The 54,274-nt window shown below is 63.2% G+C and carries 57 protein-coding genes and 8 pseudogenes (2 of these 65 cut by a window edge); 34 read left to right on the forward strand and 31 right to left on the reverse strand.

All coding sequences use genetic code 11. The annotated features are described in order from the left end of the window. From repB to ACI7BZ_RS21525, 3 genes and pseudogenes are all read right to left on the reverse strand, one after another. Positions 1–900, reverse strand: the 5' portion of a protein-coding gene (repB, locus tag ACI7BZ_RS21515; protein WP_282639155.1) for a plasmid partitioning protein RepB. Its footprint begins 108 nt before the window's first position; the window shows 900 of its 1,008 coding nt (coding positions 1–900); it begins with the start codon at positions 898–900; its stop codon lies beyond the left edge, outside the window. Next, a complete protein-coding gene (gene repA, locus ACI7BZ_RS21520; RefSeq protein WP_282639154.1) occupies positions 897–2,060 on the reverse strand; it encodes a plasmid partitioning protein RepA in 1,164 nt (387 codons plus the stop codon). Before repA ends, repB begins: the two co-directional genes overlap by 4 nt. Before the next feature lie 393 nt (positions 2,061–2,453). Then, a pseudogene (locus ACI7BZ_RS21525) lies at positions 2,454–3,544 on the reverse strand (hypothetical protein). 62 nt (positions 3,545–3,606) lie between these two features. On the opposite strand from ACI7BZ_RS21525, the gene ACI7BZ_RS21530 reads away from it, so the two are divergent. From ACI7BZ_RS21530 to ACI7BZ_RS21540, 3 genes and pseudogenes are all read left to right on the forward strand, one after another. Beyond that, on the forward strand, positions 3,607–3,876 hold the full coding sequence (locus ACI7BZ_RS21530) for a type II toxin-antitoxin system Phd/YefM family antitoxin (RefSeq protein WP_282639153.1): 270 nt from the start codon (positions 3,607–3,609) through the stop codon (positions 3,874–3,876). Beyond that, the gene (locus ACI7BZ_RS21535; protein ID WP_282639152.1) at positions 3,863–4,306 is read left to right on the forward strand and encodes a plasmid maintenance toxin (PemK-like); all 444 of its coding nucleotides are present in this window, start codon (positions 3,863–3,865) and stop codon (positions 4,304–4,306) included. The genes ACI7BZ_RS21530 and ACI7BZ_RS21535 overlap by 14 nt, the downstream gene beginning before the upstream one ends. Before the next feature lie 83 nt (positions 4,307–4,389). Then, a pseudogene (locus ACI7BZ_RS21540) lies at positions 4,390–4,993 on the forward strand (helix-turn-helix domain-containing protein); the annotation flags it as partial. A 222-nt stretch (positions 4,994–5,215) separates the two neighbouring features. Here the strand turns inward: ACI7BZ_RS21540 and ACI7BZ_RS21545 are convergent. Then, complete coding sequence (locus ACI7BZ_RS21545; RefSeq protein ID WP_282639151.1) at positions 5,216–6,244, reverse strand: IS110 family RNA-guided transposase; 1,029 nt, start codon at positions 6,242–6,244, stop codon at positions 5,216–5,218. Between the two features lie 64 nt (positions 6,245–6,308). Here ACI7BZ_RS21545 and ACI7BZ_RS21550 point away from each other — a divergent pair. Then, positions 6,309–6,812: pseudogene (locus ACI7BZ_RS21550) on the forward strand (IS630 family transposase); the annotation flags it as partial. 47 nt (positions 6,813–6,859) lie between these two features. Here ACI7BZ_RS21550 and ACI7BZ_RS21555 read toward each other — a convergent pair. The 5 genes from ACI7BZ_RS21555 to ACI7BZ_RS21575 form a co-directional block, all read right to left on the reverse strand. Further along, complete coding sequence (locus ACI7BZ_RS21555; RefSeq protein ID WP_414119275.1) at positions 6,860–7,723, reverse strand: protein-L-isoaspartate O-methyltransferase family protein; 864 nt, start codon at positions 7,721–7,723, stop codon at positions 6,860–6,862. 218 nt (positions 7,724–7,941) lie between these two features. Further along, positions 7,942–8,316, reverse strand: a complete 375-nt coding sequence (locus ACI7BZ_RS21560) for a hypothetical protein (protein WP_282639149.1) — start codon at positions 8,314–8,316, stop codon at positions 7,942–7,944. Then, complete coding sequence (locus ACI7BZ_RS21565) at positions 8,313–8,750, reverse strand: type II toxin-antitoxin system VapC family toxin (RefSeq protein ID WP_414119277.1); 438 nt, start codon at positions 8,748–8,750, stop codon at positions 8,313–8,315. The genes ACI7BZ_RS21560 and ACI7BZ_RS21565 overlap by 4 nt, the downstream gene beginning before the upstream one ends. Continuing rightward, positions 8,747–9,019, reverse strand: a complete 273-nt coding sequence (locus ACI7BZ_RS21570) for a type II toxin-antitoxin system Phd/YefM family antitoxin (protein ID WP_414119278.1) — start codon at positions 9,017–9,019, stop codon at positions 8,747–8,749. Before ACI7BZ_RS21570 ends, ACI7BZ_RS21565 begins: the two co-directional genes overlap by 4 nt. A 376-nt stretch (positions 9,020–9,395) precedes the next feature. Beyond that, positions 9,396–9,749, reverse strand: a complete 354-nt coding sequence (locus ACI7BZ_RS21575) for a MarR family transcriptional regulator (protein ID WP_282639146.1) — start codon at positions 9,747–9,749, stop codon at positions 9,396–9,398. Positions 9,750–9,838: 89 nt separating this feature from the next. Here ACI7BZ_RS21575 and ACI7BZ_RS21580 point away from each other — a divergent pair, with 89 nt between their 5' ends. From ACI7BZ_RS21580 to virB11, 13 genes and pseudogenes are all read left to right on the forward strand, one after another. After that, positions 9,839–10,354, forward strand: a complete 516-nt coding sequence (locus ACI7BZ_RS21580) for a hypothetical protein (protein WP_282639145.1) — start codon at positions 9,839–9,841, stop codon at positions 10,352–10,354. Between the two features lie 3 nt (positions 10,355–10,357). Continuing rightward, positions 10,358–11,020, forward strand: a complete 663-nt coding sequence (locus ACI7BZ_RS21585; RefSeq protein ID WP_414119279.1) for a lytic transglycosylase domain-containing protein — start codon at positions 10,358–10,360, stop codon at positions 11,018–11,020. A 5-nt stretch (positions 11,021–11,025) separates the two neighbouring features. Next, the gene (locus tag ACI7BZ_RS21590) at positions 11,026–11,331 is read left to right on the forward strand and encodes a TrbC/VirB2 family protein (RefSeq protein ID WP_282639143.1); all 306 of its coding nucleotides are present in this window, start codon (positions 11,026–11,028) and stop codon (positions 11,329–11,331) included. Positions 11,332–11,336: 5 nt separating this feature from the next. Beyond that, a complete protein-coding gene (locus tag ACI7BZ_RS21595) occupies positions 11,337–11,675 on the forward strand; it encodes a VirB3 family type IV secretion system protein (RefSeq protein WP_282639142.1) in 339 nt (112 codons plus the stop codon). Beyond that, positions 11,668–14,032, forward strand: a pseudogene (locus ACI7BZ_RS21600) (VirB4 family type IV secretion/conjugal transfer ATPase). Before ACI7BZ_RS21595 ends, ACI7BZ_RS21600 begins: the two are co-directional and overlap by 8 nt. Continuing rightward, a complete protein-coding gene (gene virB5, locus ACI7BZ_RS21605) occupies positions 14,032–14,727 on the forward strand; it encodes a P-type DNA transfer protein VirB5 (protein WP_414115037.1) in 696 nt (231 codons plus the stop codon). The pseudogene ACI7BZ_RS21600 and the gene virB5 overlap by 1 nt, the downstream one beginning before the upstream one ends. Then, on the forward strand, positions 14,724–14,957 hold the full coding sequence (locus ACI7BZ_RS21610; protein ID WP_282892389.1) for an EexN family lipoprotein: 234 nt from the start codon (positions 14,724–14,726) through the stop codon (positions 14,955–14,957). The genes virB5 and ACI7BZ_RS21610 overlap by 4 nt, the downstream gene beginning before the upstream one ends. A gap of 3 nt (positions 14,958–14,960) precedes the next feature. Continuing rightward, positions 14,961–15,893 carry a TrbL/VirB6 family protein gene (locus tag ACI7BZ_RS21615; RefSeq protein ID WP_414115036.1) on the forward strand — a complete coding sequence of 311 codons (933 nt, stop codon included), beginning with the start codon at positions 14,961–14,963 and terminating at the stop codon, positions 15,891–15,893. 39 nt (positions 15,894–15,932) lie between these two features. Further along, positions 15,933–16,214 (forward strand): hypothetical protein, encoded by a 282-nt coding sequence (locus ACI7BZ_RS21620; RefSeq protein ID WP_282639138.1) that lies wholly within the window; start codon positions 15,933–15,935, stop codon positions 16,212–16,214. After that, positions 16,214–16,885, forward strand: a complete 672-nt coding sequence (locus tag ACI7BZ_RS21625; RefSeq protein ID WP_282639177.1) for a VirB8 family type IV secretion system protein — start codon at positions 16,214–16,216, stop codon at positions 16,883–16,885. Before ACI7BZ_RS21620 ends, ACI7BZ_RS21625 begins: the two co-directional genes overlap by 1 nt. Continuing rightward, positions 16,882–17,739: a P-type conjugative transfer protein VirB9 gene (virB9, locus tag ACI7BZ_RS21630; protein WP_414119280.1), complete on the forward strand. Its 858-nt coding sequence runs from the start codon at positions 16,882–16,884 to the stop codon at positions 17,737–17,739. Before ACI7BZ_RS21625 ends, virB9 begins: the two co-directional genes overlap by 4 nt. A 9-nt stretch (positions 17,740–17,748) precedes the next feature. Further along, positions 17,749–18,921: a type IV secretion system protein VirB10 gene (virB10, locus tag ACI7BZ_RS21635; RefSeq protein ID WP_414115034.1), complete on the forward strand. Its 1,173-nt coding sequence runs from the start codon at positions 17,749–17,751 to the stop codon at positions 18,919–18,921. A 13-nt stretch (positions 18,922–18,934) separates the two neighbouring features. Continuing rightward, on the forward strand, positions 18,935–19,948 hold the full coding sequence (virB11, locus tag ACI7BZ_RS21640) for a P-type DNA transfer ATPase VirB11 (protein WP_282892395.1): 1,014 nt from the start codon (positions 18,935–18,937) through the stop codon (positions 19,946–19,948). A 154-nt stretch (positions 19,949–20,102) separates the two neighbouring features. Here the strand turns inward: virB11 and ACI7BZ_RS21645 are convergent, their stop codons facing one another. The 3 genes from ACI7BZ_RS21645 to ACI7BZ_RS21655 form a co-directional block, all read right to left on the reverse strand. Beyond that, a complete protein-coding gene (locus tag ACI7BZ_RS21645) occupies positions 20,103–20,447 on the reverse strand; it encodes a hypothetical protein (RefSeq protein WP_414119282.1) in 345 nt (114 codons plus the stop codon). A gap of 142 nt (positions 20,448–20,589) precedes the next feature. Beyond that, on the reverse strand, positions 20,590–21,669 hold the full coding sequence (locus ACI7BZ_RS21650; protein ID WP_414115048.1) for an IS630 family transposase: 1,080 nt from the start codon (positions 21,667–21,669) through the stop codon (positions 20,590–20,592). A gap of 25 nt (positions 21,670–21,694) precedes the next feature. Then, positions 21,695–21,979, reverse strand: a complete 285-nt coding sequence (locus tag ACI7BZ_RS21655) for a PepSY domain-containing protein (RefSeq protein ID WP_282639131.1) — start codon at positions 21,977–21,979, stop codon at positions 21,695–21,697. A 236-nt stretch (positions 21,980–22,215) separates the two neighbouring features. Here ACI7BZ_RS21655 and ACI7BZ_RS21660 point away from each other — a divergent pair, with 236 nt between their 5' ends. From ACI7BZ_RS21660 to ACI7BZ_RS21695, 8 genes are all read left to right on the forward strand, one after another. Continuing rightward, positions 22,216–22,887 carry a response regulator transcription factor gene (locus ACI7BZ_RS21660; RefSeq protein ID WP_414119283.1) on the forward strand — a complete coding sequence of 224 codons (672 nt, stop codon included), beginning with the start codon at positions 22,216–22,218 and terminating at the stop codon, positions 22,885–22,887. Further along, a complete protein-coding gene (locus ACI7BZ_RS21665) occupies positions 22,884–24,245 on the forward strand; it encodes a sensor histidine kinase (RefSeq protein WP_414119284.1) in 1,362 nt (453 codons plus the stop codon). Before ACI7BZ_RS21660 ends, ACI7BZ_RS21665 begins: the two co-directional genes overlap by 4 nt. Before the next feature lie 85 nt (positions 24,246–24,330). Then, positions 24,331–24,693 (forward strand): hypothetical protein, encoded by a 363-nt coding sequence (locus ACI7BZ_RS21670; protein WP_414119285.1) that lies wholly within the window; start codon positions 24,331–24,333, stop codon positions 24,691–24,693. A 35-nt stretch (positions 24,694–24,728) separates the two neighbouring features. Continuing rightward, positions 24,729–25,199 (forward strand): DUF2271 domain-containing protein, encoded by a 471-nt coding sequence (locus ACI7BZ_RS21675; protein ID WP_282892163.1) that lies wholly within the window; start codon positions 24,729–24,731, stop codon positions 25,197–25,199. Between the two features lie 17 nt (positions 25,200–25,216). Further along, positions 25,217–27,409: a PepSY domain-containing protein gene (locus ACI7BZ_RS21680; protein ID WP_414119286.1), complete on the forward strand. Its 2,193-nt coding sequence runs from the start codon at positions 25,217–25,219 to the stop codon at positions 27,407–27,409. After that, entirely contained in the window at positions 27,390–28,346 is a 957-nt protein-coding gene (locus tag ACI7BZ_RS21685) for an FAD:protein FMN transferase (RefSeq protein WP_414119287.1), read from the forward strand. The genes ACI7BZ_RS21680 and ACI7BZ_RS21685 overlap by 20 nt, the downstream gene beginning before the upstream one ends. Positions 28,347–28,463: 117 nt before the next feature. Then, positions 28,464–28,754 (forward strand): type II toxin-antitoxin system TacA family antitoxin, encoded by a 291-nt coding sequence (locus ACI7BZ_RS21690; protein ID WP_282639124.1) that lies wholly within the window; start codon positions 28,464–28,466, stop codon positions 28,752–28,754. Continuing rightward, positions 28,751–29,257 (forward strand): GNAT family N-acetyltransferase, encoded by a 507-nt coding sequence (locus ACI7BZ_RS21695; RefSeq protein WP_414119288.1) that lies wholly within the window; start codon positions 28,751–28,753, stop codon positions 29,255–29,257. Before ACI7BZ_RS21690 ends, ACI7BZ_RS21695 begins: the two co-directional genes overlap by 4 nt. Before the next feature lie 463 nt (positions 29,258–29,720). On the opposite strand, the pseudogene ACI7BZ_RS21700 reads toward ACI7BZ_RS21695, so the two are convergent. Continuing rightward, positions 29,721–30,189: pseudogene (locus ACI7BZ_RS21700) on the reverse strand (IS91 family transposase); the annotation flags it as partial. Further along, positions 30,081–30,782, reverse strand: a complete 702-nt coding sequence (locus ACI7BZ_RS21705; RefSeq protein ID WP_414119289.1) for a hypothetical protein — start codon at positions 30,780–30,782, stop codon at positions 30,081–30,083. The pseudogene ACI7BZ_RS21700 and the gene ACI7BZ_RS21705, both read right to left, overlap by 109 nt. A 68-nt stretch (positions 30,783–30,850) precedes the next feature. Between ACI7BZ_RS21705 and ACI7BZ_RS21710 the strand changes: the two genes are divergently transcribed. Together ACI7BZ_RS21710 and ACI7BZ_RS21715 are read left to right on the forward strand one after the other, a co-directional pair. Next, positions 30,851–31,345: a winged helix-turn-helix transcriptional regulator gene (locus ACI7BZ_RS21710; RefSeq protein ID WP_282891006.1), complete on the forward strand. Its 495-nt coding sequence runs from the start codon at positions 30,851–30,853 to the stop codon at positions 31,343–31,345. Between the two features lie 159 nt (positions 31,346–31,504). Beyond that, entirely contained in the window at positions 31,505–31,744 is a 240-nt protein-coding gene (locus ACI7BZ_RS21715) for a hypothetical protein (RefSeq protein ID WP_414119291.1), read from the forward strand. A 315-nt stretch (positions 31,745–32,059) separates the two neighbouring features. Here the strand turns inward: ACI7BZ_RS21715 and ACI7BZ_RS21720 are convergent, their stop codons facing one another. After that, on the reverse strand, positions 32,060–32,536 hold the full coding sequence (locus tag ACI7BZ_RS21720; protein ID WP_282639115.1) for a rubrerythrin family protein: 477 nt from the start codon (positions 32,534–32,536) through the stop codon (positions 32,060–32,062). 233 nt (positions 32,537–32,769) lie between these two features. Between ACI7BZ_RS21720 and ACI7BZ_RS21725 the strand changes: the two genes are divergently transcribed. From ACI7BZ_RS21725 to ACI7BZ_RS21745, 5 genes are all read left to right on the forward strand, one after another. Next, positions 32,770–33,048 carry a PepSY domain-containing protein gene (locus ACI7BZ_RS21725; protein WP_282639176.1) on the forward strand — a complete coding sequence of 93 codons (279 nt, stop codon included), beginning with the start codon at positions 32,770–32,772 and terminating at the stop codon, positions 33,046–33,048. A 3-nt stretch (positions 33,049–33,051) separates the two neighbouring features. Beyond that, positions 33,052–33,675, forward strand: a complete 624-nt coding sequence (locus ACI7BZ_RS21730; protein WP_414119292.1) for a cytochrome b/b6 domain-containing protein — start codon at positions 33,052–33,054, stop codon at positions 33,673–33,675. Further along, positions 33,650–34,357, forward strand: coding sequence for a response regulator transcription factor (locus ACI7BZ_RS21735; protein ID WP_414119293.1), 708 nt, complete (start codon positions 33,650–33,652; stop codon positions 34,355–34,357). Before ACI7BZ_RS21730 ends, ACI7BZ_RS21735 begins: the two co-directional genes overlap by 26 nt. Positions 34,358–34,443: 86 nt before the next feature. Then, a complete protein-coding gene (locus ACI7BZ_RS21740; protein WP_414119294.1) occupies positions 34,444–35,730 on the forward strand; it encodes a sensor histidine kinase in 1,287 nt (428 codons plus the stop codon). A gap of 410 nt (positions 35,731–36,140) precedes the next feature. Next, positions 36,141–36,584 carry a P-type ATPase actuator domain-containing protein gene (locus ACI7BZ_RS21745; protein ID WP_414119295.1) on the forward strand — a complete coding sequence of 148 codons (444 nt, stop codon included), beginning with the start codon at positions 36,141–36,143 and terminating at the stop codon, positions 36,582–36,584. 138 nt (positions 36,585–36,722) lie between these two features. Here ACI7BZ_RS21745 and ACI7BZ_RS21750 read toward each other — a convergent pair whose 3' ends face one another. After that, complete coding sequence (locus ACI7BZ_RS21750; RefSeq protein WP_414119296.1) at positions 36,723–37,376, reverse strand: OmpW/AlkL family protein; 654 nt, start codon at positions 37,374–37,376, stop codon at positions 36,723–36,725. Positions 37,377–37,721: 345 nt separating this feature from the next. On the opposite strand from ACI7BZ_RS21750, the pseudogene ACI7BZ_RS21755 reads away from it, so the two are divergent. Next, a pseudogene (locus ACI7BZ_RS21755) lies at positions 37,722–37,964 on the forward strand (IS3 family transposase); the annotation flags it as partial. Positions 37,965–38,037: 73 nt separating this feature from the next. Here the strand turns inward: ACI7BZ_RS21755 and ACI7BZ_RS21760 are convergent. From ACI7BZ_RS21760 to ACI7BZ_RS21825, 15 genes and pseudogenes are all read right to left on the reverse strand, one after another. After that, positions 38,038–38,418 (reverse strand): DUF779 domain-containing protein, encoded by a 381-nt coding sequence (locus tag ACI7BZ_RS21760; RefSeq protein WP_282639107.1) that lies wholly within the window; start codon positions 38,416–38,418, stop codon positions 38,038–38,040. A 177-nt stretch (positions 38,419–38,595) separates the two neighbouring features. Then, positions 38,596–40,113 carry an aldehyde dehydrogenase gene (adh, locus tag ACI7BZ_RS21765; protein ID WP_282639106.1) on the reverse strand — a complete coding sequence of 506 codons (1,518 nt, stop codon included), beginning with the start codon at positions 40,111–40,113 and terminating at the stop codon, positions 38,596–38,598. Between the two features lie 97 nt (positions 40,114–40,210). Beyond that, on the reverse strand, positions 40,211–41,869 hold the full coding sequence (locus tag ACI7BZ_RS21770; protein WP_282891002.1) for a TCP-1/cpn60 chaperonin family protein: 1,659 nt from the start codon (positions 41,867–41,869) through the stop codon (positions 40,211–40,213). 747 nt (positions 41,870–42,616) lie between these two features. Continuing rightward, positions 42,617–43,657: an FAD-binding oxidoreductase gene (locus ACI7BZ_RS21775; protein ID WP_414114706.1), complete on the reverse strand. Its 1,041-nt coding sequence runs from the start codon at positions 43,655–43,657 to the stop codon at positions 42,617–42,619. A gap of 10 nt (positions 43,658–43,667) precedes the next feature. Next, positions 43,668–43,913 carry a hypothetical protein gene (locus ACI7BZ_RS22120; RefSeq protein WP_510804048.1) on the reverse strand — a complete coding sequence of 82 codons (246 nt, stop codon included), beginning with the start codon at positions 43,911–43,913 and terminating at the stop codon, positions 43,668–43,670. A 31-nt stretch (positions 43,914–43,944) separates the two neighbouring features. Next, the gene (locus ACI7BZ_RS21780; protein WP_282639103.1) at positions 43,945–44,514 is read right to left on the reverse strand and encodes a hypothetical protein; all 570 of its coding nucleotides are present in this window, start codon (positions 44,512–44,514) and stop codon (positions 43,945–43,947) included. 13 nt (positions 44,515–44,527) lie between these two features. Continuing rightward, positions 44,528–44,932 carry an MmoB/DmpM family protein gene (locus tag ACI7BZ_RS21785; protein ID WP_414119298.1) on the reverse strand — a complete coding sequence of 135 codons (405 nt, stop codon included), beginning with the start codon at positions 44,930–44,932 and terminating at the stop codon, positions 44,528–44,530. 24 nt (positions 44,933–44,956) lie between these two features. Continuing rightward, positions 44,957–46,180, reverse strand: a complete 1,224-nt coding sequence (locus ACI7BZ_RS21790; RefSeq protein ID WP_414119300.1) for a ferritin family protein — start codon at positions 46,178–46,180, stop codon at positions 44,957–44,959. Positions 46,181–46,245: 65 nt separating this feature from the next. Further along, a complete protein-coding gene (locus tag ACI7BZ_RS21795) occupies positions 46,246–47,832 on the reverse strand; it encodes a ferritin family protein (protein WP_349237818.1) in 1,587 nt (528 codons plus the stop codon). Positions 47,833–48,698: 866 nt separating this feature from the next. Beyond that, positions 48,699–49,004, reverse strand: a pseudogene (locus ACI7BZ_RS21800) (transposase); the annotation flags it as partial. A 318-nt stretch (positions 49,005–49,322) separates the two neighbouring features. Continuing rightward, positions 49,323–49,763 carry a hypothetical protein gene (locus tag ACI7BZ_RS21805; RefSeq protein WP_414119301.1) on the reverse strand — a complete coding sequence of 147 codons (441 nt, stop codon included), beginning with the start codon at positions 49,761–49,763 and terminating at the stop codon, positions 49,323–49,325. A 109-nt stretch (positions 49,764–49,872) separates the two neighbouring features. Then, positions 49,873–50,580, reverse strand: a complete 708-nt coding sequence (locus tag ACI7BZ_RS21810) for a response regulator transcription factor (RefSeq protein WP_394107485.1) — start codon at positions 50,578–50,580, stop codon at positions 49,873–49,875. Positions 50,581–50,602: 22 nt separating this feature from the next. Next, positions 50,603–52,093 carry a sensor histidine kinase gene (locus tag ACI7BZ_RS21815; protein WP_282890859.1) on the reverse strand — a complete coding sequence of 497 codons (1,491 nt, stop codon included), beginning with the start codon at positions 52,091–52,093 and terminating at the stop codon, positions 50,603–50,605. Between the two features lie 126 nt (positions 52,094–52,219). Next, the gene (locus tag ACI7BZ_RS21820; RefSeq protein WP_282642964.1) at positions 52,220–53,407 is read right to left on the reverse strand and encodes a DUF3047 domain-containing protein; all 1,188 of its coding nucleotides are present in this window, start codon (positions 53,405–53,407) and stop codon (positions 52,220–52,222) included. Between the two features lie 399 nt (positions 53,408–53,806). Further along, positions 53,807–54,058: pseudogene (locus ACI7BZ_RS21825) on the reverse strand (recombinase family protein); the annotation flags it as partial. An 82-nt stretch (positions 54,059–54,140) separates the two neighbouring features. Between ACI7BZ_RS21825 and gspM the strand changes: the two are divergent. Then, positions 54,141–54,274: the beginning of a type II secretion system protein GspM gene (gene gspM, locus ACI7BZ_RS21830; protein WP_282642963.1), read on the forward strand. 307 nt of this gene lie beyond the right edge of the window; only the first 134 of its 441 coding nucleotides appear in the window; the start codon lies at positions 54,141–54,143; the stop codon falls past the right edge of the window.

The following is a 54,274-nucleotide window of genomic DNA, read 5'->3' on the forward strand; positions in this document are numbered from 1 at the left end:
GACCGCGTCGCCCGCTCGTTCGACCGTCGCGATTTTATTGCCCGCCGCTGCTTTTACCGCGACCCTTCGCGGCTTGGTGGCTTCCCTATTGGGCGCAGTGGCATTGAACAGGCGCACGAACCGCTGATCCGTATCAGCCTGCTGAAATTTCGGGTCGGTCAACACGTCATCCAGCCGTGACATATCTGGGAATTCCGACAGACGCTCGGCAAGCGCTGTCCATCTCGGGCGGCCGGCCTTTGGAGCAGGCCCTATTGCGTGGATGAGATTTGTCGGAATCGACTTCGTCAATGCCAGAAGGCGCGACAGCTGGGTCTTTTCCATGCTCAGCGCCGACATGATCACGGCGCGATCAAAGCCCTGACCTTCGAGTGTGAGGGCGAAGAGACCGCGCTCGATGTAGCTGAGGTCCTTTCGGGCCGAGTTCTCCTGGCCTTGAATGACGACGAGTTCTTCGTCGGTCAGATCCTGGACCACCGCGCGCACTGGCCGTCCGAGCTTGGCGAGTATTTTTGCGCGCCGGTGACCATAGGCGATCTGGAAATGATCCGGCCTGTCGGGATGTGGACGGACAAGAATAGGGCTCTTCTGACCCGATTCCTTGATAGCGTTAAAGAGTGTCTCGTATTCGGGGCCATCGTCGTCGAGACGATCTTGTGCGAAGGATCCCGAGAGTTTCTCAGCGGGAATGTCTACGACTGCCGCGCCTGATGCCACGAGCGCTCTTGCACGTTCAGCGGCAGTCGCGATTTGTCCGAGCGAACGGCCCATAGCCCCGACGGCGCCAGACCTCACATGCGCCACTGGCGTCGGCGCAGCCGGATCTGCGGCCGAGTTGCCACCTGGCAACTCTTCCGTCCGGCGGGTCAGCATCGCCTTCAGCGTGTCCTTGCGGCTCATGTCTCGCGTCCCCACGCTAGCTTCATCAGGCTCTCAATCTCGCCATTCACGCCATCGAGCGATTCCATCGCGCGGTCGTAAGTTTGCTTTCCGAAATTCTCCCTCCCGACTTCATAGAGCGTTTGCTTTGAAAGCCCGGCGTCAGAGATCGCTGTCGACTTCACCATCGTGCTGTTGAGCACGCGCTCTCTGAAGAGCGACCGCATGAAAGCAACCATCTGCGTCTGGGGCGCGTCCGCGGGCTCAAATCGGGTGACGACATACCGAATAAAATCGTAATCAAGATCCCCGCCGGACTCCTGCACCACACTCAGGATGTCCGACGCCATCAGCAGGAACTGGCACATAGACATCACATCGAGCATCTGAGGATGCACTGTGATTAGAAGCCCTGTCGCGGCGCAGAGCGCGCCAAGCGTTAGAAAGCCGAGCTGAGGCGGACAATCTAGGATCATCACGTCATACCCGTCCGCGACTGTTCCAAGCGCCGTCGCAACCCTGCCAAAGAACGGCTCCGCGTCGCGCTCGGCTAACGCCCGCGGCGTATCGTGCTCAAATTCCATCAGCTCAAGATTGGCTGGAATCAGATCGAGACCAGCGAAATAAGTCTTGCGAATGACGTCCCTAAGCGGTCGACGGTTTTCGTCATATCGCACCGCCGCATACATGGTCTCGTTCGGCTGAATATCATACTCCGGCTGATAACCGTGGAGCGCTGTCAGCGACGCTTGGGGATCGAGGTCGACCGCCAGGACACGGTATCCATGGAGGGCGAGATACTGGGCCAGATGCGCGGCGGTCGTGGTCTTTCCGCTACCACCTTTGAAATTCACCACCGCCATCACTTGGCAGTGCTCCGCTTCACGGCGATGCTGCACGTACCTCTTTCCCTTCGACCCTTCCTCTAGCGTTACGCGTAGCTCGTTGATTTGCTCGAGTGTATATGACCGTCGTCCTCCAGCCCCGAGCGAGGGCTGCGGCCCCTTGCCCCCCAGCGACAGCTGCCGCAGATAGGCGTCGGCGATTCCAATCAGCTTCGCAGCCTCTACCGAGGAAAACGATCGGAGGGATTTCTTCGAGACCGGCGGGAAAAGAGCCTCGCGCATAGCGAGCAGCTCCGCCGACAGCGCGGCGCCGTCGCCGGCGATGACATCCGTCATCAGCGGCTTCGGCCCCGATGTAAGAGTCTTTGAGCTACGTGCTTTCTGCATAACTACGATGCCCATTCCAACTACGGCATTTAATCGTAGGCAGAATGAAACCGAGTCGGGCCTATTGGCAAGGGATTTAACGTTAACGCCGGTTTACCGCTATGACACCAGGGCGAGTTGCCAGGTGGCAACTCGATCTCCAGACAAGCCCACTCCGTTTCCACGATAGTCACTTCTCTCGCCGCAGGCACCCAACGGCAGCCAATAGATGAGCCATTCGTGCCGATGCGGCCTTGGAGCACATTTCGTGGACCCGTCGGCCAGCCTGTCGCACCAACAACGACAGATGAGAGAGCGGGCCGGTAAGTCCCCGTACCTTAGACAGAGTCGTCGTCTCGGAGATCAGAAGCTGCACGGTTGACCCGCCCAGTGCATCAACACGCCGGCGTCGAGATCGGGCAGACGCACTCGCTGAGCCTTCAAGCCCAGGGCGATGGCGTGGCCAACATCGGGGGAGGCCCAATTGCCGCGGTCTTCAGCAAGAACCATCCGAACGGAAGCCCGACTTCACGGTCGATCGCCTCGATCCGGTCCCTGAGAATGTGAACCGACAGACCGTCGGTCATCTGCAGCCGCTCGCTGGGGACGCGCAGCGGTCGCGGAATGAAGCCTATCTCGCGCTTTCCGTGATCTTCATAGTCGCGGATGTCCAGCGCCCAATGGGTGAACACGCGCGACCCTGACGCGCTGGACGCGTCCCAGTCCTGAAAGAACAGCACCTCGCGCGGCACGTGCTCGAACCCGTCGGGCACCGCCTCGAGGAACGGCGTTTCGCGCGTCCCGTCCGGATCGATCTCCTGGATCCGCCTGCGCTCTATCTCCGGCCGGCGGGCCTCGCGGCTCTCGCGCTCCAGGCGGGCGCAGCGCCCGAGAAAGCCGCGCACATGCACAACAGCTCCGCCGGCGCGGCCGCGCAACCGATGGACCGGGCCGGCGAGCCGGTCGGTGTCGGGCAGGGGATGCTGCCGGGGGAAGCTCGGTTCGAGGAGTTCGCTTTCGCGCCACGGGCGATAGCCCGGGTTGACGATCGGACCCGCACGCCATTCAATCTCGCGATGGAGCGCGATCTGGATATAGTCGCCGGCGCCCGGTCCGGTCGGCGCGAAGATGGTGACGCTCGTTCCGCGCCATTCGGTGATTTGCAGATCGGTGTCCTTGAGCCGGCGCCAGAGCGCGATGAGATCGCCGCCGTCGCTGGCGATCTCGGCCGTCATCCACGGCCGCAGTTCGCCGACGCGCGTGCCGTCCGCCCGGATGACCGAGCGGGTGTCCCGTCAGTAGTCGTCTTCGATGGGCGCCAGGCTAAAATCAGAACCGGGAAACGCCACGCTGATGGCGGGTATAAGATCCGCGTCCGCGGAAGCGGGATCGAGGCCGGCCAGAATCGCTTCAAGCGATGCCGGGTCGGGGAGGCGGATGGGGGAGGGGGTCATGGAACGACCTCTTGCGGGATTTCCGGGATTTCCGTATATTCCGGATCAAAGGAGAATGCGTCATGGCCTCCATTGTGACCGCGGCCGAAGTCTCCAAGAACTTCGGCGCCTATCAGGACGCCGCCGTGCGCGAGCCGGTGGTAATCACCAAGAACGGCCGCCCGCGCACCGTGCTGCTGGCCTACGAGGACTTCGTGCGGCTGTCGAAGCGCGACCGCCGAGTCGAGCGCACCGCCGAGTTGAACGACACCGAGATCGCCGCAGTCGAGGCGGCCGAGATGACGCCGGAGCCCGACCATCTCAACACCCCCGGCACGCATGCTGCCGACTGAGGTCAGGGTCGGCTGGATCTTCCGCTACGCCTATCTCTGGGACCGGCAGCACCGCGAGGGCCGGGAGGAGGGCGACAAGGACCGCCCCTGCCTGGTGCTGGCCATCGTCATGACCACCGAGGAGGGCGCACCGGTGGTGCGCGTCCTGCCGATCACCCACACGCCGCCGGCCGATCCGGCCGACGCAATCGAAATCCCGGCCGAGGTCAAGAGCCGCCTCCGGCTCGACGCCGAGCGCTCCTGGATCGTGCTGACCGAAAGCAACCGCTTCACTTGGCCGGGTCCGGACCTGCGCCCCGTCGAGAGCGACAGCGGCTATTTCGGCGCGCTGACGCCCGGGCTCTTTGCCGAGGTGAAGCGCCGCTTCGTGGCGATCGCGCGCGGCGAGGTGGCGACCACGCGGCACGCCAGCGTGCCGCGCACCGACTGATACCAACGGCCATTGAGGGTGACTCTCAGGGGCTTTCGGTTGAGTGCGATCTCTGATTCCATGGTGCGGGGAGGATTCGCGTCATGGCCTCTGCGGTGAAGCTTCGGACGGACTACTCGGCTTCGGATTTGCGGCGGCTCGCCGCAGCTTCGAAACACGCCAGCCAGAGCCGGCGGCTGCTGTCGCTGGCAGCGGTCCTTGATGGGATGGATCGCGCCGAGGCGGCTCGGATCGTCAGACCCTGCGCGATTGGGTTCACCGCTTCAACGCGCTCGGCCCCGACGGGCTGCGCGACATCCGCCCCAAGGGCCACCCGCCCCGGCTGTCGAAGGCGCAGTTGGCCGAACTCGCCGAGATCGTCGAGACCGGCCCCGATCGCAGGGTCCACGGCGTCGTCCGGTGGCGGCGCCTCGACCTGAGGAAGGTCGTCGCGGACCGCTTCGGCGTCGCATACCACGAGCGAACCATCGGCAAGATCCTCAAGGCGATCGGCTTCTCGCACATCAGCGCTCGCCCCCGTCATCCCGGACAGGACCCCAAGGTCATGGAGGACTTCAAAAAAACTTCCTTCGGACCCTGAACGCCCACGTCGGGCACCTGCCGAAGGGGCGCCGCATCGAGGTCTGGTTCCAGTGTATGGTTCGCCTCCGGTTTGCAAGAAGAAACGACGGCCCAGAAGACCCTGCTTCAGCGTATCCGGCTTGTTTGAGGGCAGATCATGCCCGAGCCACAATGGGAGCCGCTGGGATGCGTTCCTTACAAGACGACCAGATCCTTTGATCTCCTGCCACTACCAGGTTTCGCATATCCAGTTGAAGCAGAGAAACAATCTACTGGAACCATCAGGTTGCGCATCCGATCATATCCACGGTGCCATCGTTTTCCTCTCGCAAGTCATTCGAACAAGCCTTATGCAGGGCGCGGTTCGAAAATCGTATTGTGGGTTAAAAGTGCCCAAATGACACGTGCGACCTTATTTGCACATGCGACAACAATCTTGTTTGTATGCATTCCTCGCTCGACCAGACGGTCCATGAACACGGTGATCCCGTTCTCTCGTTTCTTCCGGTTGTAGAACGCTGATCGCATGCCATGAATCATTAACGTTCGGACGTAGGTGTTGCCGCGTTTCGAGATACCGAGCAACGTCGTCTTTCCCCCGGTCGACTTCCGCCTTGGAACCAACCCAAGGAAGGCGGCGAGATCGCGCCCACTTCGGAAATCGGCGATGTCGGCGACTGCGCTGAACAAGGCAGTGGCGACGATGATGCCGATACCGGGCACTGAGAGCAGGGCTTTGCAGATGGGATTGGCTTTGGCGAATTCAGCGAGTTCCGCGTCGATTGACTCGACACGCGCATCGAGCGCCTGATATTCGGCGGCCAAGGTTGCAAACAATGCACGGCAGACAGGGTTGAGTTGGATCTCCTCTTTGGCTTGCAAGTCGTCGAGAAACCGTTCGAAACGCATCCTGCCCGAACCGAACACCAATCCGCGTTCGCGAAGCAAGCCTCTGATCTGATTCACGATCGCTGTACGCGCCGTGACGAGACGCTGTCGTACCCGGTGAAGAGCTTGGATATCGAGCTGCTCCTGCGACTTAACGCCCACCGCGTGACGGCCTGGGCGCTGAGCCGCTTCGGCAATCGCCAGTGCATCATTCCAGTCATTCTTTTGGGCTTTCGCAAATGGTCGGACGCTTTCCGGGGTAAGAAGTCGGACGGCATGTCCCATTGCAATGAGTTGGTGTGCCAGCCAGTGAGCACCCGAGCACGCCTCGAATGCAACGTTCAAGTACTGCCCCGCCCGATCTCGAAAGAAGGCGATCAGCCCTAACCGCGTGAATTGCTTGCGCAAGACGATATCGCCGTCAAGACCCAATGCGACCAGATGGAAAGTGGCCTTCCCGATATCAATGCCAATCTGCTTGAACTGCATGATGTACCTCCGTTGCTGGACGGACTGATTATCCGCCAGAGGGAGGAGGCGAACCATCCCATAAGACGAGGCCCGGATCGGTCAGAAGAACGGCATCGTCCGGCAGTGGGCGCGGCGGGGAACGCGGCCCCGCCAGGCCGCCGACCAGCGCTACGACAATGCCTGGCTGTTCGGGGCGATCTGCCCGGCGCGCGGCGTCGGTGCCGCCTTGGCCCTGCCCTATATCGGTACCGAGGCCATGCAGATGCATCTCGACGAAATCTCGACCATGGTGGCTCGGGGATCGCACGGCGTGCTGCTGCTCGATCGCGCCGGATGGCACACCACGAGGATGCTCTGCATCCCGAAGAACATGACGCTGATCTTCCTGCCGTCGCGATCGCCGGAGCTGAACCCGGTCGAGCAGATCTGGCAGTATCTGCGATCGAACTTTCTCTCCAACAGCGTCTTCGAGACCTACGCCGACATCGTCGATGCCGCCTGTGAAGCTTGGCGCTGTCTCACCGAAAACCCAGAAACCATCACATCCATCGGCAGGCGCCAATGGGCGCACATCGGTCATTCATAAGGGCCGTTGGTATGAGCAGCGCGGCGGCCGATGTGCCGCGTGGCGCGTCATGGCGCCTCGTCGCGACACAACGCCCAGTCCGCGCCGGCGAACCAGCACGCCTCCGGATCCGGCGCGCCCTTCCAGATGAGGCTGCGCACGGCGTCGATGCCCCCCGCGGCAAAACTCTGGCGCAGGCGCGCGACGTCTGCCGCATCGCCCGCGCCGACCGCCCCCTCGGCGCACACAAAGTAGGCCGGGCTGATGGCGCGCGCCGCAAAGCCGACGCCGCGCCGTTCGATCCGCAGCGCCGCGCCGCGCTCGCTGTGCCGGCCGCCGGAATTGGGCCGCTGGGGACCGGGCACCCCGAGCGGGAACACCAAGCGTCCCCCTGGCGACAGGCCCTCGATCCAGCGGTCGGCGGGACGGGAAACCGCGAAGTTCACGTAAACCCCGTCGGCCGACGTTTCGGGCCAGCGGCTGCCGTCGCCACAGACGACGCGCACGTTCGGGCGACCGGACAGCGACGCCGCGGTGCGCCTGGCCAGAGCGGGGTCGAACTCGACCGCCGTGACCTGGCCGGCGGGACCCACCAGCTCGGCCAGAACCGCGCTGTAGTAACCGGCGCCGGCGCCCACATGGACGATGTGCGCGCCGGGCTTCGGCCCGAGCGCCTTGAGGAGCTTGGCGTGCAGCGACGGGCTGCCGTTGTTGACGCCCCGGGCGGGGTCGAGGGCGACGACGAGGTCTTGGTAGAGGACCACCGGATCAGTGCCGAGAATGGGCCGGTAGCCGTCGAAGGGCGACGATGCCGTCCATGGCGACGGCCCCAGGAACGCCTCGCGCGGCACGGTCGCAAAGGCGGTTTCGATTGCGGCGTTGTCGACGCCGAGGATGGCCAGCATCTGGCGGGCATAGGCCCGCCGCGCCACGGCGAGCTCCGCGGCCGAGAAGGCGGATCGGATCTCGTCCGGAAGCGGGGAGGAGGCGTGCAGGCGGCGTCCTCTCGTCGATCTCGGCGCCGGCGGGCGCGAATATTTGGGCTCCAGGCCACGAGATCGCCGATTTGCCGGCGGCTGTCCATGACAGCCGATAAGGGACAGTTATCGATAATTAGAAACCTGGGAACCGAGTGTCGCTATGGCGGAAACTATTCCCATATCTGCAAATAATCGGCGGACCCCGGACCTGTCGGTGCGAACACAACCGCGCTGGTGCCGCGCCATTCGGTAATCTGCAGCTCGGTCTCTTTTAGACGGCGCCACAGCGCTCCGATGTCGCCACGCTCCCTGGCAACCTCTGCCGTCATCCACGTTTGTAGCTCGCCCATCCGAGTGCCGTCCGGCTGGATGACGCTGCGAGCATCGCGCCAATAGTCGTCATCGATCTGGGCGAGACTGAATTCAAAACCCGGGAACGCTCGGGTGAGGGCAGGGACCAGCGCCGAATCGGCCGACGCCGGATCAAGCCCGGCCAGCACGGTTTCGAGCGATGCGACGTCGGGTATACGAACAGAGGCCATCATCTCGATTGGCCGCCATCGGTCCAGGGATTGAAAAGCGACACGCCGAGCGGCGCAGAGTCCTTAGTGTTGCGGGTGGCCAGCACGAGATTGCGGTCGAGTGCCGTAGCGGCGAAAAACCCGTCCATCACGGAGAGCGAAAGGCCGCTCATGCGGGCCTCCGCCATCAGATCCCCCCATCGTCCGGCAATCGCGGGGTCGATAGGCAGGATACGACCAGCGAAGCGCTCTGGGAGATCCTGTGCAAGCCAATCGGAGAGCGCGGTGCGCCGCCGGCCGTCATCCATCAATGCGATCCCACGCTTGAGCTCGGCGATCGAGGCTACACTGATGTAGGTCCGGTCCTCGTCGATCGCATCGAGCCAGGCAAGAACCCTGGGGTCGGGCGCCGGTCGCCGGACCTCCGACAAAACATTGGTGTCGAGCAGAACATTCACAGGTCTGGGTCGCGCGGCTGGTCACGGACGCGCTCGAGATCGACGTCTCGCAGCGGTGATGCAAGCAGGAACTCGGCCAGCGTGCCTTTGCGCGCCGTCTTGCGGGACCATTCCTCCGCCGAAACGACAACGACGCTCGGCTTGCCGTGCCGTGTAATGACCTGGGGGTCGCGTTGCGCGCGCTCGATGACCTCGGACAGGCGCGCCTTGGCATCGGCGACCGTCCAGCTCTCCGATTGATCGGGTGCGGACTTTCTGAGCGTTGCCATGAGCTCCCCCACAATGACCATAATGACTAATATAACCATATATGGCCGGCGTGGGTTTTTCAACGTGCAATCAAATGCGAGCGCCGAGGCAGGAGCCGCGTTCCCCCCAGGGAGATACCGGACGCGCAACGAGAAGCACCAACCTGCCGTCCGTCCCCTCGGGCGCTGCTCGAAGCGGGAACTGAAGGGAAGGGGAGGGGAGGGGCCTAGGTGCCCCCCGGTCCAGACGACCCTACGACTTGCCCGCCAAGAGCTGCCTACGTGCGATTCGACCTGATCACGGGGCACGGACCGAACTCGACCAGAGGCGTCATACTGTCTAAATTTCGATAGTATGAGACGGCACCGGCTCTCGGCAGCTGTGTCGCCCGGCCCATCAACCGCCCTGTAGGCTGCGGAGCCTCTTGAAGATATCGGGCGCAATCTTGAATTCGCGCGCCTGTCCACGCCCCATCGAATTCTTCACCATCGTCTCCGTCAAGATCTTACGGCTAACGAGCTGATCAATCGTCTCGGTGACGCCGCCTCGTGTTAGCGACGTCAACTCAATTATATTGGTTAACGTCAGGCGCTGATTGCCCTGATGCATATAATAGAGGACGCTCATCATTCCGATTTGCTTCAGGCGCGACTGAGGGGTCTCATCGTCGAGCGGATTGTCGAGGATCAGCCGCAAGATAAGCGCCGAGAACGAGAGGCTGTGCCATTCGGCGTCGAGGGCTCTTGGCATCGGCTTAACTGCTCTATATATGATAGTTAACCGGATATGAGATTGCGGCTGACAAGCCTTTCCGGGGTCGTTTCGGGAGGGTGGAAGGCATGAATTCCCCTACTGCCAGGGCGCTTTCCTGCGCATTCGTATTGCTGTCATCCTACTGCATTTCCAGCAGTAAAGCGCGCGCGGACGATTGGGGCTGTCAGGTTCTCCTTTGCCTTTCGAACCCGGGCGGTCCGATGCAGTTCGCCGAATGCGTCCCTCCTGTTCAGAGGCTTTGGAACGAACTCGCCAGAGGACGCCCCTTTCCAACCTGCAGTGGAATCGGATTCCAAGCGTCCACGCCTGGATACGAACCGTACTCATGCGAGGCTGATTACCGCGTGACCGCACGGTTCGGCCCCCAGGGGCAAGAAGCGGCCCGTGTGTCGGCGACACGCCAGGTGGTCGACACCAGCCAATGCACATCAGGGGCTGGCAATGGGACCGCGCGCTGGGTGTCGAGCAGCGGCCAGCGCCAATGCATGGCTTATGTAACGGCTCGGCCAAGCGTGCGCTCGCAACCCCACTTTGTCGACGTGACGATCGACGGCATGGCCACTCAGCGGGTGTGGTTCTAGGTCATGCCCGTCGCATTCGCCGATCTTGCGCAGACTTGCGCCCCGACCGTTCAGGTGGAGACCCTCGCGGCGGTCGTGAGCCTCGAAAGTGGCTTCTCGCCGTTTGCCATCCGCATCAACAGCGGCACGCCCCTGCGCGACCCGCCGAACAGCAAGGCGGAGGCGATCGAGGTTGCCAGCACGCTGATCGCCCAGCATCTGGACGTCGACCTTGGCCTTGGCGGCATCAACGTTGATGACCTTGGCCGCCTCGAACTCACAGTCGCCGATGCGTTCGACCCCTGCCTGAACCTGAAGGCGACCGCCCGTCTGCTCGACCGTTATTACCGGGTGGCGATCGGCAGTGGCGTCCGCCCTGCCGCGGCGGTCACTGTGATGCTGCAGGCCTATTACGGCCGCGGCGACGCCTCGGTCGGCGAAATGGCCGCTTACGACAAGCAAGTGCATGAAGAGGCAAAGCGTCTCGCGCCGAAGCTTGCTTCACTCACGATCGGCTCCGCTGGCCGGTCCACCACAAAAGATCGAGCAGGGGAGGGGTCGGCACTGCCGCCTCCGGCTGCCGCACCACCAGTCGCCCGCCGTGAAGCGAAACCGGCGTCCTGGGATGTTTTTGCAACAGCGCGGAAATCCTCCGCTCTCGTCTTCCAGAACGAACAATCGGAGTGAGCCGAATGAGTAAGAGAGTGCGCGTTCGCCCAGGCGCAGCCATCATGCTGGTGGCGACCGTATTTGCGATCGGGATGGCGGAACCGGCCGCCGCCCAGGCAACCGGAGGCGGTATCGAGACCGTTCTGCAGAACATCGTCACCCTGCTCACGGGCAATGTCGCCAAGCTCCTGGCGACGATCGCCGTGATCGTCGTCGGCATCGCCTGGATGTTTGGTTATTTGGATTTGCGCAAAGCTGCCTATGTGGTGCTGGGGATCGGCATCATCTTCGGAGCAGCTCAGCTCGTCAGCACGATCTCAGGCGGCTGACGGCCATGACGAAGACGGTGCCCCTCGAGGAGGACACACTGTTCCTGGCCTGCACACGGCCGGCGATGGTCGCTGGCGTGACCATGGAGGCCATGGGCGTCAACGTCATCCTGACCACGCTGCTCTACATCCTCGCAGGTTCCATTGCCTACGCCCTCGTCGGCGTCGTGTTTCACCTCGTGTTCAAGACCCTGGTGAAGCACGACCACAACATGTTCCGCGTCCTGCTGGCCTGGGTTGAAACCCGCGGCCGCTCGCGCAACGGGGCCTTCTGGGCCGGCACGACCCTCACGCCCCTCAAGCTCGTGAGACGCTACAACGAAAAGGACCTCGGCCTTGCCTAGCGTCGCCATCGTCAAAGCCCGGGAAGCTCGAGCCCGAAACCTTTATCCCGTATGTCCGCCACGTGGACGAGACGACGATCGCGCTCGATTCCCGAGCGATGATGGTCATGATTGCCCTCGACGGCGTGTCGTTCGAGACCGCCGATCCGCTCGACCTCAACGATCTTCACCGCGATCTCAACACCCTCTACCGCAATCTCGCCGACGAACGCCTTGCGCTGTGGACCCACATCATCCGCCGCCGCGACAACGACTATCCCGATGGAGCGTTCGCCAATCCCTTCTCCGCGACCCTGAACGCAAAATATCGCGCCCGCATGGTGGAGGAGGACCTGTTTCGCAACGACCTCTATCTGACCTTGCTCTGGCATCCAACCCGCGATCCCGCTGAGAAGATGACGAAGCTCCTGTCCCGCCTTCGCAGGGCGCGCAGGGCGGGACGGGAGCTCGACGAAGAAGCGCTGAAGCAGCTCCACGACAAGGTCACCGACGTGACCGCCGGCCTCAAGCGTTTCCAGCCGCGGGTCCTTTCTCTCTACGAGCACGACGGCCTGCTGTTTTCAGAGCCGAGCGAGGTGCTGCACCAGATCATCGGAGGCCGGCGGGAGCGGGTGCCCCTCACGGAGGGACGGGTTTCATCTGCGATCTATTCCGACCGTGTCATCATCGGGCGCGAGACGGTGGAGATCCGCCACGAGGCCGAGACCCGCTATGCGGGCATCTTCAGCTTCAAGGAATATCCCGCCCGGACGAGGCCCGGCATGCTCGGCGGCGTCCTCACCACGCCGTTCGAGCTTATCCTGACGCAGTCCTTCGCTTTCGCCTCGAAGGCCGATGCCCGGATCATTCTCGGACGCAAGCAAAACCAGATGGTGAGCGCCGGCGACAAGGCGAGTTCGCAGGTCGAAGAACTCGATGGCGCGCTGGACGATCTGGAATCCAATCGCTTCGTGCTGGGCGAGCATCACCTAACGCTGTCGGTCTTCGCCCCCTCGGTGAAGGACCTCACCGACAATCTGGCGAAGGCACGCTCTCATCTGACCAACGGCGGTGCCGTTGTGGCGCGCGAGGACCTCGGGCTCGAAGCAGCCTGGTGGGCACAGTTGCCGGGCAACTTCCGCTATCGAGCCCGCTCCGGCGCGATCACGTCGCGCAACTTCGCTGCGCTGTCACCCTTTCATTCCTATCCGGTGGGCAGGAAGGAAGGCAACGAGTGGGGACCGGCCGTCGCGATGCTGAAGACGGCCTCGGGCTCGCCGTTCTATTTCAACTTCCACCATGGTGATCTCGGCAACACCTTCGTGTGCGGCCCCTCTGGATCCGGCAAGACCGTCATCCTGAACTTCATGCTCTCGCAGCTCGAGAAGCACGATCCCCACATGGTGTTCTTCGACAAGGACCGTGGCGCCGACCTTTTCGTGCGGGCCGCCGGTGGCACGTATCTGCCGCTGAAGAATGGTGTGCCGACCGGCTGCGCGCCGCTGAAGGGGCTCCAGCTTACACCGGAGAACAAGGTGTTCCTGGCGCAATGGATCGCCAAGCTTGTCGGTTCGAAGTCGCGTGAGCTTTCCGTGAGCGACCTACGCGACATCGCCGGCGCCGTCGACGGCCTCGCGGACCTCCCGGTCCAGCGGCGCACCATCGGCGCGTTGCGCACCTTCCTCAACAACACCGACCCGGAGGGCATTGCCGCCCGGCTGCGGCGTTGGGAGAGGGGAGGGCCCCTCGGCTGGGTCTTCGACAATGAGACCGACGACATCGGCATCGGCGCCAAGTTCCTCGGCTACGACATGACGGATTTCCTCGATAACGAGGAGATCCGCACGCCACTCATGGCCTACCTGTTCCACCGGGTGGAGCAGTTGATTGACGGCCGCCGCATCATCATCGTCATCGATGAATTCTGGAAGGCGCTGCTCGACGAGGGCTTCCGCGATCTCGCCCAGAACAAGCTCAAGACCATCCGGAAGCAGGGCGGTCTCATGCTGTTCGCGACACAGAGCCCGCGCGACGCCATCGCCTCGCCGATCGCCCACACCATTATCGAACAATGCCCCACGCAGATCTTCATGCCGAACCCACGCGGCAGTCATGTCGACTACGTGGATGGCTTCAATCTCACCGAGCGGGAATATGAGCTCGTCGCGCGCGAGCTGTCCCCGGAGAGCCGCCGCTTCATCGTCAAACAGGGGCACAACAGCGTCGTCGCCGAGCTGAACCTCACCGGCTTCGACGACGAGCTCGCCATCCTTTCCGGCCGCACCGCCAATGTGGAACTGGCCGACGCGATCCGCGCCGAGGGCGGCAGCAGCGAGACCTGGCTCTCCCTGTTCCAGCAAAGAAGGAGTGCCGGCTGATGTCCACACGCACCATGCTGCTGGCGGCCACGGCCGCGCTCTGTATCTCCGCCGGCGCGGCCGATGCGCAGGGCATCCCCGTGATCGACCAAGCCGCCCTTGCCAAGCAGCTGGAGAGCATTGCGCAACTCAAATCCCAGCTCGACACTTTGAACCAGCAGCTTCAGCAGGCCCAGCAGCTTTATGGCTCGCTCAACAAGCTGACGAACATGGCCGACGTCGCGAGCGTGCTCAACGATCCCTCGATCCGCAAGGCCCTGCCACAGGACTTCAATGCGATCGAAGGCCTGCTCCAAGGCTCCGGTTCCGGCGCCTTCGGCGAGTCCGCCTCCAAGTTCCTGCAGGAGAACTCCACCTACCAGACCAGCGCCAACGACTTTTATGCGCAGGAGTTGTCCCGCATCCAGAAGAAGAATGCCGGCCAGATGAGCCTTGGCCAGCAGATCTACGACGCTGCCACGAAGCGAATAGACGGTATCGATCAGCTCCGGCAGCAGATCTCCTCGGCCGGCACCTCGAAGGACGTTGCCGACCTGCAGGCTCGGCTCCAGGCGGAGGCGGCGTTCCTCCAGATCGATGTGGTGCGCATGCAGGGGCTACGCATGGTGCAGCAAGCACAAGTGCAGGTCGACGAGCAGCGCAAGGCCGAGGACTGGCGCAAGCGCATCGACACGATGAATGCAGCGCTGCCATGAGGAGGATCTTGGCCCTGTTCCTGATGCTTCCTCTCGCCGGCTGCTTCGAGCCGGGGGAGGGGATCCACGCCGTCAGCGATTATCTTTCCGATGATGCCTTGCGTGCCGGGCAGTTGGCGAAGTGCCGTGAGAATCCGGGGCAGCTCGCCGAGACCCCCAACTGCAAGAATGCGAACGAAGCGGATGGAAAGGCCCGCCTCCAGCGCATGAACAAGGCGCTGGGAGGGTAGGGCATGTATCAGGTCTTCTTGTTCCTCGACGACCAGTTCAAGGCCCCGCTCGAGACCTTCATCAGCTCGGGAACTTCGGGCATCGCCTCCTGGGTGACGGGGCCGCTGACCGTCGCCCTGACGCTTTACGTTGTCATCTACGGCTTCCTCGTCCTGCGCGGCTCGATCCCTGAGCCGATCATGGAATTCGCATTCCGGGCGATGAAGCTCGCCATCATCCTGATGCTGGTGCAGAACGCGTCGAACTATCAGACCTATGTCTCGAAGGTGTTCTTCGAGGACCTGCCGGCCGAGATTTCGGGTGCCCTCAACACCGGTTCGGCGCCGAGCGCCTCTGCCTTCGACTCCCTGCTCGACAAGGGCCAGAAATCAGCGAACGACATCTGGGCTAAGGGATCCTGGCCCGTCGACATCCTGACCGGCGCGGCCGGGCTGGTGGTCATCGTCATGACCTTCATCGTCGCGGCGATCGGTTATGTGGTGTCGCTTTATGCGCGCGTCGCGCTCGCGATCGTCCTGGCCATAGGTCCGATCTTCGTCGTCCTGGCCATGTTCCAGTCGACCCGCCGGTTCACCGAGGCGTGGATCGGCCAGATGGCAAACTTCGTCATCCTGCAGGTCCTCGTCATCGCCGTGGGGTCGCTGCTGGTGACCTGCCTGGATGCCACGTTCGCCACCATGGACTCGTATGCCGACGTGCTGATGCGGCCGATCGCGCTCGGCGCCATCGCGCTTTCCGCCCTCTACGTCTTTTACCAACTGCCCGGGATCGCGTCCGCGCTTGCCGCGGGTGGGGCGTCGCTGACCTACGGCTATGGCGCCGCGCGCGATGCGCATGAAGGCACGGTCGCCCGAAGCACCAGGTATGCGGCCCGCGCCGTCGGCCGAGGCTTCCGCGCCGCGGGGCGCAGCTTCCGATCGGGCGGAGCCGGCTGACGCCGTTTCCTGAGAGCAGAATTCAAAGGCGGGTGGTGCATGTTGCGTATGTCCCTGTTGCTTTGCGTGGCGTCGGTTCTCAGCGGATGCGCATCGCTGTCCTATCCCTTGCCCAAGTGCGACGGCTACGCACGCCGGCCGCTCAACCGCGCCATGTGGCAGTGGGAGGGCAGCGCCGGTGTGAAGGCGCAATCTGACGCTGCGCCTCTGGTGCCGAGCCGTGCAACGGCATTTGCCGATGAGCGGCCGACATCGCCGCCTGGTCCGTTTGCGTATCTTGACGTCGCAGGTTCCTACCGATCTTGCACGGGGCGGGGATGATGGTGACCAACGACAGCCTCAAAAGCTATTTTGAGAAGGCGCGGCGGTTCGATCAGGACCGGATGATCCGAGCGGAGCGGTCGGCACGGGTCGCCTGGTTCGTGGCGATCTGTGCCAGTATCCTGGCGGCGGCCGCGGTCTTCGCGGTCGCCGGCCTGACCCCGCTGAAGACCGTTCAGCCCTTCGTTGTCCGGGTCGACAATTCCACGGGCATCGTGGATGTGGTCTCGGCGCTGACCTCGACGGCGGGAGCCTACGACGAGGCCGTCACCAAATACTTCGCGGCGCGATACGTCCGGGCACGGGAAGCCTATGTCTGGAGCGAGGCGGAAGAAAACTTCCGCACCGCTTCCCTGCTGTCCACCCAGGCGGAGCAGCAGCGCTTCGCCGCACTTTACCGCGGGAGCAACCCGGAATCGCCGCAGAATATCTATGGGCGCAAGGCCACCGCCCGGGTCAACATCGTCTCGATCTCGTTGATCAATCCGCATGTGGTGTCGGTCCGCTACATCCGCACGGTCACCCGCGGAGAGGATGTGCGCACCACCCATTGGGTGGCGACGCTGACCTTCGCCTATGTCAACGCGCCCATGTCCTCGACGGATCGCCTGGTCAATCCCCTCGGGTTCGTCGTGAGCGAATACCGGGCCGATCCGGAGGCCATCAATTGAAGCGCGCCGTACTCGCCGCAGTGGTCTCGGTGTGCCTCGCCTCAGCCGCACAAGCGCTCGAGACGCCCTCCAGCGCGCCTCGGGACAACCGGGTTCGATTCGTTGATTACGAGCCCTACAACATCACCAGGATCGTGGGCTCGCTGCGCTCTTCGGTTCAGGTGGAGTTCGCCGAGGACGAGGAGATCGCCCATGTGGCGCTCGGCAATACGGTCGCCTGGGAGGTCGCGCCCGCCGGGAACATCCTGTTCCTGAAGCCGCGCGAGAACCAACCCGTGACCAACATCTCGGTGGTGACAACGCGGCGCAATGGGGCAACGCGCAGCTATCAAATGGAGCTCACGGTGCGCGACGGCTCGGTCGCCTCGGGTCAGCCCACCTATTTCTATGTGAAATTCCGCTATCCGGCCGACGATGCGGAGCGCAGGCGCCGGGACGCAGCCGCGCGGGCACAGGCAGCCCAGGCCGGCTATGCCGACAAGGTGCTCACCTTCCACGAGCAATATGGCCCGCGAAACTGGCGCTATTCGGCGCAGGGCTCCCCCGCCCTCGAGCCCGAAGCGGTCTACGACAACGGCAAGCTCACGACCTTTGCCTTCACCGGCAATCAGGAGATGCCGGCGATCTACATGGAGAGCTCGGACGGGACCGAGAGCCTCGTGCCGAAATCGGTCGAGGGTGACCTAGTGCTCGTCCAGGCCATCAGCCGCAAGTTCATCCTGCGACGCGGTGGCGACGTGCTCTGCATCTTCAACGAGGCCTATGACCAGGTCGGGATCAACCCGGGTACCAACACGACCTCTCCCTCGGTTGAGCGGGTTGTGAAGCCACAAGCGGCGCCCAGAGCGCAATAGGGGCTGGCGATGGCGGACGAAATTGATAACGGCGTGCCGGGAGAGCGAGGGCAGGCAGTCACCGGCCGGCGGCAGGATAATCCGCTGCTGAAGCGCGGCGCCGTGGTGCTGGCCGTCATCGCATTCGTCGCCTTTGCCATGTGGTCGATGCGAGATCGAGGACCGCCGACGGACGCCGAGAAGCCGGAACGTGTCGTCATCCGGCAGACGACGGATTTCGAGCCAGCCCGTCAGCCCGCACCCCCGCCCGCAACCGCGCCGGAGGTGAAGTTGCCGACACCAGTCGTCGCACCGCAATCTGCCCCGCCGGAGGATCCGATGCTCGATGCCGCCCGTCGCGCCCCGGTGATGGCGTTCGGCGCACAGCGCGGCTCACAGAATCGGCCACAAACTGCCGGCGTTCCGGCCGACGCCAGCACCAGCTATGTGCCGCCAAATGCCGCTCGCGGCAGCTTCAACGGTCCCGGCGAGAACGAGGACCAGCGCTTCGGCCGGATGATGACGCCGACACGCCTCGAAGGGTCACGCGCCGGCACGCTGGGAAATCGAGACTTCATCATCGCCATGGGCACGTCGATCCCCTGCATCCTGGAGACCGCCCTATCCTCTGACCAGCCGGGCTTCGCCAGCTGCGTCATCAATCGCGACGTGCTGTCGGACAACAGCCGCGTCGTGCTGATGGAGAAGGGCACACAGGTCATCGGAGAGTATCGCGGCGGCCTGCGCCGGGGACAGGCTCGCCTCTTCGTGCTGTGGAATCGGGCCAAGACCCCGAAGGGCATCATCATCACGCTCGCCTCGCCCGCGACCGACGCTTTGGGCCGGGCCGGCATGGACGGCTATGTCGACACCCATTGGTGGGAGCGCTTCGGCAGCGCCCTGCTGCTTTCGATTGTCGGCGATGCCGCCAACTATGCGCAGGGCCAGCTCCAGCAGGGCGATATCCAGGTCCAGAACAGCGCCAATGCGGGCCAGCAGGCGGCGGCCATTGCGGTCGAGCAGTCCATCAACATTCCGCCGACGCTGGAGAAGCACCAGGGCGAGCTGGTCTCCATTTTCGTCGCTCGCGACCTCGACTTCTCCAGCGTCTATGGCCTGCGCGTCACAGAGCCGCGAAACACGATCTATGATCGCGGCGTGCTCGGAGACTTCAGCCCTCGCTCCACGCTTGTCACCAAGTAGGCGAGGGGAGGGGATGAACGATGCCGCCGATGTCGGCGTTGTCCGCGAGCTGCTCTCACCCATCGGGCACTTCCTGAAGGATGAGTCCTTGTATGAGATCGTGGTCAATCGACCGGGCGTGGTGCTAACCGAGGGGCCCGTAGGATGGCGGAAACATGACGTGCCGGACCTCACTTTCGAAAAGCTGATGCGCCTCGCACGCGCCGTCGCGAGCTATTCGCACCAGGCCATCGACGAGGCCCACCCGCTCCTGTCCGCCACGCTGCCGGACGAGCACCGCATCCAGATCGTCATTCCGCCCGCCACCACCAAGGGCACGGTCAGCATCACACTTCGCAACCCATCGGCGGTGACGCTGACGCTCAACGATCTTGAGACAGCGGGGCTCTTCTCAGAGGTCAGCCCACTCACTGACGAGCTCAGCGTCACCGATACGCGGCTGCTCGGCCTCTATCAGGCCGGCAACTACATGACCTTTCTCCGGGAGGCTGTGCTTGCGCGGAAGAACATCATCATCTCGGGTGCGACGAGATCGGGGAAAACAACCCTCTCAAAGGCATTGATTCAGCATATCCCGGAGGACGAGCGCCTCATCACAATCGAGGACACGCGAGAGCTTGTGATCCCCCAAGATAACCACGTGCGGCTGTTCTATTCCAAGGATGACCAAGGGCTCGCAAAGATCGGTCCGAAGGAGCTCCTTGAGGCTTCACTGCGCATGCGCCCGGATCGGGTCCTGCTCCAGGAGCTTCGTGATGGAACGGCCTTTTACTACATCCGCAACGTGAATTCCGGCCATCCTGGCTCGATCACGACGGTGCACGCGAATTCAACGCGGCTCGCGTTTGAGCAGCTCACCCTGCTCGTCAAAGAATCCGACGGCGGCCGCGACCTGGAGCGCGGCGATATCCGGGATCTGCTGAAGATAGCAATCGACGTCATCGTTCAGTGTAAGCGAATAGGTGGGCGCTTTCGGGTGACGGAGGTCTATTTCGACCCACCCCGGCATCATGGAGAAGATGAATAACTTCTATTGCGGGGGAGTACATGGGCGCGTTGCTAAATCAAGTTCCGGACGGACTCGACCCCACTCTTCAGTTGTACGTGGCAGGGGCCGCCAACTACTCGATGGGGATCACTTACCACCCTCATCGGTTCCACCGCTGTGAAACCACGTTCCATCACTTTTTTTTCATCAGACTGGTGCAATCTGCCAATGAGGCAAATGGCTCGACCTTGACTGGAATCCATAATATCGCCGTTTCCTTGATATCATCAACTTCTACTAGATGCCCTTCTATAAGTGTTTTGATCGCATACGAACTTATTAGATCACCGGACTCAACTCGTATCATAATCATATTCTCAATCGCCTTCAGCTTTGCTTTCCCCACTTCAAAATTAAGGACATAACTGTCGTCATACAAAACTATTGATCCAAATTGTGCGAGTTGGCCACACAGAATGTCCACAATCTCAGTCGGTCGATTGTGGTAAAACGATGCCTCTGATAGGAAAACAGACACAGGTAACACTCCACTATCCAACTGACACACTAATTTTATTAGCCACTCGATCGTCGTAACGAAAGCTCTCGAAACACTGTCCGCCGACGTCCATTGGAGAGATCGTTCTGATTCAGGCTCGTCTTTGCAAAATGCCCGGATGCTATTGGATTGACTCCAACTCTTGGAACCCTCGGTTTCGCGCTGTGATGATGGCATCGGGGTCAGCGCGCCAGATGAAGGGCTTTGGGGTCTGGTTGTGTTCTCCGATGAAGCGGTTGATGGCTGCCTGGAGATCGACGACGGACCGGAAGACGCCATTCTGCAGCCGGCGGCGGGTCAGGATGGCGAAGAAGCCCTCGACCGCGTTCAGCCACGAACTGGACGTGGGCGAGAAGTGGAACGTCCAGCGCGGATGGCGATCAAGCCAGGCCCGCACCTTGTCGTGCTTGTGGGCGGCGTAATTGTCGAGAATGACGTGGATCAGCCTGCCGGCCGGGATGTCGCGCTCGAAGGCGTTGAGGAAGCGGATGAACTCCTGATGCCGATGGCGCTGCATGTTGCGTCCGAATACCGCGCCGGTCAGGACATCGAGCGCGGCGAACAGCGTGATCGTGCCGTTGCGCTTGTAATCGTGGGTCAGGGTGGCGCCGCGGCCTTTCTTCAGCGGCAGTCCGGGCTGGGTACGGTCGAGCGTTTGGATCTTCGACTTCTCGTCGAGGCTCAGCACCAGGGCATGGGCCGGCGGGCTGACGTAGAGCCCGACCACGTCGTTGAGCTTCTCGGCAAAGGCGGGATCGTTGGAGAGATTGAACTGCCGCCGGCGATGCGGGGCCAGGCCATGGGCCTTCCAGATCTTCTGCACCGTGGAGACCGCCAGCCCCGCGACCTTGGCCATGGCCCGCGTGGTCCAGTGGATGGCCTCATGGGACGGCGGCTTCAGCGTCATGGCGACCACGGCCGAGGCCCTGTCTGCCGCCACCGGCGGCTGGCCCGGCGGCCGCGTCTTGTCGCGCAGCAGCCCTTCGACGCCTTCCGCCATGAAGCGGGCCTGCCAGCGCCAGACGTTGATCTTCGCCGTGCCGGTCTCAGCCACGACCGCATGGGTGCCGACGTCGTCCGCGCTTATCAGCATGATCCGGGCGCGCCAGACGTGTTTCCGGGGCGTATTGCGATCCGAGACCGGAACGTCAAGCCGCCGACGGTCGGACTCATTGAGGATGAATATGATCCCGTTGCGCATGCGCCAGCTCTCCCAGATCACCCTCTCAATCGTCGTCGTTGTCGTCCCGCCCGTGGCGGATGCGCTCAAGGCTGGCGGGGTTGTATTTGGCCCTGAGGCGCGCGCCCTGCCCGTTGGTCGCCCGGACCTTGTAGCAGCCGTCGTCGGAGCGAATGGACAGGACGGTCCAGCCCTCCGCCTCGAGCTTCTTCTGGAGCACGTCGCGGGGCTGCCAGTCGGCGAGGGGCACAGTGCAGTCGCGGTCGGCCGCCGCCGGCCCTGCGGCGAGACAGACGGCGAGCAGGCAGCCTGCAAGCCATGTACTTTTCACCTTGTCGCTCTCCTCCGCACGCCCCGCGCTCAGGTAAAACACGCGGAGCTGACGCCCACCTGAACGCCGGGATACATTCTGCCGCCCCATCATCAACCGGCCGCGCTAAGATCAGGGGCCGATGAGTTTGACTCACCGGCCGCAGGTGCAAGCCCGCGCGGCGCTTGAGCGAGCCCCTCTCGGCAGCGGTCAAAGACAAAAGGCCGTTGGTATAAGTTGGCGTGCCGAGGTGACAGATGCGTATCCTGCTGGTCGAAGACGATCCCGTTCTGGGCATGGCCGTGCGTGACCAGCTGGTCGCGGACGACCATTGCGCCGATTGGGTGACGCGCCTCGACGAGGCCGGCGCCGCCCTTCACGCCGCCGCCTTCGAGCTCGTCCTGCTCGACCTCATGCTGCCGGACGGCCGCGGCGCCGACTTCCTGAAGCGGCTGCGCAGCGCCGGCGACGTGACGCCCGTCATGGTGCTGACCGCGCGCGACCAGATCTCCGATCGCATCGCGGCCCTTGACGTCGGAGCCGACGACTATCTGGTGAAGCCGTTCGACCTGTTCGAGCTGAGCGCCCGCATCCGCGCCGTGGGCCGGCGCTATGCGGGCAATCCCAACCCGCTCGTCACCCTCGGAGAAATCGAGGTCGATCTCGCCGCCCGCTCGGTGCGGCGGGCGGGGCGCGTGGTTGCGCTCACCGCCCGGGAATGGTCCCTGTTCGAGGCGTTCGTGCAGCGGCCGCACCAGCTCATGTCGAAGCCGCAGCTGGAGGAACGGCTCTATTCCTTCGACGCGGAAGTGGAGAGCAACACCATCGAGGTCTATATCGCCCGCCTGCGCAAGAAGCTCGGCGCCGACATGATCGAGACCGTGCGCGGCATGGGCTATCGCCTCGGCACGCCGGGAGCGGGCGCGTGAGCGGCCCTCGCCAGTCCCGCCGGTGGAGCCTGGGCCGGCGCCTCGGGCTGTGGCTCGCGGCCTCGGTCGCGGCGCTGTGGCTCGCCGCGGCCACGGTGGCGGGACTGGTGCTGTGGCACGAGATCGGCGAGGTGTTCGACAGCGCGCTGCAGGAGGTGGCGCAGCGGGTGCTGCCGCTGGCCTATTCCGAGCTGCTCTCCCGCGAGGCCGGGGACGCCCCGCAGCACATGGCGCCCATCGGGCCCCACCGGGAATACATCACCTATGTGGTGCGCGACGGCGCGGGGCGCGTGCTGCTCCAGTCCAGCGACGCGGAGCAGATGGCGATTCCACCGGGCCTCGCCCCGGGCTTCCGCACCACCGATCGCCTGCGCACCTATACCGAGGCCGCGGTGCGCGGCACCATCGTCGTCACCACGGCGGAGGAACTCGGGCACCGCGCCGCTGCGGTGCGGCGGGCCGTGATGGCGCTGATCTGGCCGCTCGTCGCCTTGGTGCCCATTGCGCTGGCCGGAGTCTGGCTCTCGGTCCGGCTCGCGCTCAAGCCGGTGCTGGCATTCGGGCAGGCTATCGCGGCGCGCGGCCGCGGCAATCTCACGCCGGTGCCGGCGGACGGCCTGCCGGAGGAGATGGCGAGCGTCGCCGCCTCGGTCAACGCGCTGATGGAGCGCCTGCGCGGGGCGCTGGAGGCGGAACGGGGCTTCACCGCCAACAGCGCCCACGAACTGAGAACCCCCATCGCCGCCGCGCTGGCGCAGACCCAGCGCCTGCTGGCCGAACTGCCCGAAGGCGCCACCCGCCAGCGGGCGCGGGACGTGGCCGGCGCGCTCCGGCGCCTGACCCGCCTCTCCGAGAAGCTGCTGCAGCTGGCGAAGGCCGAAGGCGGCGGCCTTCTGGCCGAGCACCCGGCGCCGCTCGGCCCGGTGCTGCGCCATGTGATCGCCGAACTCGACCGCCAGACCGACCGGGGCGCCGACCTTGTGGTGACGATCCCCCCGGACGGCGGCCCGGTCAGCGATCTCGACCCGGATGCCTTCGCCGTCCTCGCCCGCAATCTCATCGAGAACGCCCTGAAGCACGGCGCGCCCGAAACCCCCATCCATGTGCGGTTGAGCGCTGACGGCTTCGCGGTCGCCAATCGCTGCCCGGTGGTGCCGGCCGACCGGCTGGCGGCGCTGCTGCGCCCGTTCGAGCGGGGGCCGACCCAGGCGGAGGGCTCCGGCCTCGGCCTCGCCATCGCCGCCGCCGTGTGCCGTGGCGCCGGGCTGAAGCTCGATCTTGCCTCGCCGATCCCGGCGGAGGCAGACGGCTTCCGCGTCACGGTGCGTTTTCCCGCCCCGATCCTGACGGGAAGCTGAACGCAATTCCACGGGCGCTTCAGGTCGCCGTCAGGTGCGTGCACGAGGGTGAACCCGGTCAACACCAACCAGCCGGGAGGCATCCATGAAAACGCGCACCCTGATCGGAGCGGCTCTTCTCTTGTCCACCACGGGCATCGGCATCGCCATGGCGGCGTCGGACCTCCCTTCCCTGTCGCTGTTCGGCCACGAGCGGCACGAGCGCCGGGAGGCTTCCGGCCCGGACGGCGCCATGCGCTTTGCGGACTCGAAGTCCGAGCGCAAGCGCGATGGCACGCACAATCGCCGTCACCGCGAAGATGACGACGACGATGACGACGATGATGACGACGACCGCCGCGGCGACCGCAGCGCCCTGCCCCAGACCGGCCCCGCCGATCCCAACGCGCCGATGCCCGACAACGGCCTCTTCAACGGCAAGGCCCGTCCCAAGGTCGAGGTGCAATGAGCCCCTCCCCGCTTTTCCCTTCCAGGAGCCGACCGATGAAATTCGTTCTCCCCGCCGTGGCCGCCACCGCCGCGCTGGTGGCCCCCACCCTCGCCGAAGCCAGGCAGGTCACCTTCGAGACCGCGCTGAAGCGCTACGGCGGCAATGGCGCCTACGTGGTGCTCTACGTCACCGACGCCGCCGGGGCCTACAAGGGCACCTTGTGGATGGCCGGCGGCAAGGCGAAATACTACCGCCACCTCTCCGATTGGCAGCGCGCCTCCGGCGGGCGGGCGACCGAGATCGACGGCATCACCGGCGCCAGCATCGGCTCCGGCAAGACGCTGAAGATCACCCTCGACCTCGCCGACGCCATGATCGATGCCGGCTACAAGGTGCATGTGGACACCTCGGTCGAGGACGGGATGGACAATCCTTCCGAGGTGGTGGTGCCGCTCGCGGCCACCGCCTCCGGCAAGCCTTTTGCCGGCAAGGGCTACGTCAAGTCCCTCACCGTCACCTTCTGAACGACAGGGGTCTTTCCATGCTGCGCCGTCTTCATGGGTTGCCGGGCGTCGTGCTTGCGCTCGGCCTCACGGTGGTCGCCGTCACCGGTGCCGTGCTCTCGCTCCAGCCGGCATTGGACCGCGCGGCTGCTCCAACGGTGCCTGCGGGCACCAGCGTCGCAGGCCTCGCGGCGCAAGTCGCCGCGCGGCACCCGGGCATCAGCGCCATCCGCCAGCGGCCGGATGGCAGCATCACGGTGGCCTTCGACGACGGCGACGCGCGCGGCGTGGAGCGGGTCGATCCGGCCACCGGCACCGGGCTGGGACCCTATCAGGTGTCCGAGGCGACGCGCTTCATCACCACGCTCCACCGCTCCTTCCTGGCCGGCGATGCGGGCCGGGCGGCGGCCGGGCTCGGTGCGCTGGCCATGCTGGCGCTGAGCGTGTCCGGTACGCTGCTTCTCGCCCGCCGGCTCGGCGGCGCGGGGGCGCTGCTGCGGCCGATCCGCGGCACGCCGGCCCAGCGCTGGCACGGCGAGCTGGGACGGCTGGCCGTCGCCGGCCTCGTGCTGTCCTCCCTCACCGGCCTGTGGATGTCCGCCGGCACCTTCGGCCTCATCCCCGAGGCGCAGGGGGGCACGGCCGCCGTCACTGCGAGCGGCGACACGCCGGCGCCGGTGGGCACGCTTGCCGCGCTGCGGTCCGCCCCCCTGGCAGAGCTGCGCGAGCTGAGCTTCCCCGATCCCGCCGACCCCACCGACGTCTTCACCTTGCGCACCGCCGCCGGCGAGGCGCGGATCGACGCCGCCACCGGCGCGGCCCTGGCCTTCGCCCCGGCCACCGGGCTGGAGCAGATCAATGATCTTGTCCGCACCCTTCACACCGGACGTGGCGCGTGGCTGCTCGGCCTGCTGCTGGGGCTTGCCTCGGCCGCCGTGCCGGTGCTGGGCGCCACCGGCATCATCCTCTGGGCGCGCCGGCGGGCGGCCCGTCCACGCGTCGCGGCGAATGCACCCGCGCGCGGCGCCGATACGGTGATCCTCGTGGGCAGCGAAGGCAATTCCACCTGGGGCTTCGCCGGCACCCTGCATGCCGCGCTCACCGCCGCCGGGCACCGGGTGCACATCGCCGCCATGAACGATGTGGGCACGGCGCATCTTGCCGCCGACCGGCTTCTGATCCTCACCGCCACCTATGGCGAGGGCGATGCGCCCGCCTCGGCCAAGAGCTTCCTGTCCCGCCTCGCGCGCTTGCCGGGGCGTCCGCCGGTGGCGGTGCTGGGCTTCGGCGATCGCAACTTCCCGCACTTCTGCCGGTTCGCCCAGGAGGTCTCCGAAGCGCTGGAAGCCAAAGGGTGCCCGCGCCTTCTGCCCATGAAGCGGGTGGACCGGCGCTCGGCCCAGGAATTCGCCCAATGGGGGCAAGACCTCGGCGCCGTGCTGGGGCACGATCTCACGCTCTCCCACGTGGCCGAGCCGCCGAAGACCGTGCCGCTGATGCTCGCCGGGCGTGAGCTTTATGGCGAGGCGGTGGGCACGCCGGTGGCGATCCTGCGCTTTGAGGCCCCACGCGATCCGCGCACCGGCGCACCCGGCCGCCTGCCGTCCTTCGAGGCGGGGGATCTGGCGGGCATCGTGCCGCCGGGGGACACCATGCCCCGCTTCTATTCGCTCGCCTCCTCCACCCGCGACGGGGTGCTGGAGATCTGCGTGCGGCTGCGCGAAGGCGGCCTGTGCTCCACCTTCCTGCACGCGCTGGCCCCGGGTGGCGCGATCAACGCCTTCATCCGCGAGAATCCGGCGTTCCGCCCGACGGAAGGGCGCACGCCGCTGATCCTCATCGGTGCCGGGGCCGGCATCGGCCCGCTCGCCGGATTCGTGCGCGCCAATGCGGCGGGACGGCCCATGCATCTCTACTGGGGCGGGCGCAGCGCCGCCTCCGATTTCCTCTATGAGCACGAGCTGGCCCAGCATCTGGCGGAACGGCGCCTGACCTCCCTCAAGACCGCCTTCTCGCGGGATGTCGAAGGGGGCGCCTATGTCCAGGACCGGATCGCCGCCGATGCGCCGCGCCTGCGGGAATTGCTGAAGCAGGGCGCGCAGATCCTGGTGTGCGGCGGCCGCGACATGGCCGAGGCGGTGACCCGCGCCTTGGAGCCGGTGGTGCGCCCGCTCGGCCTCGACCTTGCCACCCTCAAATCGTGTGGACGCTATGTCGAAGATGTCTACTGATCTGGGTGCGATGGCGCTCCATCGCCACGCCCTGAGCGGCCCCGCCATGGGATCGCGCTGGTCTGCCGTGTTCCATGCGGGCGGCGATGTGGACGAGGCGGCGCTGACCCGTCGCCTCCAGGGCGCCGTCGAGCAGGTGGAGCAGCAGATGTCCACCTGGCGGCCGGAGTCCGATCTGGAGCAGCTCAACGCCGCGCCGGTGGGAACCTGGGTAGCGATCCCCCGCGAGCTGGCGCATGTTCTCGCCACGGCCCTGGAGATCGGCCGCCTGTCGCAGGGGGCGTTCGATATCGGCGTGGGCGATCTGGTCAAGGCATGGGGCTTCGGCGGCGGCGCGCGCGTGCCCGATGGCGGGCGCATCGCCGCGATTGCCGGCCGTCCCTCGTTCGAGCCGCCGAAGGCGCTTCAGCTCGATCCGGCAGGCTGCCGCGCGCGCCGGCTGGCGCCGCTGCGGCTCGACCTCTCGGGCATTGCCAAGGGCTTCGGCGTGGACGAACTGGCGCGGGAGATGAGGGCGGCGGGCCTGTCCTCCTGGCTGGTGGGCATCGACGGCGAGATGCGGGCCGAGGGCACGAAGCCCGATGGCCGACCCTGGACCATCGCCCATGAAAAGCCCACGCCGGGGGAGCGGGAGATTCTCGGCGTGCTGGAGCTGTCCGGCGCCGCCGTCGCCACGTCCGGCAGCTATCGCCACCAAAGGCAGGTGGCGGGGCGGGCGGTCTCGCACACCATGGACCCGTTTCGCGGCGCGCCGCTGGAGAACGACCTCGCCGCCGTCACCGTGCTCGCCGACACCTGCATGGCGGCGGATGCCTGGGCCACCGCTTTGATGGTGCACGGGGCGGGTGAGGGCCCGGCGCTCGCCCACCGCCTTGGCCTCGCCGCGCTGTTCGTGCAGACCGATGGGGAAGTGGTGACGACGTGGCCATGCAGGTAAGGATGATTGGGACGCGGAAGCACTCCAATACCGAGAAGGAAACGACCAAGGAGGGGCATGTGGCATCTTGAACGATACGGCATTTTGCCGTAAATGATGGGACAAAAGGAGGCCCTTATGCCAAAGCCCCAAGTTGAAGCCGAGACCGCCCGATTGGAAGCGCGTATCCCGGTCCATGTCTATGATCAGATTCAGCGCGCCGCTCGCCTGCGCGGCCTGACCCTGACCGGCTATCTCATCGCCACCGCTGGCGAGGACGCACGACGCGTTGTCGAGGACGCCGACATCATGCGCCTCGCGCGCGAGGACCAAATCCGCTTCGCCGAGGCACTGATCAATCCGCCCAAGCCGAACGAGCGGCTGGCCCGCGCGGCGAAACGCCATGCCGAGCTGATCGAACGCCGGTGAGCGTCCACTTCACCATCGAGCCGCTGGCGAAGGCGCACAAGCGGGCAGATTTCACCTGCGGCAACGACCGGATCGACAGCTACTTCCGCAAGGCCGTCTCGCAGGACGTGAAGAATAAATACGCCACCTGCTTCGTCGCCAGGGAGATCGCGACGGACCGGGTGGCGGGCTTCTACACCCTGTCGTCCAGCAACGTGCCGTTGAACGAGGTTCCCGAGCCGCTGGCGAAGAAGCTGCCGCGCTATCCGACCGTCCCGGCGGTGCTGATCGGCTGGCTTGGGCGGCATAGCGATTACGCCGGACATGGGCTTGGGGAAGCCCTGCTGTTCGACGCCATCAGAACCGTGGCGGCCGCGCCTATCGGAGCGCACGCTATCTTCGCCGACGCCATCGACGACAACGCAGCCGCTTTCTATGCCGTCTTTGGCTTCACGCATTTGGTCAAGCGGCCGCGCACCCTCTATCTGCCGATGGCGACGGCGCTGAGCCTGCTATCACCATGACGATCGCCTCCGCTCCTACGCCGTTTCCGCCCCGTGCCGCCGCGTGCAAGTATTTTTACGCCACGGCGCGCGGAGGCTTCCAGCGTAGAAAAAGGCTATTCTTTCAGCGGCCTCGTTCGGCGATTCTGGCGCAATGGCCAGTCTTCGTAAGGAACGCCCGCCGACCGCATCCGAGCAGCTTGAACCGTTGCTCAGCTATCCTTGGCCCTTTCCGGGCCAACCGCCGTAACATGACCTCGCGACCTGGACCGTCACCGATGACTGGCCCGAGCATATCCCCGTCACGGAGGCCAAGGTGGACGTGTTCGAGGCGTGGTTCGGCGACCTCTTCGATGAGCTGTTCGGGCCATGCCGATGATTTGAAAAGGAGACATACGCCATGTGGAGCAGACAGCGCCGGATGAACTCGCCAGCGCCGAGGGTCATGACCTTCGCCTTGCCGTGGTGACGACAGTCCTTCCGGCGACAGCACGCGCAGGGGCAGGAAGAAGCCGGGGCGGCACGCGATCCAGCGCGTGCCATCGGGCGACGGGCCACCACCGGGCATGATGGCGCAGATTCTGGCCCCAAGTGTGGAGGACGGCGACAAGGCCAATCTCCGCGCCGAGATGCTTCGGATCGGCGCCGATGGTGCGCAGCGTCTCGGCCGCCGCTCTGAACAGGATGGCATAGACCGCCGCCTTGTTCTGGAACGCGATCACGGCCACCGGTGCCGGCAGCGTGAACACGACGTGGAAGTAGGTTACCGGGAGCAGCTCAGCCTGGCGTGCGGCCAACCGCTCTGCCCGAGCCGTTCCTTGGCACTTCGGACAGTGCCGGCTAGCTAGGCAAGGGCGTCTTTCGCCGCTCGCATGCCGACAATCAGAAAGATCGCCGAGCCTGCAGCGATCACAAGACCCAGCAGTTGGCCCGCGTCGGCGCCGAACAGGCAGATCAGCGCAGCACCGACACCGAGCAATCCGACGGCGATTCCGAGGAACGAGATCGCGCGCGATGAAAACGTTCCACTCCGGATCAGCACTGGCCCGAACAGGAGCAATGTCCCCGCTCCGAAGGCGAAGGTTCCCGAAATGAACAGAGCATCGGAGAAACTCTTGGTCGCGACAAACCCGGCCTCCGAAGTGCCGCTCGAAGCGGCCGCCACCAAAGTTCGTCCAACGAGCGCGTCGACACCGACGAAGATGATGTTGCTGAGCGCGATCCCGAGCCATCCCGCCGCCTTGATCGGCTGCCCGCGCAGTACGAGACCAAAGGCGACCATCATTGCGGCCGCAGCGAAGATGACATCCCCCGTCAAGCCCACCACGCCAATCCACCACAGCTGCATGCCGTCGCTCGCTCTCAGGGCTTCGAGCGCCTCCGGCAGCCGCGCCGTCACCACGGGCATCGTCGCCGCCGTGGGCGACGCCGCATAGAGTCCGCTGACGACGGCAATCATGACTGCGCCGAGCACCACCCCGGCGCCGCCAATCCGGATTGCGGCGCTGGCGGCATCTTTCGTCTCGACCTGCCTGCCTTCGGTCATGGCGCTTGTCCGAATTCTAAAATAGTTGCAGATTGAGACTATAACTGCAATAATTCCAACGTGCAACCGTGCCAGGAAAGACCGATCTCGCGACGTTCAACTGCTCGCTCGCCCGCGCGCTCAATGACGTGGGCGACTGGTGGACACTCCTCATCATTCGCGACGCATTCCTGGGGGCGCAGAGGTTTTCCGAGTTTCAGCGCAGCCTTGGCATGGCGCGAAATACGCTGTCGGATCGGCTCGAGCGCCTCTGTGCGGCTGGGGTCTTGCTGCGAGGCGGCGCGTTGGCGCGCCCGATCTACAGCCTTACGGAGAAGGGCCGCGCGCTTGCTCCGGCATTGGTCGCCCTTCAGCAATGGGGTGACCAATTCGCCTCCGAGAACCGCCCGCCTGTGGTGGTGACGGACCAATGTGGTCGCCGGTTGCCTAGGGTCAAGCTGGTTGACAGAGATGGCGCGGAGGTCGGCCCGGAGGATCTGCGTTTCAGGCCAGGTCCCGGCGCCGACGAGCGCACGCGCGCTCGATTTCAAGCAGCAAAATCCGTTCGGAAAGAGCTAAAGTGATCCGTAGCTGCCGAAGGCGCTACGCCAAGCTCGATTTAAGTGTGCGCCACCTGGTGGGACGAGACATGCGCCCGATCTCGCGAAAGTGGTCATTGCGCCCGGCGGGCTCGGAAGGCATTCTGCATGCCATCGAGCATGATGTTGAAGGATGCGTCTCTCATGGCTACGAAACGCGTTCAGGAGATTTGTGCCGTACTGGTTCGGCTGGCTGCGCCTGACCTTAGTCCGAAGCAGCTGTTTGATGCGGTGCGACAGGAATTCCCTGAGGCCACACGGAAAGAGATCGTCAGGGCAGCGTTCTTGGCAGTCATCACCACGGCGGACGTCGACTGCAATAAAGCCCGAAAGCTTCAGAGTTTTGCGTTGGCGGAGCGGCCAGTGGCCGGCACCGAGATATGAAGGATCAGCGATGATCAAGCGGCTCCGACACCGATGGTAAGCCGGGTAGCGGCTGGGCACCGATCGGTCGCGATCGTGCCGGGCGAGGTGCCGGTTGCGCCGAACGCCCCGCTCAAGGCCGACGACGTGCTGTTCCGTATTGATCTTGCTCCGGGCGGCGTGTCGCGTTCGTCAGGAGGTGTGGATTGCAGAGGCCGTCGCAGGCCGCGGTATTTAAATCTATCCTTCAAATAAATGATCCGTCTCAATATGTCATTATATATTGATGATAATTTATACGAGCGGCGCCATGATATATGACGCCGCTCAATTGGTTCACTTTCCAGCGCGCAGCTTCTCGGCCGCGGCTTTGTAGGCCGCGTAGTGGTCGCCTTCATCCGCCGCGATCTGCCGGAACAGTTCCGCGACCTTTTTGTCCCCCACCGCATCCGCCTGCTTGGCGAAATTCACGTACATCTCGGTGTTCTCGTAGCGCTCACCCGCCGAGGCGTCGAGCAGGTTTGCCTCGTCGGTCTTGACGAGGCCAAGGGCATCGGCCTCGCGGGCAAAATGCTCGTTGGCCTCCACATTGGCGCTCTCGTCGAACAGCTTGGCGATCTCGGGATGGCCGCTCTTGCGCGCCTGCTCGGCATAGGCCTGGTACTTCAGGTTCGCGAAGGCTTCACCGTGCATGGCCGCCTCCAGATTCTTCTGGGTCTGCGGGTTCAGCGTCTCGGCCGAAAAGCCAGGGGCGGCGGCGAGCGAGGCGCCGACGAGCGCACCGGCGACGAAAAGGTTGCGAATGATTGTCATGGATCGGTCTCCCAGGAAATCAAGGTGTCGCCCAGCGGAGCGGCGACCTCCTCAATAGGCGCGCGACCTGACCAAGTCCTGACGACGATAAGTATTCGAACGCATTCATCCTGGGTGTTGTCGTGTTCGGCGCGCCATTGCTTCTCGTCAGGCTTTTGTCAGCACCACTCTTTAACAGAAGGCACCGAGCGAGGCCGGCCCCGTCCCGTCTCCCAGAGCATGAGGTGAAGCCGATGTATCACAATGTACTTCTGACCACCGCCGCCGGTCTGTGCCTTCTCTCCTCCGCCGCCCTGGCCAGTCCCACCTGCACCAGGGAGCCGCAAGAAAAGTGGCTGAGCGAGGAGGTCATGAAGCAGAAGATTGCCGAGATGGGTTTCAAGAATATCAAGGTGTTCAAAAAGACAACGTCTGGATGTTACGAGATCTATGGCTACAACAAGGACGGCAAGAAAGCAGAGGTATATTTCAATCCAGTGACCAGCGAGATCGTCGAGAACAACGTGGACTGAGCCATGTCCTCCCCATATCAAGCGCCCACCACCTTTCGCACCGTCGCTGGACCCGCGGGTGCGGGCCCGGACGCTGTGCCGGTGTGGGATCCGCTGGTGCGGCTCTTCCACTGGACGGTGGTGCTGGGCATCATTTTGAACAGCTTTGCGCTGGAGGGCGGCAAGAGCGCCCATCGCTATGTCGGCTATGTCATCGCCGCGGCGCTGGCCGTGCGGATCGTGTGGGGCGTCATTGGCAGCCGTCACGCCCGCTTCTCCAATTTCGTTACCTCGCCATGGGCGGTCCTGTCCCACCTGCGCGCCGTCGTCGCCCGTCGCGACCGGCGGTATGTGGGGCATAATCCGGCAGGCGGGGCCATGGCGCTGGCGCTCATGGGCCTCATCACGCTCGCCTGCCTCACCGGGTGGATGCAGACTCTCGACATCTTCTGGGGCGTGGAATGGGTGCAGGAGGCGCACGAGATCACGGCCAATCTTATTCTCGCCATGGCGGCAGTGCACGTGCTCGCGGCGATCGCCGAGAGCGTGGTCCACCGGGAAAACCTGCCTCTCGCCATGATTACGGGGCGCAAACGCCACGCGTCTGGAACGGACATCGACCATGCGGGTCCTGCTCGCCGAGGATAATCCCCGCCTCGCGAACCTGATCGCGGAAGGTCTGGAAGCGGAGGGCTTCGTGCTCGACCGCTTCGGCAGCTTGAGTGCCGCGCGCGAGAGCGTGGCACTCGACCGATACGACCTTTTCCTCATCGATCTCGGCATGCCGGACGGGGACGGGATCGATTTCGTCCGCGCCGTGCGGCGCGCGGGCAACACGACGCCCATCCTGGTGATCACCGCCCGCAACGGCCTTGGCGACCGGGTGGGAGGTCTGGATTCGGGCGCTGACGACTATCTGGTGAAGCCGTTCGACATGCCCGAGCTGGCGGCCCGCTGCCGTGCCCTGCTGCGCCGCCCCGGCGGTTGCCTCGGCACGACCTTGAACGTCGAGAACCTCGAGTTCGATACCATCGCGCGGGAGGTGCGGATTTCCGGCTGGGTGATCCATGTGCCGCCGCGCGAGTGCGACCTGCTGGAACGCCTTATGCGCCGCGCCGGCCATGTGGTCAGCAAGGCCAGCCTTGAGGACACCATGTACGCCCTTTCCAGCGAGGTCTCGCCCAATGCTTTGGAGGCGGTGGTTTCCCGCCTGCGGCGACGCCTGGCCGCCGAGAAAGCGCGGGTGGTCCTGCATACGGCCCACGGCATCGGCTACATGCTCGCACCGGCTGCGCAGACAGGACAGGTGGAACGGGGCGCCCCGCGATGACGCACGGCCCGGCTTCCGGCACGCCCCGCACGCTTTTCTTCCGCCTTTCGGTCCGACTTGCCTTGGTGGGGCTCGTGTTCCTGGTGGTGGAGCTGGCGGCCGTGGTGTGGATGTATGTCCGCAACCCCAACGAGCTTGACCAACTGCTGGTGACCGCCGAGGCGGATCGCATCGCCGGCGACATTCCTCAAATGCTGGTCGATGGCGCGGTGCCTGAAGCGCTGCGCCAGCCGATTGCGGCGGGAACGCGCCGCGCTTTCCTGATCCATGAGCTCGGGGGCGGCGTCATCGCCCGCTTTAATGACGGCGACCTGAAGATCGCTGACGAGCCGCCCGCCTCGTTCCTGGTGATCCGTGCCCAGCGGGAAAGCTGGGGCCAGCGCTTCCTGCTGAGCGGCACCCGCCGGGTCGCAGTGGAGCAGCATCCGTTCTGGATCACGGTGGCCATCTTCGGCCACGGCTTCCAGCCGTTCGTGCCGGTGATTTTCAATGAGATCCGCTTTCACGTGATCTTTCCGCTGCTGCTGCTGTCTTTGATGTTCTTGTTGTTCAACTTCTCCGTGGTGCGATCGACCTTGCGTCCCCTGCAAAGGACCATCACCGCGATCAACGCCATCGACCCCGCCCAGGTTGAGACCCGCATTGAGGCGGAGGCCTCCTCCCGGGAGGTTGCGGCGCTGGTGAGCGCGGTGAATTCCATGCTGGAGCGCATCGAGCGCTCGGTACGCGCACTGAAGGATTTCGCCGGCGACGCCGCCCATGAGCTGCGTACGCCGCTCGCCGTGATGATGCTCTCCATCGGCAAGCTGCCGGACAGCCCGGAGAAAGCCAAGCTGGAGGTGGATGCCCAGCGCATGAAGCGGCTGGTGAACCAGATGCTCGACATGTCCCACGCCACCGCGCTGGAGCTTGACCCGGACCGGCGCGCCGATCTCGCCGCCATCGCCCGAGAGGTGGTGACAGAACTCACCCCGCTGGCGTTCGCGCGCGGGCACTCCATCTCGTTTATGGATCAGGGCGCTGTGGCGGTGCACGGGCATGGCGAAGCCATCGGCCGAGCGCTACGCAATCTGGTGGAAAACGCCCTGACCCATACCCCTGCGGGCACCCGGGTGGAGGTCACCGTCGGCCCCGGCCCGCAGCTCGATGTGCGCGATCACGGGCCGGGCATACCGGAAGACCGCAGGACCGAGGTTCTGCAGCGCTTTCGCCGCCTTGACCGGAGCCAGCCCGAAGGCGCCGGGCTGGGGCTCGCCATCGTCTTCACCATCATGACGCTGCACGGCGGCGTGGTGCGGATCGAGAATGCCCACGGGGCCGGCGCGCGCATCCGTCTTGTCTTTCGGGAAAGCGGTCCAGTGATGCGGGCGTGAGGCCTCATGCGTCCGACGCCCTTCAATCTGACTCAGAGGCGACCATTTGCCCATTGCGCTTGACGGCCCATCTAGTTTAGAAATTTTCTAAAATATGACGCGACTGACCAAGTCTGGAATGGAAGATGGACGCCCGGGAAATTACGGCGAATCTCGAACGGGCACTGGCGGCCACTGTGCCGTCGAATGGATGCAGCGACCCCGTATGCACGCATCAGCCGTTTGACCGCTTGGCGATAGTGCGGATCGTTGTCGCCGTGCTCGGTGCAGCCGCCGTTTGGTTCAAGGTGTACGAACCCGTTGCCTCCGTCAGCATCGTTGGTCTTGTCGCCCTGGCTTATGCCGCCTGGCCGATCTTGAGCGAGGCCATCCGGAATCTGCTGGCTCGCCGGATGACCATGGAACTGTCCATGAGCATCGCCATCCTCGCCGCCGCCGCCATCGCCGAGATCTTCACAGCTCTGGTGGTTACGGCGTTCGTTCTGGTGGCGGAGGAACTGGAGCACCTCACGGTGGCGCGTGGGCGCAGCGCCATCCGCGACCTTGTGGACTTCGTGCCCAAGACGGCCAAGGTAAGGCGCGACGACCAGATCCTTACCTTGCCGCTGGAACAGGTGGTGGCGGGCGACCTGGTGCTGGTGAGCCCCGGGGAGAAGGTGCCCGTGGACGGGGCGGTGGCCAGCGGCCATTCCTATGTGGACCAGTCACGCATCACCGGCGAATCCATGCCGGCGGAAAAGGCTGAAGGCGCGCCAGCGTTCGCTGGCTCCATCAACCAGATGGGGGTCCTGGAGATCCGGGGCGAGCGGGTGGGGCGCGACACGAGCTATGGCTCCTCGCCCTCGTGGTGGTGATCGTGCTGGACTCGCTGGTCGGGAGCTTCTGAGGGCGCGGCCGAAACCCGCATGTCGCGCTGGTGGATGCCGGACGGAGCGGCATCCACGGAATCGAACCCGGAGAGAGGCCGCTGCTACAGACTCTTCGCCTGCCAGCTAAAAGCGGTAGCTAACGCCCGTGCCTATTAGCCAGGGGTTGAGGTCCGCGGTGCCGGTCAAGTGGCTGCCCCCAACCACGACATCAAAGTTTGGCTTTACAAAAACTTTTTTTACGTCAACATTAATTCCCCAGTGTTGATCAATCATAAGGTCAAATCCCGCCTGTAACGCAAAACCCCATGCGTTTTTCACGTCGAGACCGGCGACATTGTGCTCGCTTTGATTGTAAAATACTGTGTAGTTTGGTCCAGCGCCAACGTATGGCTTAAATTTGCCAAATCCATCGAAATGATACTGGATGGTCACTGTAAACGGTAGGATCCACACCTCGCCCACATCCAAGCCGGCAAGAGAGCCTTGACCATAGATCGTATGTGCGGTCGTTCCGACGATGGTTTCAACAGCGAAATTTTTATCAATGAAATAAGAAATATCTAATTCCGGGATCACCATATCAGAATAGGAGAGATCCGAAAAGGGTACACCATTAACCAAGCCGCCGTCTTCCGGCAACACATAGATGGCCCGCACACGAAGAAGCCAGGGATTCCAGGTGTCTGTCGCCGGCGTCTTGACCGCAGACGGGAAGTCCGCTGCGCCTGCCCCGTCGGAGAGAAGGGCGAGAAGCCCGGCCACGGAAGTCAAGTACATTGCATGTTCGAGACATTTCTGCCACCTGCAATCAGGGAGGCTGACTTTTATCATTGGATGCCCTCGCTGTTTCCATAGTCATTTGTTGTTTGGCTTGACATTGAAGAACATTTAGACTTGCTATAATTTCGCTGAGTTTCGGCTTTGCCCCAAAATGGAGATGACGCTCCGAAACCGTCTCCAAATCGACAGCTCATCCCCTACCTTCCATCGCGGTCGAAAGTCTCCTATCGCTTCAATAGCCAATATAACTATTTAGAGAAGAGCCACAATTGTCAAGCAAGCGCTTTGCGACGACGGTTTTCCTTCAGACTTAGGTAGAGTTCGTCGATGACCGCCGCGGACATCTCGCCATCCAGGACCTACAAGGGAGATTGCTTGAACAATGCGCCCACCGAGAGCATCCTCCACACCCCGAAAACCGAGCGGGTCCGTCATCGCCTTTATGCCTCAAGGGCCGAGGCACGACGGAAACTATTCGGCTACATCGAGGGCTTCTACAACCCCACCCGGAAGCACGCACGGAACGGGATGCTGTCGCCAATCGAGTTCGAACGGCAGCACAAAGCCAAAGCCGAAGGCGTCTAGAAAACTCGGGGCGGTTCAGGTGGTGCTTTGATGTGTTGCTTCAGGATCGGCGACGAAGGTAAATGAATCCACCTCATCTCGAGACGCGATCGACCCTACACATCTCGTCTCCGGAAAAGGTTCGCGAACGGGCCAGAAAACGTCTCTCTGTACCGTTATCGAGTGAAAACATGCCGCCTCGACCTGGGACGACGTCGATGATGAGCTGCGTGTGACGCCAACTCTCAAATTGGTCGCCCCCAATATAGACAGGCGTACCATCAATCTCGCCCAAGAGCACATCCCGATCACCGACGATGAAATCGCCGCGCGGGTAGCACATGGGCGAAGAGCCGTCGCAGCAGCCACCTGACTGATGAAACATCAAAGGGCCGTGCTGCACCTTAAGCTCGCGGATCAGCGCGCGGGCAGTATCGGTGGCCGTCACCAGCTCTAGATCGATCTTGTCGGTCATATCTGATTCTCCGGTGACAGCTTACTGAACAGAGCCCGGCAGAACGATCGGGGTCTCGCCCCACCGGGCAGGATAAAGGCGCCCCCAAGGCCGCGCCTTTATCCATGACCCCGGCCCGCTTAGCTTGCGTCGCTAACTAAGCGGACACGTGCTCTCTTTGTTAAGGTGAGAGAACGCTCAGAAGAAGCCGAGCTTCTTGGGCGAGTAGCTCACCAGCAGGTTCTTCGTCTGCTGATAGTGATCGAGCATCATGGCGTGGTTCTCGCGGCCGATGCCCGACTGCTTGTAGCCGCCGAAGGCCGCATGGGCCGGATAGGCGTGATAGCAATTAGTCCACACGCGCCCGGCCTGGATCGCACGGCCCGCCCGATAGGCGCGGTTGCCGTCGCGGGTCCACACGCCGGCGCCGAGGCCGTAGAGTGTGTCGTTGGCTATGGCGAGCGCCTCCTCATCGTCCTTGAAGGTGGTCACCGAAACCACCGGGCCGAAGATCTCCTCCTGGAAGATCCGCATCTTATTGTGGCCCTTGAACACGGTGGGCTTAACGTAATAGCCGCCAGCGAGGTCACCGGGCAGCGCACTGCGATCGCCGCCAATCAGCACCTCGGCACCTTCCTGGCGACCGATGTCGATGTAAGAAAGGATCTTCTCCAGTTGCTCGGAGGAGGCCTGCGCGCCGATCATGGTAGTGGGATCGAGCGGGTCGCCCTGTTTGATGGCGGCGACGCGGGAGAGCGCCTTCTCCATGAAGCGATCATAGATGCTCTCATGGATGAGGGCGCGGCTCGGGCAGGTGCACACCTCGCCCTGGTTGAGGGCGAACATGACGAAGCCTTCCACCGCCTTGTCGAGGAATTCGTCGTCCTGATCCGCCACGTCGGCGAAGAAGATGTTGGGTGATTTTCCGCCCAACTCCAGCGTCACCGGAATGAGGTTTTGGCTGGCATACTGCATGATGAGCCGGCCCGTGGTGGTCTCGCCCGTGAACGCGATCTTGGCGATGCGGTTGGACGAGGCCAAAGGCTTGCCCGCTTCCAGGCCGAAGCCGTTGACGATGTTGAGCACGCCGGGCGGCAGGATGTCGGCGATCAGCTCGGCGAGGAGCAGGATGCTGGCCGGGGTCTGCTCGGCCGGCTTGATCACCACGCAATTGCCTGCGGCAAGCGCAGGCGCCAGCTTCCAGGTGGCCATTAGCAGGGGGAAGTTCCACGGAATGATCTGCCCCACCACGCCGAGGGGCTCGTGATAGTGGTAGGCCACCGTATCGTGGTCGATCTCGGAGATGCCGCCTTCCTGGGCGCGGATGGCGCCCGCGAAATAGCGGAAATGGTCGATGGCGAGGGGGATGTCGGCAGCCAGGGTCTCGCGGATCGGCTTGCCGTTGTCCCAGGTTTCGGCGCGGGCGAGGAGGTCGAGATTGTCCTCCATCACCTGGGCGATCTTGTTCAGGAGCAAAGCGCGCTCGGCGACACTGGCTCGGCCCCAGGCCGTCTTGGCGGCATGGGCGGCATCAAGCGCCAACTCCACGTCGGCGGCCTCCGAGCGGGCGACCTCGCAAAGAAGCTGACCATTCACCGGGGAGTGGTTGGCGAAGTAGCGCCCGCTGACCGGCTCGGTCCACTGGCCGTTGATGAAGTTACCATAGCGCTCCTTGAAAGGCGCGGCGGTTGGACGAACGAATTCAGGCTTGTTCATGGTTTCTCCCTCAATCTCTTTCACTTTGGCGAAATTGCCCCAACATAAAGGACCGCGCTGGCTGCAACCCTAAAGGGCCGCCGGGGCGAGCTTAGCCCTACATTACCTCCCGGGTGGCTGCCGCCTCTTCCGGCGAGAACCCGATATCCACCGGCGACTTGACGAGCAGCGCTCCTGTCCGACAAATCATCTCGGCGAGGCTTGCAGCGCAATCTACGACCTTGATCGCGAGTTCAAAAGGATCGGCAATTCCAGCCGCCCATAGATCAACTTCATTGCCCGTTGTCGCATCGATTCCAGCCCAAGGAAGTCCGGACCAGCGTCCAAGCGACTCGCCCCCCGCCGTCTCGCCGCCAGCATTTCGCAGAATCACTTTTTGCGGTTTAGCCAAACCTTCTGCAAGCGCCAATAACCCGCTCTTGACGCCCGGATCGACCGATATTCGAGCCCGGTCCCGAAGTCTACGGGCCGCTACCGATAGTCCTGTACCTCCTCCTGGAACTGCTCCCCCTCGCAGCAACACGCGTGTCACGCCGATTGCCTTGTTTGCCAACGCAAGTCTGTATTTAATTGTAAGGTCATTACGCCCGCCGATGGAAATCTCCGCGTACTTTCCTTGAAGAAACCTGATCCTATCTCCTGCTGTTTCCTGCAAACCCATCTTGGAGGTGAACGATTTGGTCTTGTGTTCGTGGAAAGCGAGTTGTGCGCGTACTTCGTGGATGCGCTGACGCAGAGCCTCTTCGCTCCCTTGACCCCCTCGAATCAGAGTGGACCTTTCATCGATAAAGATTCGCTCGCACCCACCAAGATCGCCGGCGACAAGCGTGGCTAACGAGTCACCTCGTCCCTCAAGAAACGCCCGAGCCCCCGTCAACACTGCAAGATCGGCCACGAAGTCGCTCAGCGTCTCGCCGTAGGCAGGCGCCTGCACCGCTGCACAGCGAACGCGCCCGCGGGCATTGTTCATGATTAGACCTGCCCGCACGTTTTCATCAAATCCCCCCGCAACCACCACAATAGGCCGTTCCTTCTCGGCCGCCACCGCTAACGCTGGTGCAATCGCCCCAAAGTCGTCCAGCACCCGGTCAGTCAGCAACACCAGCGGAGCGTCAAACTCGACGCGCATGCTCCTCTTGTCGGTAACAAAAGCCGACGACAGATACCCCTTTTCGTAGCGGGCGCCCTGAACAATCTCCAGACTATCTTCGATGGTATCGGCAATCTCTGCGCGAACATCTCCTTCGGCACCGACCTCGCGGAAGGCGTCGCTGACGAGAACTGCAATTGCCCCTTCGCTAAAGACCGCGTTCGGGAGAATCCTCCTGATACGATCTACGGTCACCGGTCGCCGCAAATCTTCTAGCGCAGCACGTGCATCTTCAACGCCTAGCCGCAATCCTTCGACAATCGATTTAGGCTCAACATAAGCTGCGAGAGCCCGAACTACGGCTTCAAGAACCGCGGCCGTCGCGACAAGCGTTCCGCTAACTCCATCGCCAAAATCGCGTTCAATTTCCTTCCCAAGCAGCGCGAGCAATTTGCGCCCGACCTCTTTTTCCGGCTCCCGATACTCGATTGCACGGCAGATCGCCGAGCCATCCTTAACAACATTGGGGGTCAGCTTACCAACGTGCTCTATGAGAACGGTGCGCCCACACGGGCCGAGGGAACTCGCTGCCGCTTTGGCAAGATCGCCCATCCCCCCCAAAAGCGCCCGCGAAGCTGCCGAGTTATAACATACGATGCTGCTCAAGGTCGTGGCCCCTCTGCACTGAGAAGCCTCGGCGCGATAGCTTCCCCACTATCAACGCTGCACATGACGAGGGAGGTTCGTCCAGCTTTTGCCCGCATCGCCGCAAGTCGTTCCAGCCTGCTCCATAGATTCACTAGATCGCGTTCGCGATATGTGGCGCCCGACAATAGCTCGTTGATCTCTTCCGTTCCTCGGCGCTCAGTGGTCCTCAACTTCCAAAGTTCGCTGACGCGATCGACTCCGAGGCAGCTCTTCAACTCTACTTCTCTTCGCTGAAGACTATTCCATGCGTCGTCGAACGAAATCGCGAGGTCCTTTAGAAAACATCGCACCTCTCTATCGTTCCTCGGCTCTGCTTCCCTGTCTTTCGTTTCGTATCGCATGATTGCCTCACGCCGTTAGGGTTTGCTCCCCACTTCAGACTGCCAACCGTTTTCTCGAAACCTAACTTTTCATGACTCCCCGCCCCGCCGCAACCCTCAGATGCTCGAGCCTACGGAGCTTGGCCCAGACCGCCACAAGCTGCCTTTCCCGGTAGGCAGCTCTTTGAAGGAAAGCCGCAGTTGCTTCGCTGTCCGGTTCGGAAAGCCAGTATTCTCGTAGCTCCTCAACCCTCTGCTCGCCTATCGCGGCCGCTAGACGATCCTGCGTCTCGCGGGTTTCGCGCAGCGACTCATCCAGCGCGCACGCGACTTCCCGCATGAAATTGCTTGCCGTAGAGTTCTGAAGGGGGCCTACGCGTCTCATTTAGCCTGACGCCAAGAATTTCTCGCTGAACACACGGTCCGACCGCACTCCGCGAGCGTGACAAATCTCCTCTACGAACCGAACCATCGGTCCCGGTCCGCACACGTAAATATCGGGCTTTTCCCCAGTTTCATTGAGTATTACCGACAACACCTCGCCTACGTTACCGACGCGGCCAGTCCATTCCGGATCCGGCGTTTCGAGCGAAAGTTCAAGCGACAGCGCTGGCAGAGCCCCAGCCAGGGCCGCCAGTTCCTTCGCGTAAAAGAAGAATTCCTGGCTGCGCATCCCAAAAATCAGTCTGCAGGGTGCCGGATCGTTGGCTTCGGCCATCCCTCTGAGCATGGAAACCAGGGGAGCCAAACCGGTGCTGCCGCCGACGAAGTAGCGCGGACTCACACTGGCGTGGACCTGAAACTCTCCGTAGGGACCCTTTATCTCTACGACTTGCCCGACCTTCACTCTTTCTCGAAGGTAATTGGAAAAGACGCCGTCCTCAAGCAAACGCACCATCAATTCGACTCGCCCACTTCCGTCAGGGATATTGGCCATCGAATAACTGCGCCACTCGCCAGTTCCCGGTACTCGGAGCTTTATATATTGCCCTGGAGTCCAGCGAAAATCGCGAGGCTTGCCAAACTCGTCTCGCAGTTCCAAGAAAATTGAGACCACATGTTCCGTGAACCGCTCGATCACCGCGATTCTTGCCTCGTAGATCTCCTCGATCCGGGACGTGCCGAACGAAACGCGGTCGAGTCCGTATGGTAGTTGAATTTCCAGATCCGACCGCGGATACGTCTGACAAAGTAATGTAAAGCCCTCGTCTTGATCTTCAGGCGGCAAAGAATAAACACTTACACCTCTGCCCAACTCAAATTCGCCATCTGAACAATGCACTCGGCAGGTCGTACAAATCCCTTTGTGGCACTCCGAGAGCAGAATGATATTGTTCCGCAACGCCGCGGAAAGGACGTCCTCGGCGTCATCGCACTCGAATTGCAAGTGCTCTCCGTCCTCAAGCGTCGCTCTAATCAGGTGCATAAGTTTCCCCCTAAGCGGCCGTTTGCGGCCTGTTGGTCTCGGAGTTTTTGTCAAGGCTCCCGAAGACGCGTATCATTGATTTCACGGCTCGCCACGCGGCGGCTTCGCTCAACGCGGCTCCTTCGTGAACCACGTCGTCTCCACGCAAGATCTGCCATTGCCAAGCAAAACCAAAGTCCGTACACACGCCTCGAAAGGCTGTTTCCGCGTTCTGCTTTTCCGACAATGGTAGATCAGCCGTTTCGCCGTTGTGCATTTGCGCCTCCGGGATATCGCTTGTTGCCGCGTCAGGTCGTTTCACCCGTCATCGCGTTCCCGTGCCCCTCGACAAGCACACGAAAGCCTCGCTTGGCGCGCCATTCGGCGACGTCGATGGCCGAGATATCCGCGACCTTCGCCCTGGTCTCGAGCAACCGCTTGCTTAAGTAGCTGTCGAGTTCGAGCCATGCGTTGACCGGCATCACAGGAGGTTTGAACTTGCGTCGAAATTCCGCAGCCAAACCTTCTAGCGTGAATTGACATTCGCCAGCGGCGTCAATGCGGTGGCGCAAATCACGGTAAACATCTGCCGCCGCAGCGCCACACACGCACCTGTCGAGCAAATCCTTACCGTGAAATTTCTCGCTTTTGAGCGAAGCGACGCGCCTTTCGGCCTCCGCTTCGATCCACAATGAGTCGTACTCCAAATCGTACGTCTCGCGCTCGGTCCCGACGTGCTTGGTGCGGATCTCCGTCAAAAGCGCTACCGCTTCGTCGAGATTGCTGAGCCCTGCGATGCGGTCCCGCCAGCTACGACGCGTATCATTGTCGTATAGACTGCGGTCTCCGTCGCGTAGGCAGTGGTTCGTGAACGCCATTTTGTTTCCTTCCCTATACCAACGCTTCATCGAGCCCGACAAGCTCCGTCGTCAGCGTGAACACGTTACCGGTAATGAATGCTCGACCAACGGTCGAGGACACGTTTACCAGGAAGTCGTAAACATTGTACGATCGCCCCATGATATCCGCCACAATATCTACATCAATGACAATTTGCCCATCGGCTTTGATCCAGTAGTAACTAGCGTGATCTTCCACCACGATTGATGGATTCGACTTCTTTTGCTCCCCAAGGATGATGTCGTCGACGACGACTTCCATTTCCTCACTTTTCATTAGAACAAGTACAATATCACGCGATTCCTTGACGGTCATGTTTTTTTCATCAAGGAATTCGTCGATAAACGCCTGCCCATTTTTAGAGTTCAGGCCCTCGCTCGATCCACGTCCGCTCATGCCGGTATCCCCTTCGCCATAACATCACGAAATAGGTTGAATGGACTTCGTAGCGTCAGATCGATACGCCAGCGCTGGGTCCATGCCGCTCATCACTTCGGCCACCAAACCGGCGACATCCGCCTCGTATCCAATCAGGTGAGCGAAGTCGGTCGCCCAATCCTGCATGACGCGCTCAACGCCTTCCTCTACGACGCTGCGCCCTGCGACTTTCTCGGAAGCATTCGGAAGTTGAGCATAGATTCCGACAAATCCTCTAAGTCCTGCGAGGGTGACCGGAAGCCATTTGTCAGTCCAGGCACGTATCACCGCCCGGTTGTGCAACCCGAAATCGGGATCGTTCGCAAGATTGTCTCCGAACAGCCGCCGCACACCCCCCTTGGCGGTTTGGGCGTAGCCGCTCGCCTGACTTAGAAACCAAGGCGTGATGTTATCGCCATACGCTGGCGCGATTCTCTGAAAGAACTCCCGCCGAACGAACTGCCCGTAAATAGCATCAATGATCGCATGCGACGCCCAAAGGATTTCTCCCCAGTCATACGTGTCGCCCCAAAGGCGTTCGACCGCCTCGCGAATGCCGGCATAGATCGGGCTCTTGGTCCACACTTCTTTCGCCCGCACCAAGTCGGCGTCGAAGTTTTCTATCTGCTTGCTCAGAAACACGCGCTCTGTCTGCACCATCTGCGCAGCGTCATTCTTATCAAATGCTGTTAGAGCAACCCAGGTCTTTACGAAATCCGAAATAGAATCTTTCGTGGCTGATGAATGCGCGTTGAACAAACCGTATTCGTAAAAAGTCAACGCCCCAAAATCGACATCGAGGAAACCAATCCAGTCACGTTCGATTAACCGAACAAGCCCCTCAGAGGAAGCCGCTTTCATGAACCGGTCTGCAGTGCGCCCATCTTCCGCCTTGGCCTTGACCGCGGGATAAAACCAGCGGCGATCGGGATCCCGAAATTTGAACCAGTCGCGATTGATGAGCTCCGTGGTTTCGTTCGCATAGGCGCCACGGCCGCCGGCATGCTTTTGCTGATACTCACCGACCTCAATGCCGCCGCCCGCATAGTCGGCGCTCTGCTGCGCATAGGCCGTCAACTGCTCATACTCGGTCAACCGCTTGCCTTCCGGCACGACATAATAACTCATTGTGCGCTGCTTCTCCAGCGGCTCCGCTGGCGAAACTTTCCGGATTTCCATGATCCGCTCGGGTTCGAACGCCGCCCGAATTGACTGCCCCTGCTTCATCTTGGTTTCCTCTCTTCAGATCTGAGCACCGGCGCCGCCTTTGACGGCGCCGGTGCAGTTCCGCGTCAGTGCATCTTCAGAGGATTCGGAATCTTCATCCCAATTCGCTGAATGTCATCAATGGTCCACATGTTGTCCGAGCGCAAATGGGGCTGCGCTATCATTGTCTTGCCGTCACTGCGCAATCCGCCGCCTGCGCGGATGACCTCGGAAAGTTCCCACCCCTCAAACTGAGTGAGGAAATCCTGCGCCTCGTAGCGCTCGGGCTCGAGCAGGAATTGTTGCTCGCCATAGGTGTCCGAGAAAGCGTAACGCCGGCCATTGCGCTCCAGGATGCGAAGATCGCACGCACCCTTCGCGAGCTTCGGACAGAACGGCACGCCAGACACGTGGTCCACATAGGGAATGTAGCCATTCTCGATCAGCCAAGCCGACGGCAGAAATCCGCTCTTCGGATCTTCAAAGCCTAGCTTACGCCATTCGTCATAAATGCGCCCGTAACGGTCGTACCAGCCAGGATAATTCTCCTCGAACCAAGCCATGTCGACTTCGTCTGGAAGCTCATGCCGCCAGTGGTGCAACGGCCAGAGGGCATACGCGAGAATGGCGACATCATGGTGCGACCAGACGGCGTCCTGCTTCGCCTCTCGCAGGCTGGGCGGCGATGTGACTCCATACTTGGCCAAGCGGCCAAGCCAGATCCCCGCCCAATCTTCATACACCCACCGATTCCAAGTCTTATACCACGGCTCCACCTTGTATCTGCTGAAATATTCGAACAGATAGCCCAAGATCGGCGTGAAGTATTTCGTCTGAGTCCAGAAAGCGTTATTGAGGTCGGTGTTGAGATGCAGCTTGGCTTTCGGGTCATTGATCACAGACACGATCGTCTGATACCCGTTCGCCATGTGGCGCATCTCATCGGTCTGGATCGACGTAAAGACGGTCGGCGTAATTTCATCGCCGTTTGTGGCGGCCCACTCCGTCAAAGCGACGATCAACGGATTAGTGTAGCAAGCCTCAGCCACCAACTGAAGGTTGATGGAACATTCGACCGGATCGCCGGCATTGAACCCGTCGCCGAACGCGCGCTTGATCCCTCGGAAGGCAGGGCCAACGCTGCGCAACTGACGAGGATTGTTGTGCCCGGCAGCGTCAGAGCCGTGTTTCGAAAAGTAGTGATTGACGTAGGCCGTCTGGTTGCTGTGCCGAATTTCGTCGATCACCTGGGCGAGATATCCATTTTTCTGCTCGGGAGACTGTGCGGAGTCCCAGAGCAAGGCGGAGCCTGCGATCGCATTGTACTCACCGCATTCCAGAAAGTTGGCGAAAACCTTCATCGCTTCCGCCCATCGGGGATGGACCCGGTTCGCGGCGTCGAGACGGTCGAGCCCATCGAGCAGGGTTCCGAACTGCCGCTCCTCTTTAATTGCCTCCATCCGAGCATATTCTTTAGCGGTAAGCTTGAACTGTTCCTTGGTCAAATTCGCCATTTCATACTTCGTGCCGTATTTTGTACGGTTTTTTTCAAACTCCCACTTGAAATCCATCAGATAGCGATGGACTTCCTGAGCCTCGACCGAAGTCGGCGCGCGGACTGCGCGCTTCGTATTTTCCATAATGCTGTGGCCGCTCGGCTTTACTGATTGCATTCTTAGTCCTCCTGAATCCCTGCTATGACCCACGCTGGCCGCGCTCTGCGGTCTTGCGCGATTGCTTCCGCCATGTCGGAATCTTCTGGGAACCGCCCAAGCGAGTTCGCCCAGCGTCACTACGCGGGCCCCTAACGCATCAGAGCGGCCGTGAGCGCCTCAATTAGCTTGCGTTCATCCCTGCGCCCTAAATCTGTTTAGGGCTGCTTTTTTTCCATTTTTTGCGCGGGTTGAACCCTGCGCACTGGTAGTTTGCACGAAAGAGCCTTGACGGATATTGCCTAAAGGTACAGTTTCAGCGCGTTCGCAGCAAGATACGTGAATGAATCGGAACAGGCGGTAAGCGGCCACGGTACAGACGGCCTGCGCCTTCCTCGACGCTCGCGATACCGAGCGTCTCGAACGGATCATTTCCGACCTCAGCGCGACATCCACCACAGAAACCATCTCAGATAGGTGGATGTGAAAGCAAGCCACGCCTCGTTCGGTTGACCTTGTTTATTTCCAGATCCTTCGCGCCGCGAGTTACGCACCTCTCGTCCCGGGCGGACACCTCGAAGAACCGGCTAAGAGCCCTTCTCTGATTGGGGTCGTTGAGGTCAAGCTGCTCGTTCTGGTCGCCCCGTCTTGGCTTCTCCGGCTCGTGTCGCCCCATGGGTCACACGCTTCTCTTCGCGGTCGGCGCTGGGCCGCCGCATGATGGGGTCAGGAGGGCGAGGCGTCTCAATCTGTTTCACGACCTTGGGTTTGCCCAGGTTCTGGACTCTCAACGAGATCGCCTTGCCCATCGTCCCCACGGGAACGATCCGGTTCACCCTTGCGGGGTCATGCGTGGTGTCTGGCCCTCCCGTTTCGGCTCTGCGGCGTCATGCAGCGGCCGTGGCTCCATTGGCGGGGTCTTTGCCCCAGCGGAACTGCGAACCGTCGCTCCACATGCGGTGGAGGATGACGGCGAGCTTGCGGGCGACCGCGACGCGGGCGCGGGCCATGCCGCGATGCCTGGCGATCTTCATTCCCCACGCCCGCAGGCTCGACCATTTCTGGCTCCTCACGAGCAGCGTATGCGCCGCCTCATAGAGCGCCGTGCGGGCGAGTTCGTCGCCGCATCGGCTGATCTTGCCCTGGATGTCGGTCTCGCCCAACTGAAAGCGCGCCGGTGTCAGCCCGACCCGGCGTCCCGAGCTTGAGGCCGGCCTCAGCGGTGCCTAAAGCCACCACGTTCTGCCGGGCGTCGGCCATTTCCCGCTGCGGAAAGTCCCCGACGCAGTGCTCGAGCGCCTCCCACCTTTCCTTCGGGCGCCGACGGGAGGACACTTGGCGCCGTTATCTGCGGCGATGCCGACCCGCCCTAGAAGACAGGCTTACGGTAGCGCGCCTTGTCGGCATCCGGCGTCACCAAATCGGGATCGTAGCCGTTCTCGATGAGCCTGCGGGCCGTTTCGTCTCCGTGCTCGGCGGCGCGATCAATGTAACGGCGGCCGAGGAGGGGATCACGCGCGACGCCGTGTCCGCGCAACAGGTCGAGACCGAAATTGAGCTTCTCCCACGGAAGAGCCCAGTTCGGCGCTGCGCCTGTCCCACTCCGCAGCGGCTGCCGGGTTGGACGGGTGCGTATAACCATTCTCCTCTATCCAGGCCATCCACGGGAGAGCGCCCGTGACACCCTTTTCGGCGCAGTAGGCGAAGATGCGCTCGGCGTAGACGTGCATTCCCGCTTTCGCTGCCTCGTATCCGGCAATGCAGTCGAAATTGGTGGCGCGCTTCTCCTCAATGCGGCGCATCACGGCGTCCATGGAAAATTCCTGCGGATTGAGCACGCCGTGGTCATCGACGACGGTATCGCCGGCGAAGGCCTCCGATGCCGAAGCCGCTAGAACGAAACCCAGCAGGGTCGCCCGCAGAATGAGCGCGTTCGCGCGTCTAAACATCATCGCGTCCTCCTCGTCATGGCAGATGAAGGGATGTTACACGTGCGCTGGCATCGGGATGTCAGGCGCAAGTCTGCCGATTTCAAGAAATATGCACGACGGGTGGGTCCTTCTACCCGTCGAAGCGATAGCCGAACCCGTGCACGGTGCGGACGATCCGCGGGTTGGCCGGATCGTGCTCGATCTTCCGGCGGAGCGCCGAGATGTATTGATCCACCGCCCGACTGTTCGGCATGTAATCCCGTCCCCAGCAGAGGTCGCAGAGGTCGTTGCGTGAGACGACCAGGCCCTTGCGGTCGTGAAGGATCCTGAGCAGCGTCACCTCGCGTTTGGTGAGGTCGATGCGCCGCTTGCCCCGGTAGGCGCGCAGTTCCTCCGGCGCCACCTCGATGTCGCCGAGGATGAAACGGGCCGTGGGCGGGGGCCGCGCTGGGGAAAGCGCGGCGCGGCGCAGGAGCGCGCGGATGCGCGCCAGAAGCTCGCGCGCGCCGAACGGCTTCGTCAGAAAATCGTCGGCGCCGTATTCGAGACCGAGCACCCGATCGGTCTCCGTGTCCCGCGCGGAGAGGATCAGAATCGGTAGGGCCGGGTCATGCTCGCGGATCTTCCGGCAGAGGGCGAAGCCGTCCAGTTTCGGCATCGTGACATCGACGATGGCGATGGCGATGAGCGGCGCGTGATCGCGAGCAAGCGCCAGCGCCGTGTCCCCATCGGGCGCGGAAAGACAGGCGAAGCCCTCCAGCGCCAGAAGCTCGGCGAGGCCCTGGCGGAGGTTCTGATCGTCCTCCGCCAGAAGAACGCTTTGGGGCGGGTGGGACACTGTGCGGCTTCCTCCCACCCCCTCAGCCCTCCCCGACCGGCAGGGCCACCTCGAAGCTGGCGCCGCCGCCACGGATGTCGGCGGCGAATGTCCCGCCGCAGGTCGCTGCCAATTCCCCGACGACCTTCAGGCCGAGCCCGAAGCCGAGCGCAGTCCCGGTGTCGCCTGCGCCGCCTTTCACGCCGTCGTCTCGGACCCGCAATATGAACCTTTCGGCCTCGAGAGTGGTCGAGATGCTCACGCGCGAGCCGGCCGCGTGGCGTCGGGCATTGTCGAGCAGGTTCACGACGATGCGCTCCAGAACGCGGCCGTCAAGGCGCGCCGGCCGCCCGGCGCCGCCCGAAAAGGCGACAGCGCAGCCTGCCTCGCGCATGAGCGGCTCGTAACGGACGATGAGCGCGCCGACGACTGCATCTAGAATGAGCGGCGCCGTTCCGGCGGACTGGACGGGCTCGCCCCGGGCCTGGTGCACCGCTTCTTCGGCAATGGACCCGAGGCGCGCGATCTCCTCTTCGAGCACCGCACAATAGCGGCCGATGGGAGCCGTGTCCCGGCCGTGGCGGGCAATGAGATCGACATAGAGGAGAAGGTTGGACAACGGGGTGCGCAGATCGTGCGAAAGGCGCGCGGCGCACTCCGCGCGGCGGCGCTCTTCGGCGGCGGCATCGGCCTGTCTCCGGAAGAGGCTCCAGAGCGCCACGCCCCAGCCGATGGCGACGGGCGCGAGGACGGAGGCGCCGAGCGCCGCATGGGCGAATGCGGGATAAGGCGCCGCCGCGGCACGGATCTTCCAGCCCTCCAGCGGCCGGACAAGATCGATGCTCGCGGCGGGCTCCAGCGGACCGCCCTCGGGCGCAGTGCGCCACCGTGTCATCGACCCAGGATCGACGATCTCCACGGGCGCGTCCCCAAAATAGGTATTTGACGCCGTCTCCTCCGCCAGGGACCGCAGTGCCTGATCAGAAGGCAGAGCGAGGCAGAGGGTTTGCGCCTCGCCGACCACCCGGCAAGAGACGAGCGTGGGGAGGTCGTCGATCGCCGACCATGCGAGGCCCCTTTCATCGCCCTTTGCGTGGGACCGGGCGAGGGAGAGGGCGGGCGCGAGCTTGGCGAGCTTCAGGATCTCCTGCAACAGGGCTGCGGTGGGGTCCTCCGGCGGGAAGGCCCGTCCCTCGCCGCGGAAGTGCACCGCAAATGCAACCGCGCCGTCGGACACGAGCCGGCGCAACACGTCCACCTCGTTCGTGCCTGCAGCCAGGGCGCCGAGCACCAGCGATTCACTTGCCTCCATCTCCTTCGTCACGGCCGCCTCGAGGCGCTTGCCGACCGCTGCGCCCCGCTCTCGCGCCGCCGCCAGGTTTCGCGCCTCGCCCGCCGTCCGCTCTATGTGGATCGTTCGCAGCGCCATGGCGGCGATGACCGCAAGCGGCACCGCGATCAGCGTGAGCGCGAGCCAGTGCCTCCGCCACCGGCGAGTCTCTTCCGAAGGCTCATCCCCCATGATCGCCATCATAAAATATCCAGTTAGCGCCAGCGTTTTTCCGCCGCTATTGTGCGCGCCGGCCGCACCCTTGGGCAATCGGGTGAAGGAGGCAGGCGTTCGGCCGGGGCTTCTCGGGCGTCGCCGCGCGGACGGAATCTAGAGAACCGTCTGCCGCAAGCCGCTGCTGGAAACGACGATGTTCCTGTACCGGCAACGGCCCGAGCGCCGCAGGAACACGCTGTTGGCGATGAGCCAGACGCCGACGATGTGCCTCGCGTCGCCGCCAACATGGGCCTTGTAGTCATCATGGACCGGACGGGCTTCCGAGAGCCACTGCCCGAGTTCGTCGCGTCCGGTCCGCACCACCATGTGGGTCTCGCGCCCCGCCCAGAGGGGCAGGGGGCAACGGAAGACGTGGCCTGACGGCAGGCCGGCGCTCCACATGTAAGTGAGGTCCTGCCCGTCATCGAACTCGACGGCGATGGACAGATAATCATGGGTGCCAATCTCGTCCTCCGGCGTGGGCGCCGGAAGCTCATCGACCACCCAGCTCCATTCGAGGGTGGCGCCGGGGGCGAGCTGCAGCGCCACCGGACGCTGCACGATTCCAACGCTCTTGTGGGTGGAACAGAGGATTTCCCTATTCGGCCCGGATCGGAAGGTGCCGTCGCCGTTGCCGAAGAGGAATATGCTTTTCCAGCCCGGCGGGAGTACGGGAACCTTGTCGAGCCGCGCGATCTCGTCGTGGATCAGCCCCGCCACGTCGCTCATGGCCGCAAGCCGGGCGAGGCCCGTGCGCGCATCGCCGTTCCATATGAGGGCGACCCCTTCGATCCGGCCTTCGGCGGCAAGGTAGACATCGGTGGGGGTCGCGAGATCGCCGTTGGGCGAGGCCCATTCTCCGGCGGAGCGGGCGATGGCGAGGGGGCCGTCCCGGTCCGCGGTCATCGTCCCGGTGTTCGCCATCGAATTATAGAGCTGGCCCTTGTCGGCGCGGGCGTGGAAAGCGACCCCCGGCTCCACCCAGAGGTCCGCCGCCCGCGCGAGATACCAGCGGCCGGCGAGAAGGAAGGTCACCTGCTGACCCGTCCTGACCTCGCCGAGCTCCTTCATCCACGGCAGGTCCTTCCCGCGAAGCTCGAAGGGGACGGCTCGGGCGAGCTCGGGAATACCGCGTTGGTGCAGCAGGGCCACAATGGCCCTAACACGCTCTCCTTCGTCCGGCAGTCCGCTTGCCCCGAGTCCGTCGCCGACGGCGCGCGCCGGAGTGAGGCCGGTGGCGAAGGCTCCGCCGGCCAAGGCGGCGGCGCCCATGCCGGTCAGGAACGAGCGCCTCGTTCCCATCTCCTTCGGCGGCCTCAGATCTGGGCAACATCCGCATAACAACATTGGCACTTCCCCTTTGGTCCGATGTGAAGGCCGGACAGCCCCTCGGCGCACGCTACGATACGGCGCGGGAGAAGGGGTCAGGAGGGCGTTAGCGAAATGTCAGAAGATTGTGTGAAGCGGCGCGCCGCCGATGACGGACGCTCGGCCGCGCACCCAACCCATCGAGAGGGAAACCGGGTCAGCGACCGAGTTCTCTGCGATTCCCTCCCCCGCTCAATCCCGCTGCCACTGCCGCGCGCCCGGTCACGCTGTCGACTGCGCCCGGACCTGTGAGATCAGTCTGGCCCTGCCGCCCTATGGATCTCGCGCACCGAGACTTCAGCCAGACCAGCACGGCGATCGGTTCCGGACGAGATCATAGACGCAGTCGAGGTCGATGACCCTCGCCTCGACCGGCCCGCACAGCTCGAGCAGGTGATGCCAGTCCCTGCCGTTGCGGGCCAGCCGCGAGGCGTCGAAGCAGAGCACCGCGCCAATCTCGCCAGCGCAAAGCGCGGCGACGAGCTTCTCGAAGCCGGGGCGCGCGACCATGCCGCTCGCCGACCGGCCGAGATCGTCATCGATCACCTCGACGGTCCGGAAGCCGCGGCGCCGGGCGACGTCGACCGTAAGCGCTACGAACGCCCCACCTACCGCGGGAGCAGGAGATGAGGATCATCCGTCTGAACTTCGCGAGGAGGCAGTTCGGATGGACAACGACGGTGATGATGCCATGCATCAAGACATGCATGAAGCCAATGATTATCGGCGGATCGAGGTGATCACGGGTCATCGGAAGCGGCGATCGTGGACGGCGAAGGAGAAGACCGAGATTGTGGCGGC

This window comes from Xanthobacter sp. AM11 (assembly GCF_047444035.1).
Classification (GTDB): Bacteria; Pseudomonadota; Alphaproteobacteria; order Rhizobiales; family Xanthobacteraceae; genus Xanthobacter.

Excerpts from the sequence above, each read along its gene's own strand:
- ACI7BZ_RS21790 (WP_414119300.1), bottom strand. The coding sequence starts at position 46,180 with ATGAAGCAGGGGCAGTCAATTCGGGCGGCGTTCGAACCCGAGCGGATC.
- ACI7BZ_RS21535 (WP_282639152.1), top strand. The coding sequence starts at position 3,863 with ATGCTGCCGACTGAGGTCAGGGTCGGCTGGATCTTCCGCTACGCCTAT.
- ACI7BZ_RS21595 (WP_282639142.1), top strand. The coding sequence starts at position 11,337 with ATGACGAAGACGGTGCCCCTCGAGGAGGACACACTGTTCCTGGCCTGC.
- ACI7BZ_RS21730 (WP_414119292.1), top strand. The coding sequence starts at position 33,052 with ATGTCCTCCCCATATCAAGCGCCCACCACCTTTCGCACCGTCGCTGGA.
- ACI7BZ_RS21815 (WP_282890859.1), bottom strand. The coding sequence starts at position 52,093 with ATGATGGCGATCATGGGGGATGAGCCTTCGGAAGAGACTCGCCGGTGG.
- ACI7BZ_RS21575 (WP_282639146.1), bottom strand. The coding sequence starts at position 9,749 with ATGCCAAGAGCCCTCGACGCCGAATGGCACAGCCTCTCGTTCTCGGCG.
- ACI7BZ_RS21685 (WP_414119287.1), top strand. The coding sequence starts at position 27,390 with ATGTCGAAGATGTCTACTGATCTGGGTGCGATGGCGCTCCATCGCCAC.
- ACI7BZ_RS21690 (WP_282639124.1), top strand. The coding sequence starts at position 28,464 with ATGCCAAAGCCCCAAGTTGAAGCCGAGACCGCCCGATTGGAAGCGCGT.
- ACI7BZ_RS21720 (WP_282639115.1), bottom strand. The coding sequence starts at position 32,536 with ATGACAATCATTCGCAACCTTTTCGTCGCCGGTGCGCTCGTCGGCGCC.
- adh (WP_282639106.1), bottom strand. The coding sequence starts at position 40,113 with ATGAACAAGCCTGAATTCGTTCGTCCAACCGCCGCGCCTTTCAAGGAG.
- ACI7BZ_RS21805 (WP_414119301.1), bottom strand. The coding sequence starts at position 49,763 with ATGATGTTTAGACGCGCGAACGCGCTCATTCTGCGGGCGACCCTGCTG.
- ACI7BZ_RS21675 (WP_282892163.1), top strand. The coding sequence starts at position 24,729 with ATGAAATTCGTTCTCCCCGCCGTGGCCGCCACCGCCGCGCTGGTGGCC.
- ACI7BZ_RS21620 (WP_282639138.1), top strand. The coding sequence starts at position 15,933 with ATGTTGCGTATGTCCCTGTTGCTTTGCGTGGCGTCGGTTCTCAGCGGA.
- repA (WP_282639154.1), bottom strand. The coding sequence starts at position 2,060 with ATGACGGATGTCATCGCCGGCGACGGCGCCGCGCTGTCGGCGGAGCTG.
- ACI7BZ_RS21785 (WP_414119298.1), bottom strand. The coding sequence starts at position 44,932 with ATGAGCGGACGTGGATCGAGCGAGGGCCTGAACTCTAAAAATGGGCAG.
- ACI7BZ_RS21760 (WP_282639107.1), bottom strand. The coding sequence starts at position 38,418 with ATGACCGACAAGATCGATCTAGAGCTGGTGACGGCCACCGATACTGCC.
- virB5 (WP_414115037.1), top strand. The coding sequence starts at position 14,032 with ATGTCCACACGCACCATGCTGCTGGCGGCCACGGCCGCGCTCTGTATC.
- ACI7BZ_RS21585 (WP_414119279.1), top strand. The coding sequence starts at position 10,358 with ATGCCCGTCGCATTCGCCGATCTTGCGCAGACTTGCGCCCCGACCGTT.
- ACI7BZ_RS21735 (WP_414119293.1), top strand. The coding sequence starts at position 33,650 with ATGCGGGTCCTGCTCGCCGAGGATAATCCCCGCCTCGCGAACCTGATC.
- ACI7BZ_RS21650 (WP_414115048.1), bottom strand. The coding sequence starts at position 21,669 with ATGCGCAACGGGATCATATTCATCCTCAATGAGTCCGACCGTCGGCGG.
- ACI7BZ_RS21615 (WP_414115036.1), top strand. The coding sequence starts at position 14,961 with ATGTATCAGGTCTTCTTGTTCCTCGACGACCAGTTCAAGGCCCCGCTC.
- ACI7BZ_RS21670 (WP_414119285.1), top strand. The coding sequence starts at position 24,331 with ATGAAAACGCGCACCCTGATCGGAGCGGCTCTTCTCTTGTCCACCACG.
- ACI7BZ_RS21725 (WP_282639176.1), top strand. The coding sequence starts at position 32,770 with ATGTATCACAATGTACTTCTGACCACCGCCGCCGGTCTGTGCCTTCTC.
- ACI7BZ_RS21775 (WP_414114706.1), bottom strand. The coding sequence starts at position 43,657 with ATGCACCTGATTAGAGCGACGCTTGAGGACGGAGAGCACTTGCAATTC.
- ACI7BZ_RS21705 (WP_414119289.1), bottom strand. The coding sequence starts at position 30,782 with ATGACCGAAGGCAGGCAGGTCGAGACGAAAGATGCCGCCAGCGCCGCA.
- ACI7BZ_RS21625 (WP_282639177.1), top strand. The coding sequence starts at position 16,214 with ATGGTGACCAACGACAGCCTCAAAAGCTATTTTGAGAAGGCGCGGCGG.
- ACI7BZ_RS21745 (WP_414119295.1), top strand. The coding sequence starts at position 36,141 with ATGAGCATCGCCATCCTCGCCGCCGCCGCCATCGCCGAGATCTTCACA.
- ACI7BZ_RS21750 (WP_414119296.1), bottom strand. The coding sequence starts at position 37,376 with ATGTACTTGACTTCCGTGGCCGGGCTTCTCGCCCTTCTCTCCGACGGG.
- ACI7BZ_RS21660 (WP_414119283.1), top strand. The coding sequence starts at position 22,216 with ATGCGTATCCTGCTGGTCGAAGACGATCCCGTTCTGGGCATGGCCGTG.
- ACI7BZ_RS21680 (WP_414119286.1), top strand. The coding sequence starts at position 25,217 with ATGCTGCGCCGTCTTCATGGGTTGCCGGGCGTCGTGCTTGCGCTCGGC.
- virB11 (WP_282892395.1), top strand. The coding sequence starts at position 18,935 with ATGAACGATGCCGCCGATGTCGGCGTTGTCCGCGAGCTGCTCTCACCC.
- ACI7BZ_RS21560 (WP_282639149.1), bottom strand. The coding sequence starts at position 8,316 with ATGATGGCCTCTGTTCGTATACCCGACGTCGCATCGCTCGAAACCGTG.
- ACI7BZ_RS21580 (WP_282639145.1), top strand. The coding sequence starts at position 9,839 with ATGAATTCCCCTACTGCCAGGGCGCTTTCCTGCGCATTCGTATTGCTG.
- ACI7BZ_RS21795 (WP_349237818.1), bottom strand. The coding sequence starts at position 47,832 with ATGCAATCAGTAAAGCCGAGCGGCCACAGCATTATGGAAAATACGAAG.
- ACI7BZ_RS21545 (WP_282639151.1), bottom strand. The coding sequence starts at position 6,244 with ATGCAGTTCAAGCAGATTGGCATTGATATCGGGAAGGCCACTTTCCAT.
- ACI7BZ_RS22120 (WP_510804048.1), bottom strand. The coding sequence starts at position 43,913 with ATGCACAACGGCGAAACGGCTGATCTACCATTGTCGGAAAAGCAGAAC.
- ACI7BZ_RS21610 (WP_282892389.1), top strand. The coding sequence starts at position 14,724 with ATGAGGAGGATCTTGGCCCTGTTCCTGATGCTTCCTCTCGCCGGCTGC.
- ACI7BZ_RS21820 (WP_282642964.1), bottom strand. The coding sequence starts at position 53,407 with ATGGGAACGAGGCGCTCGTTCCTGACCGGCATGGGCGCCGCCGCCTTG.
- ACI7BZ_RS21570 (WP_414119278.1), bottom strand. The coding sequence starts at position 9,019 with ATGGCAACGCTCAGAAAGTCCGCACCCGATCAATCGGAGAGCTGGACG.
- ACI7BZ_RS21715 (WP_414119291.1), top strand. The coding sequence starts at position 31,505 with ATGGCTACGAAACGCGTTCAGGAGATTTGTGCCGTACTGGTTCGGCTG.
- ACI7BZ_RS21530 (WP_282639153.1), top strand. The coding sequence starts at position 3,607 with ATGGCCTCCATTGTGACCGCGGCCGAAGTCTCCAAGAACTTCGGCGCC.
- virB10 (WP_414115034.1), top strand. The coding sequence starts at position 17,749 with ATGGCGGACGAAATTGATAACGGCGTGCCGGGAGAGCGAGGGCAGGCA.
- ACI7BZ_RS21780 (WP_282639103.1), bottom strand. The coding sequence starts at position 44,514 with ATGGCGTTCACGAACCACTGCCTACGCGACGGAGACCGCAGTCTATAC.
- ACI7BZ_RS21590 (WP_282639143.1), top strand. The coding sequence starts at position 11,026 with ATGAGTAAGAGAGTGCGCGTTCGCCCAGGCGCAGCCATCATGCTGGTG.